The sequence below is a fragment of the Streptomyces mexicanus genome, assembly GCF_902506575.1.
GTDB lineage: Bacteria > Actinomycetota > Actinomycetes > Streptomycetales > Streptomycetaceae > Streptomyces > Streptomyces mexicanus.
Genome location: NZ_LR732544.1, coordinates 3,471,737 through 3,521,309, shown reverse-complemented (window position 1 = coordinate 3,521,309; position 49,573 = coordinate 3,471,737). Strand labels below are relative to the sequence as shown.

General features: G+C 73.5%; 39 protein-coding genes. 22 read left to right on the top strand and 17 right to left on the bottom strand.

Going from position 1 to position 49,573, the window contains the following annotated elements; genetic code table 11:
* Positions 1 to 154 precede the first annotated feature (154 nt).
* Together GV126_RS15650 and GV126_RS15645 are read left to right on the top strand one after the other, a co-directional pair.
* Positions 155 to 847 (top strand): iron-dependent transcriptional repressor DtxR, encoded by a 693-nt coding sequence (locus GV126_RS15650; protein ID WP_159666950.1) that lies wholly within the window; start codon positions 155 to 157, stop codon positions 845 to 847.
* A gap of 359 nt (positions 848 to 1,206) precedes the next feature.
* Positions 1,207 to 2,223: an alpha/beta fold hydrolase gene (locus GV126_RS15645; protein ID WP_159666947.1), complete on the top strand. Its 1,017-nt coding sequence runs from the start codon at positions 1,207 to 1,209 to the stop codon at positions 2,221 to 2,223.
* A 170-nt stretch (positions 2,224 to 2,393) separates the two neighbouring features.
* Here the strand turns inward: GV126_RS15645 and GV126_RS15640 are convergent, their stop codons facing one another.
* From GV126_RS15640 to GV126_RS15630, 3 genes are all read right to left on the bottom strand, one after another.
* Positions 2,394 to 4,022 carry a transporter gene (locus GV126_RS15640; protein ID WP_159666944.1) on the bottom strand — a complete coding sequence of 543 codons (1,629 nt, stop codon included), beginning with the start codon at positions 4,020 to 4,022 and terminating at the stop codon, positions 2,394 to 2,396.
* Positions 4,019 to 4,792: an ABC transporter ATP-binding protein gene (locus GV126_RS15635; protein WP_201299849.1), complete on the bottom strand. Its 774-nt coding sequence runs from the start codon at positions 4,790 to 4,792 to the stop codon at positions 4,019 to 4,021. Before GV126_RS15635 ends, GV126_RS15640 begins: the two co-directional genes overlap by 4 nt.
* A 265-nt stretch (positions 4,793 to 5,057) precedes the next feature.
* Positions 5,058 to 5,723: a bifunctional DNA primase/polymerase gene (locus tag GV126_RS15630; protein ID WP_159666938.1), complete on the bottom strand. Its 666-nt coding sequence runs from the start codon at positions 5,721 to 5,723 to the stop codon at positions 5,058 to 5,060.
* A 435-nt stretch (positions 5,724 to 6,158) separates the two neighbouring features.
* On the opposite strand from GV126_RS15630, the gene GV126_RS15625 reads away from it, so the two are divergent.
* The gene (locus tag GV126_RS15625) at positions 6,159 to 7,544 is read left to right on the top strand and encodes an NsdA family TPR-like regulatory protein (RefSeq protein WP_159666935.1); all 1,386 of its coding nucleotides are present in this window, start codon (positions 6,159 to 6,161) and stop codon (positions 7,542 to 7,544) included.
* 74 nt (positions 7,545 to 7,618) lie between these two features.
* Positions 7,619 to 8,119: a hypothetical protein gene (locus tag GV126_RS15620; protein ID WP_328707339.1), complete on the top strand. Its 501-nt coding sequence runs from the start codon at positions 7,619 to 7,621 to the stop codon at positions 8,117 to 8,119.
* A 51-nt stretch (positions 8,120 to 8,170) separates the two neighbouring features.
* Here GV126_RS15620 and GV126_RS15615 read toward each other — a convergent pair whose 3' ends face one another.
* A complete protein-coding gene (locus tag GV126_RS15615; RefSeq protein WP_159666932.1) occupies positions 8,171 to 9,481 on the bottom strand; it encodes an ABC transporter substrate-binding protein in 1,311 nt (436 codons plus the stop codon).
* 159 nt (positions 9,482 to 9,640) lie between these two features.
* Here GV126_RS15615 and GV126_RS15610 point away from each other — a divergent pair, with 159 nt between their 5' ends.
* Together GV126_RS15610 and purU are read left to right on the top strand one after the other, a co-directional pair.
* Positions 9,641 to 10,141 (top strand): SCO4402 family protein, encoded by a 501-nt coding sequence (locus tag GV126_RS15610; protein WP_159666929.1) that lies wholly within the window; start codon positions 9,641 to 9,643, stop codon positions 10,139 to 10,141.
* 47 nt (positions 10,142 to 10,188) lie between these two features.
* Positions 10,189 to 11,076, top strand: a complete 888-nt coding sequence (gene purU / locus GV126_RS15605; RefSeq protein ID WP_159666926.1) for a formyltetrahydrofolate deformylase — start codon at positions 10,189 to 10,191, stop codon at positions 11,074 to 11,076.
* Positions 11,077 to 11,109: 33 nt separating this feature from the next.
* Here the strand turns inward: purU and GV126_RS36495 are convergent, their stop codons facing one another.
* Positions 11,110 to 11,508: a formyltransferase family protein gene (locus GV126_RS36495; RefSeq protein ID WP_438947848.1), complete on the bottom strand. Its 399-nt coding sequence runs from the start codon at positions 11,506 to 11,508 to the stop codon at positions 11,110 to 11,112.
* Between GV126_RS36495 and GV126_RS15595 the strand changes: the two genes are divergently transcribed.
* The 3 genes from GV126_RS15595 to GV126_RS15585 all read left to right on the top strand — a co-directional run bounded on the left by GV126_RS15595 (position 11,419) and on the right by GV126_RS15585 (position 16,743).
* Positions 11,419 to 13,077, top strand: coding sequence for a serine/threonine-protein kinase (locus GV126_RS15595; RefSeq protein WP_438947847.1), 1,659 nt, complete (start codon positions 11,419 to 11,421; stop codon positions 13,075 to 13,077). The two genes, GV126_RS36495 and GV126_RS15595, sit on opposite strands and share 90 nt — an antisense overlap.
* Before the next feature lie 151 nt (positions 13,078 to 13,228).
* The gene (locus GV126_RS15590; protein ID WP_159666917.1) at positions 13,229 to 14,842 is read left to right on the top strand and encodes a succinic semialdehyde dehydrogenase; all 1,614 of its coding nucleotides are present in this window, start codon (positions 13,229 to 13,231) and stop codon (positions 14,840 to 14,842) included.
* 62 nt (positions 14,843 to 14,904) lie between these two features.
* Entirely contained in the window at positions 14,905 to 16,743 is a 1,839-nt protein-coding gene (locus tag GV126_RS15585) for a GMC oxidoreductase (RefSeq protein ID WP_438947846.1), read from the top strand.
* A gap of 75 nt (positions 16,744 to 16,818) precedes the next feature.
* On the opposite strand, the gene GV126_RS15580 is transcribed toward GV126_RS15585, so the two are convergent.
* Positions 16,819 to 17,937 carry an LPXTG cell wall anchor domain-containing protein gene (locus tag GV126_RS15580; RefSeq protein ID WP_159666914.1) on the bottom strand — a complete coding sequence of 373 codons (1,119 nt, stop codon included), beginning with the start codon at positions 17,935 to 17,937 and terminating at the stop codon, positions 16,819 to 16,821.
* 904 nt (positions 17,938 to 18,841) lie between these two features.
* Positions 18,842 to 19,228 (bottom strand): chorismate mutase, encoded by a 387-nt coding sequence (locus tag GV126_RS15575; protein ID WP_159666911.1) that lies wholly within the window; start codon positions 19,226 to 19,228, stop codon positions 18,842 to 18,844.
* 339 nt (positions 19,229 to 19,567) lie between these two features.
* Between GV126_RS15575 and guaA the strand changes: the two genes are divergently transcribed.
* The gene (gene guaA / locus GV126_RS15570; protein ID WP_028420707.1) at positions 19,568 to 21,148 is read left to right on the top strand and encodes a glutamine-hydrolyzing GMP synthase; all 1,581 of its coding nucleotides are present in this window, start codon (positions 19,568 to 19,570) and stop codon (positions 21,146 to 21,148) included.
* 19 nt (positions 21,149 to 21,167) lie between these two features.
* Here guaA and GV126_RS15565 read toward each other — a convergent pair whose 3' ends face one another.
* Positions 21,168 to 21,641 carry a pyridoxamine 5'-phosphate oxidase family protein gene (locus GV126_RS15565; protein ID WP_159666908.1) on the bottom strand — a complete coding sequence of 158 codons (474 nt, stop codon included), beginning with the start codon at positions 21,639 to 21,641 and terminating at the stop codon, positions 21,168 to 21,170.
* Positions 21,642 to 21,911: 270 nt separating this feature from the next.
* Here GV126_RS15565 and GV126_RS15560 point away from each other — a divergent pair, with 270 nt between their 5' ends.
* The 3 genes from GV126_RS15560 (at position 21,912) to GV126_RS15550 (ending at position 24,983) form a co-directional block, all read left to right on the top strand.
* Positions 21,912 to 22,706 (top strand): class II aldolase/adducin family protein, encoded by a 795-nt coding sequence (locus tag GV126_RS15560; protein ID WP_159666905.1) that lies wholly within the window; start codon positions 21,912 to 21,914, stop codon positions 22,704 to 22,706.
* 212 nt (positions 22,707 to 22,918) lie between these two features.
* Positions 22,919 to 24,196: a hypothetical protein gene (locus tag GV126_RS15555; protein WP_159666902.1), complete on the top strand. Its 1,278-nt coding sequence runs from the start codon at positions 22,919 to 22,921 to the stop codon at positions 24,194 to 24,196.
* 277 nt (positions 24,197 to 24,473) lie between these two features.
* Entirely contained in the window at positions 24,474 to 24,983 is a 510-nt protein-coding gene (locus GV126_RS15550; protein ID WP_185946759.1) for a DoxX family membrane protein, read from the top strand.
* Between the two features lie 65 nt (positions 24,984 to 25,048).
* Here the strand turns inward: GV126_RS15550 and GV126_RS15545 are convergent, their stop codons facing one another.
* On the bottom strand, positions 25,049 to 25,294 hold the full coding sequence (locus GV126_RS15545) for a hypothetical protein (RefSeq protein WP_159666897.1): 246 nt from the start codon (positions 25,292 to 25,294) through the stop codon (positions 25,049 to 25,051).
* Positions 25,281 to 26,759, bottom strand: coding sequence for a PspC domain-containing protein (locus tag GV126_RS15540; protein WP_159666894.1), 1,479 nt, complete (start codon positions 26,757 to 26,759; stop codon positions 25,281 to 25,283). Before GV126_RS15540 ends, GV126_RS15545 begins: the two co-directional genes overlap by 14 nt.
* 209 nt (positions 26,760 to 26,968) lie before the next feature.
* Between GV126_RS15540 and GV126_RS15535 the strand changes: the two genes are divergently transcribed.
* Both GV126_RS15535 and GV126_RS15530 read left to right on the top strand, forming a co-directional pair.
* Positions 26,969 to 28,258 (top strand): ATP-binding protein, encoded by a 1,290-nt coding sequence (locus tag GV126_RS15535; protein ID WP_159666891.1) that lies wholly within the window; start codon positions 26,969 to 26,971, stop codon positions 28,256 to 28,258.
* Complete coding sequence (locus tag GV126_RS15530; protein WP_159666888.1) at positions 28,258 to 28,980, top strand: LuxR C-terminal-related transcriptional regulator; 723 nt, start codon at positions 28,258 to 28,260, stop codon at positions 28,978 to 28,980. Before GV126_RS15535 ends, GV126_RS15530 begins: the two co-directional genes overlap by 1 nt.
* 16 nt (positions 28,981 to 28,996) lie before the next feature.
* Here GV126_RS15530 and GV126_RS15525 read toward each other — a convergent pair whose 3' ends face one another.
* Entirely contained in the window at positions 28,997 to 29,740 is a 744-nt protein-coding gene (locus tag GV126_RS15525) for a VOC family protein (RefSeq protein WP_159666885.1), read from the bottom strand.
* Positions 29,741 to 29,772: 32 nt separating this feature from the next.
* Positions 29,773 to 30,828: a C40 family peptidase gene (locus GV126_RS15520; protein WP_159673748.1), complete on the bottom strand. Its 1,056-nt coding sequence runs from the start codon at positions 30,826 to 30,828 to the stop codon at positions 29,773 to 29,775.
* 429 nt (positions 30,829 to 31,257) lie between these two features.
* On the opposite strand from GV126_RS15520, the gene GV126_RS15515 reads away from it, so the two are divergent.
* A complete protein-coding gene (locus tag GV126_RS15515) occupies positions 31,258 to 31,611 on the top strand; it encodes a hypothetical protein (RefSeq protein WP_159666882.1) in 354 nt (117 codons plus the stop codon).
* Here the strand turns inward: GV126_RS15515 and GV126_RS15510 are convergent.
* Positions 31,589 to 32,563, bottom strand: a complete 975-nt coding sequence (locus tag GV126_RS15510; protein ID WP_159666879.1) for a tellurite resistance/C4-dicarboxylate transporter family protein — start codon at positions 32,561 to 32,563, stop codon at positions 31,589 to 31,591. The genes GV126_RS15515 and GV126_RS15510 overlap by 23 nt on opposite strands.
* Positions 32,564 to 32,696: 133 nt before the next feature.
* Here GV126_RS15510 and pcrA point away from each other — a divergent pair, with 133 nt between their 5' ends.
* Positions 32,697 to 35,183, top strand: a complete 2,487-nt coding sequence (gene pcrA, locus GV126_RS15505) for a DNA helicase PcrA (RefSeq protein ID WP_159666876.1) — start codon at positions 32,697 to 32,699, stop codon at positions 35,181 to 35,183.
* An 81-nt stretch (positions 35,184 to 35,264) separates the two neighbouring features.
* Here the strand turns inward: pcrA and GV126_RS15500 are convergent, their stop codons facing one another.
* A complete protein-coding gene (locus GV126_RS15500; protein ID WP_159666873.1) occupies positions 35,265 to 36,821 on the bottom strand; it encodes a M23 family metallopeptidase in 1,557 nt (518 codons plus the stop codon).
* A 372-nt stretch (positions 36,822 to 37,193) separates the two neighbouring features.
* A complete protein-coding gene (locus GV126_RS15495; protein ID WP_159666870.1) occupies positions 37,194 to 38,060 on the bottom strand; it encodes an esterase/lipase family protein in 867 nt (288 codons plus the stop codon).
* Positions 38,061 to 38,710: 650 nt separating this feature from the next.
* Between GV126_RS15495 and icmB the strand changes: the two genes are divergently transcribed.
* Complete coding sequence (gene icmB, locus GV126_RS15490; protein WP_028420692.1) at positions 38,711 to 39,127, top strand: coenzyme B12-dependent isobutyryl CoA mutase small subunit; 417 nt, start codon at positions 38,711 to 38,713, stop codon at positions 39,125 to 39,127.
* A 272-nt stretch (positions 39,128 to 39,399) separates the two neighbouring features.
* On the opposite strand, the gene GV126_RS15485 is transcribed toward icmB, so the two are convergent.
* Together GV126_RS15485 and GV126_RS15480 are read right to left on the bottom strand one after the other, a co-directional pair.
* Positions 39,400 to 41,022: a DUF5691 domain-containing protein gene (locus tag GV126_RS15485; RefSeq protein WP_159666867.1), complete on the bottom strand. Its 1,623-nt coding sequence runs from the start codon at positions 41,020 to 41,022 to the stop codon at positions 39,400 to 39,402.
* Positions 41,023 to 41,278: 256 nt separating this feature from the next.
* Complete coding sequence (locus tag GV126_RS15480; RefSeq protein ID WP_159666864.1) at positions 41,279 to 42,634, bottom strand: SWIM zinc finger family protein; 1,356 nt, start codon at positions 42,632 to 42,634, stop codon at positions 41,279 to 41,281.
* Between the two features lie 132 nt (positions 42,635 to 42,766).
* Here GV126_RS15480 and GV126_RS15475 point away from each other — a divergent pair, with 132 nt between their 5' ends.
* From GV126_RS15475 to GV126_RS15460, 4 genes are all read left to right on the top strand, one after another.
* Positions 42,767 to 43,951, top strand: a complete 1,185-nt coding sequence (locus GV126_RS15475) for an ATP-binding protein (RefSeq protein WP_159666861.1) — start codon at positions 42,767 to 42,769, stop codon at positions 43,949 to 43,951.
* Between the two features lie 135 nt (positions 43,952 to 44,086).
* The gene (locus GV126_RS15470) at positions 44,087 to 46,861 is read left to right on the top strand and encodes a DUF5682 family protein (RefSeq protein WP_236570008.1); all 2,775 of its coding nucleotides are present in this window, start codon (positions 44,087 to 44,089) and stop codon (positions 46,859 to 46,861) included.
* Between the two features lie 35 nt (positions 46,862 to 46,896).
* Entirely contained in the window at positions 46,897 to 48,090 is a 1,194-nt protein-coding gene (locus tag GV126_RS15465; RefSeq protein WP_159673746.1) for a VWA domain-containing protein, read from the top strand.
* 122 nt (positions 48,091 to 48,212) lie between these two features.
* The gene (locus tag GV126_RS15460; RefSeq protein ID WP_159666855.1) at positions 48,213 to 49,313 is read left to right on the top strand and encodes a hypothetical protein; all 1,101 of its coding nucleotides are present in this window, start codon (positions 48,213 to 48,215) and stop codon (positions 49,311 to 49,313) included.
* Positions 49,314 to 49,573: the final 260 nt, after the last annotated feature.

Sequence of the window (49,573 nt, the reverse complement as noted above, 5' to 3'; positions counted from 1 at the left end):
GGGTGGCGGGCGGTGGCGGGCGGTGGGCCGCCGACGCATCGGGGTTTTCGCGGAACGCTTCGGTTGTCAGTGGGATGCGTCAGAATTGAATCCAGGGCCAGCGCACGCGCCGGGGAGCGGTCGAGCCTCCGGCAGAGGTAATCGAGGGGCACGTATGTCCGGACTGATCGACACCACGGAGATGTATCTCCGCACCATCCTCGAACTGGAGGAGGAAGGCGTCGTCCCCATGCGCGCCCGTATCGCCGAGCGGCTGGACCAGAGCGGGCCGACGGTGAGCCAGACGGTCGCGCGGATGGAGCGCGACGGGCTGGTCTCGGTGGCGCCGGACCGGCACTTGGAGCTCACGGACGAGGGCCGCCGGCTGGCCACGCGCGTGATGCGCAAGCACCGGCTCGCCGAGTGCCTGCTGGTCGATGTGATCGGCCTGGAGTGGGAGCAGGTGCACGCCGAGGCGTGCCGCTGGGAGCACGTGATGAGCGAGGCCGTGGAGCGCCGCGTCCTGGAGCTGCTGCGGCACCCGACGGAGTCCCCGTACGGCAACCCGATCCCGGGCCTGGAGGAGCTGGGCGAGAAGGACGGTGCCGACCCGTTCCTCGACGAGGGCATGGTGTCGCTGGCCGAGCTGGACCCGGGCTCCGACGGCAAGACGGTCGTGGTGCGCCGGATCGGCGAGCCGATCCAGACGGACGCGCAGCTGATGTACACGCTGCGGCGCGCGGGCGTGCAGCCCGGCTCGGTGGTGAGCGTGACCGAGTCGGCGGCCGGGGTGCTGGTGGGCAGCGGCGGTGAGGCGGCCGAGCTGGAGGCGGACATCGCCTCCCACGTCTTCGTCGCCAAGCCCTGACCGGGCGCGGGCCCCTGGTCCGTCAGGCGCATGACCCGGAAGGGGTGGGGGTGGATGTGCCGCGAAGAAGTGGAGGCCCCGGCGCCGCGTGGCGCCGGGGCCTGTCCTCCCCTTGTGTCGACCCGGAGCCCCGAGCTCTCAGGGTCGTCCCCTCGGACCTCTTTTCCCCGAGCGGTCCGCCTCCCGTTGAAGATCTCCCCTCGGCGTCGGCGATCATTCCTCGCGGGGGGTCACTCGAACGAGGGGTGTTGCCCGTGGGGCCGATGTTTTCGAATGCGTATTCGATAGCCTGTGGGTGATGGGCCGCAGGGGCCCGCGCTACAGCACTGGGGCAGCGGAGCTAGGGGGTGCCGGGACCGATGGCGCGGCGCATCGATGTGACAGGGGCGGGCGGCGTACGGCTCGCGGCGTGGGAGTTCGGCCCGCCGAGGGCGGCCGCGGACAGGACCGCCGTACCACGGGCGTTCGTCCCGGCCCAGGCCCAGCCGTACGATGCCCATGAGACCTGTGAGGTCGCGGAGACACTCGAGGGTTCCGTGGCTCGCGGGGCCGCCGAGGTCGGCCGCGTCCGGCAGGCCGGCGCCCCGGAGGGCGGCCGCGAGGACGCGCGGCCGGGCGTGCTGTTGCTCCACGGACTGATGGGCCGCGCCTCCCACTGGGCCGCCACCGCCCGCTGGCTGGCCGACCGGTACCGGGTCGTCGCCCTGGACCTGCGGGGCCACGGGCACAGCGAGAAGCCGCCGCCCGCGGCGTACACCCGCGAGGCCTACACCGAGGACGTCGAGGCCGCCGTGGAACAGCTCGGCCTCGGCCCGGCCGTCGTCATCGGGCACGCGATGGGCGCGCTGACCGCCTGGCAGCTCGCCGCCCGGCGCCCCGACCTGGTGCGCGCGCTGGTCGTCTGCGACATGCGGGCCTCGGCGCTGGGCGCGGCCTCGCAGCGGGAGTGGGAGTCGTGGTTCAAGGCGTGGCCGCTGCCCTTCGCCACGTTGGAGGCGGCCCGCACCTGGTTCGCCGAGCAGGACCCCTGGGTGGACCGCCCGAGCCCGGCGCGCGGCGCGTTCTACGCCGAGGTCCTGCACGAGTGCCCGGACGGCTGGCGCCCGGTCTTCGACCCCGAGCACATGCTCGTCTCCCGCGAGACCTGGGCCTACGACGCCCACTGGGACGAGCTGGCCCTCGTCCGCTGCCCCGCCCTGGTGGTGCGCGGCCTGGACGGCGAGCTGGGCCGCGCGGAGGCCCAGGAGATGGTCCGGGTACTGCCCCGCGGCCAGTACGCGGAGATCCTCGACGCCGGCCACTTCCTGCACTACGAGCGCCCGGAGGCCTGGCGCGCGGTCGTCGAGCCCTTCCTCGACGGGGTCCTCGCCTCCTGAAGCCCCCTGCCCGGCCGCTCGGGTACGGCCGCCCGGCCGCTTGAGCACGGAAAGCCCCCGCCCCGCCGCCCGGGCACCCGCACCGGGCGCGTCGCGCGACCGGGCGCGCGCCGCAGAGTCCTGCGCTCGCTGCAGAACCCGGCGCGCAGAGCCCGTCGCGCGCCGCACGCTCACCCCTTGCTGACCGCCGCCAGGATCTCCGGCAGGCGGGCGGCTGTGCGCGGGGCGGCCAGCCGGAGCCCGAGCCGGGTGATCGCGGCACCGTAGACCGCGCCGACGGGCAGCAGCAGCGGGCCGAAGGCGCCGCCGTCCGCGCTGACGTTCGTCCAGATCGTCAGGGCGATGACCGGGGAACACAGCACGGCCGCGGAGACCATGCCGCCGAAGACGGCGATCCAGGCCAGCCCCGCCTGCCCGGGGGCCACGTTCTTGTAGCCCTCCTGCGGGATGGAGTAGGGAAAGCGCGCCGAGGTCCACGCGCCGGTCGCCAGCATCCCGCCGAGCAGCGCGAAGGACAGGCCGAGCACCTCCGGCAGCCGCGCCCAGTCGTCCAGCAGCGCCGCCGTGACCACCGAGACCAGCGTGGCGTAGGGCAGGGTGACCAGCAGCAGGGCCAGGGCGCGGCCGCGCAGCTCGACGTAGGCGTCCCGCGGGGAGGAGATGGTGAGCGCCACCATCCAGAACGCGGAGGTGTCCTGCCCGAACTGGTTGTACATCTGCACGCCGAGCATGCCGGCGGCGAAGCAGGCGAAGTAGGGCGAACCGGTGCCCTGCAGGGCGTTGAACACCGGCACGATGAGGCCGATGGCCAGCGAGGTCACCCAGGCCGCCTTGGTCTTCGGGTCGCGCCAGACGTAGCGCAGGCTGCGCTCCATGACCGTGCCGGTGCGGCCGGCCGGCAGCAGCCGGGCCAGGCCGCCGCCGCGGGTCCGCTCGCGCACGGCGGCGTCGGGCGACTGGAGCGTGGAGGCGTCCGGCGAGGTCATCAGCCGGGTCAGGCTCCGCGCCCACAGGCCCAGCAGCGCGGCCACCGCCGCCGCGGCCAGGACCAGCTGCACCACCGCGGCGCCGTACGAGCCGGCGTCGGCGGAGTCCACCGCGCTGACCGCCGAGGCGGGCGGCACCCACCGCAGCACGTCCGCCACCGGGTCGAGCCGCTCCAGGCCCGACGAGCCCAGACGCTGCGCGCCGAAGTTGACCAGCTGCGCGCCGACCGCGACGACCAGCCCGCTGAGCACCGCCAGGTCCCGCCCCTTGCGGCTGGTCAGCAGGCGGACGTTGGCGGCGGCCACGGCCCGGGCGAGCGCCACGCACCCCAGCAGCGCCAGGACGACGGCGACGACCGCGACGGCGTACGCCACCGCCCCGTGCGCCACCGCGACCACACACCCCACCAGCACCAGCACCGTGAACAGCGGTCCGATGCCGACCAGGGAGGCCACCAGCAGCGCGCGCACCAGCGGCAGCGGGCGCAGCGGCAGCATCACCAGACGGGTCGCGTCCAGCGTCTCGTCACCGCTGGGGAAGAACAGCGGCATCACCGCCCAGCCCAGCGCCAGGCCGGCCGTGCCCAGCACGGCCACGGACGCGATGTGCGCCTGGTCGCGCAGCAGCACGAACCCCAGCAGCTGCCCCACGGCGAACAGCAGCGCGACGACCGCCGACGCCACGTAGGCGGCGCGCCGCCCGCCGGACCGCCGCAACCCGCCCAGCAGCAGCGACAGTTTCAGGCGTACGACGACGGGCGTGATGTTCTTCGGCGGGGCGGGGGCCAGGTCGGGGGCGGCACCGGCGCTCATCGGGCACCGCCGCCCAGCCATTCCAGGTCGGAGCCGGTGTCGCGGCCCCGCGCGCCGACGAGTTCCAGGAACGCCTGCTGCAAGGTCGCCGCCTGCCCGCGCACCTCGGCGAGCGGGCCGTGGGCGCGGATGCGGCCGGCGGCCATGACGGCCACCCAGTCGCACAGCGACTCCACCAGCTCCATCACGTGCGAGGAGAACACCACCGTCGCGCCGGAGGCGGTGTAGCGCTCCAGGACGCCCCGGATGGTCTGCGCGGACACCGGGTCGACGCCCTCGAACGGCTCGTCCAGGAAGAGCACCTCGGGGTTGTGCAGCAGCGCCGCCGCGAGCCCGATCTTCTTGCGCATGCCGGTCGAGTAGTCGACGACCAGCTTGTGCTGCGCGCCCGCCAGGTCGAGCACGTCGAGCAGCTGCGTGGCCCGCCGGTCCACCTCGGCGCCGGCGAGCCCCCGCAACCGCCCGGAGTAGGACAGCAGTTCACGTCCCGACAGACGCTCGAAGAGCCGCAGTCCCTCCGGCAGCACTCCGATCCGCGCCTTGACGGCCACCGGATCCCGCCACACGTCGTGCCCGGCGACCTCGACGCTGCCCTGGTCGGGGCGCAGCAGTCCGGTCACCATGGACAGCGTGGTGGTCTTCCCGGCGCCGTTCGGCCCCACCAGCCCGACGAACTTCCCGGCCGGCAGCTCCAGATCGATCCCGGCCACGGCCGTCTGCTGCCCGAACCGCTTCCAGAGCCCCTGTACCCGTACTGCGGCTGTCCCCACTGCCACTCCCTCCGTTTACACGAAACCCTAAGGGGCGGCCGGAGGGAGGCGTCGGGGCGAATGCGGCGGCCGGCGACCCCGGTGGCCACCGGGACGGTCGTGGTTCCCGGTGGTCGCCGGGGTGGTCGGTCCAGGCTCTTGGCCGTCACCGGGGCGGTCGTGGTTCCCGGTGGTCGCCGGGGTGGTCGGTCCAGGCTCTTGGCCGTCACCGGGGCGGTCGTGGTTCCCGGTGGTCGCCGGGGCGGTCGGTCCTGGCTCTTGGGGGTCACCGATCCCGGCCGCAGGCGTAGGCCAAGGCCGAGATCAGCTCCTCCGCGTCCGGCAGCCACCGGTTCGCGGGCGTCGGCCGGCAGACCCACTGCACGGCCCCGCGCGTGCCGTACCGCGTGGGCGGCGCCGCCACGTACGCGCCCTCGCCCAGCGCGACCAGATCCAGGGAGCGCGGCGACCAGCCCAGCTTGCGCAGCAGGTCCGGGAGTTTGGCGCACGCCCCCGGGAGCACGAAGAACTGCATGCGCCGCTCGGGGGTGAGCGTCACCGGCCCGAGCGTCAGCTTCATCCGCTCCATCCGGGCCAGGGCGTGGAAACCGGCCGTCTCCGGTACGCAGATCGCGTCGAAGGTGCGGCCGGTGGGCAGCAGGATCGAGGCGGCGGGCTGCTTCTGCCACATCCGGCGGGCGACGGTGGCGCTGCCCGTCGCCTGCGTCGCCCAGTCCTCGCGCGCCGGGTGCGCGCCGGGTGCGCCGCACGCCGGGTCGCCGCAGGAGCAGCGCTGCGCGCCGTCGCCGGTCACCAGCCAGGTGCCGGGGAACACCTCCCAGTGGCGTTCCTCGGCGTAGCGAACGGCGGTCTCCAGCAGCGTGTCCCCGCGCTGCTGGGGAATCTGACCGGCAGTCTGTACGGCTTGCGTGCCCGCGATCGTCTCTTCCACGACCCACTCAACTCCCGCACCCACGTCCGGTTACGCGCGGCGCGCGCGCCAGGCAGGTGCATCGATTCGGCGCGCGGGGCGCACGGATGCACAGGTGGGGGCGCGCGGGAGGATCGACGGCGGGTGCGGGGCAGTTCGGTGAGTGGCGACATGCGCCTTTACTCCGGCAATCCGCGCATGTCCCGCATTGTCGGTATGTACGTGGGGCATTGATCTTCACGGCCGGATCGATCGCCCGGGACGGGACCGGGTTCGCCGGGATCGGACCAGGGCGGGATCGGACCAGGATCGGACCGGGCTCGGACGGGACCACCCGTACGGAACCGGTGCGGAACCGGTACGGGACCGGGTCCGGCCGCGCAGGACACGTCAACGTCGGTGCGTGGGCAGGGCACCGCAGCCACGCGAGCCGCCAGGAAGCAGGGGGTTTACGCCATGGCCGCAAGGCCTCTCGTCGCGCGGCAGCCGAACGAACGGCTGCAGGCGCTCATCCAGGAAGCGGGCTGCTCCAACGCCGGACTGGCCCGCCGGGTCAACATGTGCGGCGCCGAGCACGGCCTCGACCTGCGGTACGACAAGACGTCCGTGGCGCGCTGGCTGCGCGGACAGCAACCGCGCGGCCGGGCCCCGGCGATCATCGCCGAGGCGCTGGGCCGCAAGCTGGGCCGCACGGTCACGATCGACGAGATCGGCATGGCGGGCGGCAAGAACCTCGCCTCCGGCGTGGGCCTGCAGTTCTCGCCGACGGTGCTGGGCGCCATCGAGCAGGTCTGCGAGCTGTGGCGCAGCGACGTGGGCCGCCGGGACTTCCTGTCCGGTTCGTCCGTGGCCGCCTCGGCGCTGGTCGAGCCGAGCCGCGACTGGCTGATCTCCGCGCCGGACGGGCAGGTCGCGCGGTCGGCGGGCCCGCGGGTGGGGCAGTCCGACGTGGCGGCCGTACGGGCCATGACGCAGGCGCTGGTCGACCTCGACCACAGCTACGGCAGCGGGCATGTGCGCCCGGTGGTCGTGCACTACCTGAACAGCGTGGTCTCCGGGCTGCTGTCGGGGTCGTACCGCGAGGCGGTCGGACGCGATCTGTTCGCCGCCGTCGCGCGGTTGACGGAACTGGCCGGGTACATGGCCGTGGACACCGGCCAACCGGGCCTGGCCCAGCGGTACTACATCCAGGCGCTGCGGCTCGCCCAGGCCGCCGGGGACCGCGGATACGGCGGCTATGTGCTCGCCGCCTCCATGAGCCACCTCGCCGCGCAGCTCGGAAACCCGCGCGAGATCGCCCAGTTGGCACGGGCCGCCCAGGAGGGCGCGCGCGGGCGCGTGACCCCGCGCGCGGAGGCGATGTTCCACGCGGCGGAGGCGCGCGGACACGCGCTGCTGGGGGACGTGCGGTCCGCGCAGCTGGCGGCCGGGCGGGCGGTGAGCGCGCTGGAGGCGGCCGAGGCGGACTCCGGGGACGACCCGGCGTGGATCGCCCACTTCGACCAGGCGTATCTGGCCGACGAGTTGGCGCACTGCTACCGGGACCTGGGCCAGGCGGAGGCTTCGGCCCGGCAGGCGCAGGCGGCGCTGGCGGCCCATCCGTCCTCGCGGGTGCGCCGCCGGGCCATCGGCTATGTGCTCCTCGCCACGGCACAGGTGCAGCAGCGGGAGGTCGAACAGGCCTGCAGCACCGGCATGAAGGCGGTGGAGCTGCTGGAGAGCCTGCGCTCCCACCGGGGCGCGGAGTACCTGGAGGACCTCCAGCAGCGGCTGGAGCCGTACCGGGACGAGGCGGTGGTCAGGGAGTTCGGCGCGCGGCTGGAGATGCAGATGGCGGCGTGAGCGGCCGCGCGGGCGGCCCGAGGGGATGACGCGGGGCGCTGGCGGAGCGCCTGTGGGGGCCGTGTGCGGGTGCGGTGGGGACCGGGTACAGCGCGGGGCCCGCCTCCCCCTCCGCCGATCCGGTCCGGCAGCAGGCGGTCGCGCTGGACCAGCTGCTCGCCGACAGCGGCAGCAGCCGCGCCGCCGTCATCAAGGCGGTGGCCGACGTCAAGAAGTGCGACAACCTCGACGAGGCGGCCTCCAACCTGCGGGACGCGGCCAAGCAGCGCAACGAGCTGGTGACCCGCCTGCGCGGCCTCGCCGTCGACAAGCTGCCCCGGCACGCCGAGCTGACCAGCGCCCTCACCTCCGCCTGGAAGGCCTCCGCGTCGGCCGATCAGCACTACGCGGCCTGGGCCGGTCAGGCCCACGGCAAGAAGGGCTGCCCCAAGGGCCACGCCCGCACCACCGCCGAGGCCCAGGCCGGCAACCGGCAGAGCGGTGTGGCCAGCGCCCAGAAGACCAAGGCCGCGCAACTGTGGAACGCCATCGCACAGCAGTACGGCCTCACCCAGCGTCAGCCCACCCAGCTCTAGTTCGCGGGGAGCGCGGGCGCCGGGCGCGGTGCGGCCGGGGCGGCCGGGGCCTCACTCCAGGTCGGCGTCCTGGAGGGTCTTCGTGACGTCGATCTCGCCCTTCCCGGCCGGCACCAGCCGTCCCTGGCGTACCACCTGCAGGGTCACCTGGGGATTGACCAGACGGGCGAAACCGGCCCCGGCGAACGGTCCGGACTGCTGCCAGCGCAGGGCCGGGGTCAGCCCGCCGGTGTCCACCCGCAGTCCGGCGTCGAGGGTGCGCCGCACGGTGTCGGCGCTCACCTCGCCGCCGCCGATCTTCTCCAGGGCGGCCCGCAGCACCGTGTAGGCGATCCAGGTGGTCTGCACCCCGGGGTCCGCCGGATCGACGCGGTTGTCGCCGAAGGCCTCCTCGTTGATCACCTTCTTCATCGGGTCCCAGCGCGGATCGCTCGCCACCGGGTACCAGCCGGTGAGGTACGCGCCCTCGTACGGGCCGGACTGCCCGCCGGCGGCGTCGATCACCGTCTGGTCGACGCTGCCGACCACCGTGTCGGTGCGCACCGCCGGATAGTCCTCGCGCAGGCGGCGGAAGGAGTCCATGAAGATGCCGGTGCGCTCGCCGAGCGCGGGGATCACACAGCCCTTGCGGCCCGGCGCGGAGGCGGCCTGCCCGAGCGCCCGCTGCGCCTGCGCGGAGTACTCGGTGGCGTCCTCGGGCGCCAGCTCGTCGTCGGCCGGGGCGTGCCCGCCGGCCCGCAGACCGGCGTCGAGCAGCTCGGGCAGCTCGTCACCCGCGATGGAGTCGGGCCGTACCAGGGCGACGGGGCCGCAGTCGGCGGCGAGTTCCCGGCCGAGGCCGACCAGCAGCGTGGGCTGGCCGCCGTTGACCGGATAGGACAGGGCGCGGGTGAACTCGGTCGTGGTCACGCCGTAGCCGCCGATGTACGGGATGCCCGCGCTCTCCAGCGGCGGGAAGAACGCGTCGCTGTACTGGCTGTAGGAACCGACGACGGCGACGACGTTCGCCTCCACGGCCCGCCGGGCGCACTTGCCGGCCTCCACGCTGTCGTTGCGGTCGTTGCAGGTCAGCACCTTCAGCCGGTGGCCCGCGATGCCGCCGTGGGCGTTGACCCAGCGGGCGTAGGCCCGGGCCATGGCGGGCATGCCGGGCTTGTTGGTGGCCCGGGTGCCGTCCGGGGCCCAGGTCATCACGGTCACGGTGTCCTCCCCGGAACCCCCCGTGGTACCAGGGAGGACACCGCACCCGCCGACGAGCGACAGGCAGGCCGCCACTGCGCCGGCGCCCATCAGGCGCCTGCGCGCGGCGCGCCGGGCGAGGGCGCCGAGAAGGGTGGTGCGGGTGCGTCGCCTGCCGTTCATGGACACGCACGATTCCGGCACATCCCCAACCCCGCAGTGACCCGCGGTCAACGCCGGGTGACACCCAGGTGAATTGCGCGAGCCCCCCGATTCCGGAAAAGAGGGGAGTGGAGGCGGGGAGGGGGCCGTCACCGCACCGGTAAGAAGAACGTACGATCGATGACCGTGCAAGGTTCGGAGAACTCTTCCCGTCGCGGCCGTCGCTCCTCCACCATGGGCGCCATGCCACTCAACGACATGCCGTGGTGGCGCTGGCGCAGCAATGTGCGCTCCGCGCTGCACATGCTCTCCGACCCGGTGTTCCAGCGGGACGTCTGGCTGGCGGGCGTCGAGGGGTACGGCGACGTCACCGACGCCGTCTACCGCCTGGTCGAGGACACCTGGCTGGACAACTGGTCCGCCGAGAAGTACGTCGGCACGATCTTCCGGGACTCCCAGGAGGCGGCACTGGTCGACACGGCCGTGCTGCGGGTGCTGCGCATCATGCACCAGGTCGGGCCGGACGCGCCGGTGGCCGCCTACCTCGACAACCCCGGCTGGCCGGAGGCGGTCCGCGCGGCCCGGGACGCGCACGTGCGGATGGCGGCCAGTGACGGCGAGGACCCGGACGCGCCGCCGCGCAGCCTGGAGGTGCTGCGCATCCTGACCCGGTCCGCGTAGCGGACGGCGCGCCGCGGCCCCGGCCCGGGCATGAGACCCTGTCCTGCATGAGTGAGCAGTCCCCTCGAGCCGCCGCGGCCCAGGCCGCCGACCAGTACGTCCTGACCCTGTCCTGCCCGGACAAGCGGGGCATCGTGCACGCCGTGTCGAGCTACCTGTTCATGACCGGCTGCAACATCGTCGACAGCCAGCAGTTCGGCGACCAGGACACGGGACTGTTCTTCATGCGGGTCCACTTCTCCGCCGAGGCCCCCGTGACCGTGGACAAGCTGCGGGCCAGCTTCGCGGCGGTCGGTGACTCCTTCCACATGGACTGGCAGATCCACCGCGCCGAGCAGAAGATGCGCATCCTGCTGATGGTGAGCAAGTTCGGGCACTGCCTGAACGACCTGCTCTTCCGCGCCCGGATCGGCGCGCTCCCGGTGGAGATCGCCGCGGTGGTGTCCAACCACACCGACTTCGCCGAGCTGGTGGGGTCCTACGGCATCCCCTTCCACCACGTCCCGGTCACCAAGGACACCAAGCCCGAGGCCGAGGCGCGGCTGCTGGAGATCGTCCGCGAGGAGCAGATCGAGCTGGTCGTGCTCGCCCGCTACATGCAGGTCCTCTCCGACGACCTGTGCAAGCAGCTCAGCGGCCGGATCATCAACATCCACCACTCCTTCCTGCCGAGCTTCAAGGGCGCCAAGCCGTACCACCAGGCGCACGCCCGGGGCGTGAAACTGATCGGCGCGACCGCCCACTATGTGACGGCCGACCTCGACGAGGGGCCGATCATCGAGCAGGAGGTCGAGCGGGTCGGCCACGACGTCACCCCCGACCAACTGGTCGCGATCGGCCGGGACGTGGAGTGCCAGGCGCTGGCCCGCGCGGTCAAGTGGCACGCGGAACACCGCATCCTGCTCAACGGCCGCCGGACGGTGGTGTTCGCGTAGGCGCGGGCGCGGGCAGACGGGCGGCTTCGGCCGTCACATACGGCTGAGTGAAGCCGCCGCGCACAGCACGTCCCTGATCGCCTCCGGATCACCCGCGCGGCCGGCCGCCGCCTCCTGCGGCGCCACATGGCCGGCCGCGAGCCGGCAGAACTCCACGCCGTCCAGCGCCACATGGGCCACCTCGTGCTCCGCGGAGCCCACCGCGCCCGGGGAGTCCAGCGGGATCAGCCACTCGCCGCCGCCCAGCCCCTCGATCTCCAGCCGCAGGCTGCGCCCGGGCCGCCCGGCGGTCACGAGGTGCCGGCTGCGGGCGGTCGCGCCGATCAGTTTCACGCCCCGGGCGTGCGCCTGGTGGTACGGCTTGGCGCCCTTGAAGCTCGGCAGGAAGGAGTGGTGGATGTTGATGATCCGGCCGCTGAGCTGCTTGCACAACCCCAACCCCCCCCCCCCCCCCCCCCCCGGGGGAGGCCCCCCGCTCCCGCCACCCCCGATCCCGGTACCGGTCGCCTGATCGCCGGCCGGTACCGGCTGCTGGACAAGCTGGGGCACGGCGGTATGGGGACCGTGTGGCGCGCCCAGGACGAGACGGTGGAGAGGGAGGTCGCCGTCAAGGAGCCCCGCCTCCCCGACGACCTGCCCGAACGGGAGCGCGCCAACGCTTTCGAGCGCATGCGCCGCGAGGCCCGCGCCGCGGCCCGGCTCGACCATCCGGCGGTGGTCACCGTGCACGACGTGGCCGTGGTGGACGGCCGGCCGTGGATCGTGATGGAGCTGGTGCGGGGCCGTACGCTCGGCAGCGTCCTGCGGGAGGGCACGCTGGACGCGCGCGAGGCGGCCCGGATCGGCCTGGAGGTGCTCGGCGCCTTGGAGGCGGCCCACGCGGCGGGCGTCCTGCACCGGGACGTCAAGCCGGACAACATCCTGCTGGGCCGGCACGGCCGGATCGTCCTCACCGACTTCGGCATCGCCCGGATCGAGGGCGACACCCGCCTGACCGACACCGGCGGCTTCGTCGGCTCCCCGGAGTACATCGCCCCGGAGCGCGTGCTGGGCCGGCGCCCCGGCCCGGCAAGCGACCTGTGGTCGCTCGGCGTGGTGCTGTACGCGGCCACGGAGGGCGTCTCGCCGTTCCGCCGCAGCAACACCGCGGCCACCTTGCAGTCGGTGCTCAACGCCGTGCCCGCGCCGCCGTCGGCCGCGACGGGTCCGCTGGCCGAGGCCATCTCCGGCCTGCTGCAGAAGGATCCCGCCCACCGGCCGGACGCCGCCCGGGTCCGCGCGCTGCTCCGGGCGGCGGCGGCCCCGCCCCCGCCCCCGGCGCCCGCGATCACGCAGGCGGCGCGGTCCGCCGGGGACGGAGGCGGCAGACGGTCCGTGAGGCTCGGGCGCCGGGCCGGGCTGGGGCTGGGCGCGGCCGCCGTCGCGGCGGCGGTGGCGGCGTACCTGCTGATCGCGCGGCCCTTCGCGGGTCCGCTGCCGGACGGGTGGACCACCCACCACGAGAAGGACGTCACCGCCACGATCGCCGTGCCGCGGCAGTACACGCGGTCCGTGCCCGAGCACAGCAGGGACGACGAGCACCGGGTCACCTACACCGACCCGAGCGGCAGCATCTGGGTCAGCCTGTCGGTCGACCGGAAGAAGGAGGACACCGGTCACGCCATCGCGGACTCGGCGGCGGCCGAGATGTACGACGACGACGCCACGTACAAGCGGTCGGGCAGCTACGACCTCGACATGCCGTCGCACCCGCAGGCCAGGACCAGACCTGACGGCGACGTGACCTTCCACGGCAGGAAGGCCGCCGGGAACACGGTCACGTACACGACCGACGACACCGACGACCCCCGCCCGCGCGAGGTGCGGATCCTGTACTACAAGAGCACCGACGGCGACATGTACAAGCTCAGCGTCGCCTACCCCGGCGCCGGGGACTTCACCGCGCGCGGCCGCGAGGTGGCCCGGGAGGCCCTCGCGAACCTGGACGTGGACGAGTGGTAGCCGCCGGGTCGGCCCCCGGCGCACGACACGGCGTACAACACTCCTGATCAGCACATTCCTTGCCAGCGATCACTGGCGCCGTGTGAGCGGTCCGTGAATCCCTGTTACCGCCGGGTACACAAACCCCGGCCCACGGCATACCCTGCGCTGCATGACGGACGCGCAGGCCCCGGCACAGACCGGCACCAATCCCCTGGCCCCCGCTCCGGTGGGGGTCCGCACCGCCGCCGACGTGGTGACCCCGGAGCTGATCGCCCAGCTGACCCGGGACGTCGTCGGATCCGGCCGGACCGCCAACCACACCCCGTTCACCGGGGACGTACTCGCCGATCTGCCGGAGTCCACCCCCGAGGACGTGGCCGTCGCCTTCGAGCGGGCCCGCGCCGCCCAGGGCGCCTGGGCGCGCACCCCGCTCAGGCAGCGCGCCGCCGTGCTGCTGCGCTTCCACGACCTGGTGCTGGAGCGCCAGGCCGAGGTGCTGGACCTGATCCAGCTGGAGACCGGCAAGGCCCGCCTGCACGCGCACGAAGAGGTGCAGGCCGTCGCCGTCGCCGCTCGGCACTACGGCCGCCGGGCCGCCGCCTACCTCGCGCCCAAGCGGCACACCGGCGCGATCCCGGCCCTGACGAAGGTGACCGAACTGCGCCATCCGCGGGGCGTGGTCGGCCAGATCGCGCCCTGGAACTACCCGCTGGAGCTGTCGGTCGGCGACGCGCTCCCGGCGTTCGTCGCGGGCAACGCGGTGGTGATGAAGCCGGACACCGAGACCTGCCTGACCGCGCTGTGGGCCCGCGACCTGCTCGTCGAGGCGGGGCTGCCCGCCGGGGTGTTCCAGGTCGTCATCGGTGACGGGCCGGTCGTCGGCCCCGAGGTCGTCCGGCACGCCGACTACGTCTCCTTCACCGGCTCCACCCGCACCGGCCGCGAGATCGCCCAGGGCGCCGCCGCCCGCCTGGTCGGCGTCTCCCTCGAACTCGGCGGCAAGAACGCCATGCTGGTCCTCGAGGACGCCGACGTGGACAAGGCGGCGGCGGGCGCGGTGCGCGCCTGCTTCTCCTCCGCCGGCCAGCTGTGCATCTCCGTGGAGCGGCTGTACGTCCACGAGAAGATCGCGGACGCCTTCCTGGAGCGGTTCGTCGCGCGGACCAAGGCCCTGCGGCTGGGCACCTGCCTCGCCTACGGCGCCGACATGGGCTCGCTCGTGGGCCCGCGGCAGTTGGAGACCGTCACCCGGCACGTGGAGGAGGCCGTCGCCAAGGGCGCCAAGGTGCTCGCCGGCGGGGTCGCCCGCCCGGACGTCGGGCCCTACTTCTTCGAGCCCACCGTCCTCGACGGCGTCGAGGCGCCGATGGCCGTGTGCACGGAGGAGACCTTCGGCCCGGTCGTGTCCGTCTACCGCTTCGCCTCCGAGGAGGAGGCGATCGAGCGCGCCAACGCCACGCCGTACGGCCTGAACTCCTCGGTGTGGACGCGGGACGCCCGCCGGGGCCGCGAGGTCGCCGCCCGGCTGCGCACCGGCACGGTCAACATCAACGAGGGATACGCGCCCGCCTACGGCAGCGTCCAGTCGCCGATGGGCGGCATGAAGGACTCCGGGCTGGGCCGCCGGCACGGCTCCGAGGGCATCCTCAAGTACACCGAGGCCCAGACGATCGCCCACCAGCGGCTGCTGCCCATGGCCCCCTCGCTCGGCATGGACGACGAGAAGTACGCGGCCTTCATGAGCCGCAGCCTGAAGCTGATGAAGATGTTCCGCTTCCGCTAGTACCGACCGCAGCGACCGTCAGACCCCGTCCGCAGCGCGGCGGTTCTCAACGAGGAGAGCACGTGGCACAGGAGAAGTCTGTCCAGAGCCGGGACGTGGCCGGCCACGACCGCGACGACCACGACCGTGACGGGTACGACTACGACGTCATCGTCGTCGGATCGGGGTTCGGCGGGTCCGTCTCCCCCCTCCGCCTGACCGAGAAGGGCTACCGTGTCGGCGTGCTGGAGGCGGGCCGCCGCCTCACCCGCGAGAGTCTGCCGAAGAACTCCTGGGACCTGAAGAACTACCTGTGGGCCCCGAAGCTCGGCCTGTTCGGCATCCAGCGCATCCATCTGCTGGGCAACGTCATGGTCCTGGCCGGCGCGGGGGTCGGCGGCGGCTCCCTCAACTACGCCAACACCCTCTACGTACCGCCGAAGGCGTTCTTCGACGACCCGCAGTGGCGGGACATCACCGACTGGCAGGAGGAGCTGGCCCCCTACTACGACCAGGCCAAGCGCATGCTCGGCGTGCGCCTCAACCCGACGATGACCCCGTCCGACGTGCACCTGAAGGCCGCCGCGCAGCGCATGGGCGTCGGCGACACCTTCCACATGGCACCGGTCGGGGTGTTCTTCGGTGACGGCGAGGACGCGGACGGCACGGCCAAGGCCGAGCCGGGGCAGCGGGTGCCCGACCCGTACTTCGGCGGCGCGGGACCCGACCGCAGGGCCTGCATCGAGTGCGGCGAGTGCATGACCGGCTGCCGGCACGGCGCGAAGAACACGCTGAACGAGAACTACCTGTACCTCGCCGAGAAAGCGGGCGCCGTCGTCCACCCCATGACGACGGTCGTCTCCGTCACCGACGACTCGCGCGGCGGCTACGCGGTCGCCACCCTGCCCACCGACAACCGGAAGAAGGGCGCGGGCCGCCTGTTCACGGCCCGCAGGGTGGTGCTGGCCGCCGGCACCTACGGCACCCAGACGCTGCTGCACCGCATGAAGGAGGGTCGGCAACTGCCCTGCCTCTCGCCGCGGCTGGGCGAGCTGACCCGCACCAACTCCGAGGCGCTGGTGGGCGCCCAGACCGACGACCGCCGCTACCGCAAGGCGACGGGCGAGCCGAAGGCCGACTTCACCCGCGGCGTCGCCATCACCTCCTCCATCCACCCCGACGAGAACACGCACATCGAACCGGTCCGCTACGGCAAGGGTTCGAACTCGATGGGCGGCCTGTCGATCCTCCAGGTGCCCTACGCCGACGGCGGCTCCAGGATCGCGGCCTGGCTGGCCAACGCCGCCCGCCACCCGCTGCTCGTGCTGCGCTCCCTGTCCAACCGCCGCTGGTCGGAGCGGACCATCATCGGCCTGGTGATGCAGTCCCTGGACAACTCCCTGACGACGTACCTGAAACCGGACGGCGTCGGCAAGGGCCTGCTCACCGCCCGGCAGGGCCACGGCTCGCCCAACCCCAAGCAGATCAAGGCCGCCACCGAGGGCGCCTCCGCGCTCGCCGCCGAGATCAACGGGTTCGCCGGTTCCAACGTGGGCGAACTCATGGGCACCCCGCTCACCGCGCACTTCCTCGGCGGCTGCCCGATCGGCGACTCGCCCGAGACCGGCGTCATCGACCCCTACCACCGCCTCTACGGCCACCCCGGCATCTCGGTCGTCGACGGCGCGGCCGTCTCCGCGAACCTCGGCGTGAACCCCTCGCTGACCATCACCGCCCAGGCCGAGCGGGCGATGTCGTTCTGGCCCAACAAGGGCGAGGCCGACCCCCGCCCGGCGCAGGGCGCGCCGTACGAGCGCCTGAAGCCGATCGAGCCGCGCAACCCGGTGGTCCCGGCGGACGCGTTCGGCGCGCTGCGGCTGCCGTTCCTGGGGATACCGGCGGTGCCGCCGAAGGAGAAGTAGCAGGCACCAGCGCGAGAAGGACCTGCGCCCCCCTCCTGGCGCAGGTCCTTCTCGTCGTGCGGGTGAGGAAACGCGTTACGCGTCCGCACCACTCCTGCGGCGGCGGACGGTGAAGAGCGCACCGGCGCCGACGACGACCGCGACCCCGCCGACGAGCCCGATGGTCGGCAGCATGGAGCTGGAACCGGTCTCGGCGAGCGTGCCGGTCACGTTGCGGGTGTTGTTCTGGTTCGGCTTCTCGGTCGGCAGCGGGACCTTGCCGCCCTCCTGCGGCGCGGCGCCGCCGGTGTCGCTGCCGGGCGCGACGATCTGGATGACGTAGGAGGCGTCGTCCGCGCTGAGGCAGTTCGCGTCCTCGTCGAAGTACACGCCGCCGCCGATGGTCAGACCCTCGCCGATCGGCGCGCTCGCCTTGACGTTCAGGCGCAGCTGGTAGGTGACCGTCTTGCCGCCGGCGATGTCGGTGAGGTCGAGGAAGCCCGCGGAGTGGCCCTCGCCGTCCGTGATGTCGGTCCACACCCCGTCGGTCTTCACCTGCAGCTGGACCTGGCTGGCCTTGAAGGCGTAGGGGGCGTCGGGGTCGTTGGGACCGACCCCCGCGTAGAAGATGACGTCCTTGGCACTGGTCTTCGTGGGGTTCTCCACGGAGAGCGTGAACCCGTGCCAGCCGCTGCCCGCCGCGATCTTGCCCGGCAGGCCGTTGAGTCGGTTGTGCAGCTTCGACGTGTAGTCGGCGTCCTCCTGGCAGATGCCGGGAATGTCGGTCGGCTCGTCGGAGGGTTCCTCGGTGGGCTCCGCCGAGTCGGAGGGGCGCGGCGAGGAACTGCTCGGCCCCGCCGAGGGCTCCGTGGAGGCGGAGGCGGAGGCGGACGCGGACGCGGAGGCGCTCGCGGAGTCCGACGCGGTGTCGGAACCGTTCTGGCCGGTGTCCGACCCGTTCCCGGTTCCGGTCTGGTCGGTGTCCGACCCGCTGTCGTCCTGGGTGTCGCTTCCGGTGCCGGTCCCGGTGTTGCTTCCGGACTGGTCGGAGGACTGAGAGGACTGGTCCGCGGCGGAGGACTCGCCGGCGGAGGCGCCGGCGCTCGTCGAGGCGTTGTGCTCGTCGGACGCGAACGCGGCCGGGGCCGACAGCAGCGCGACGGGGGCTATGACGGCCGTCGCGGCCGCGGTGACCATGGCGCGGCGAAACTTCATGAAGACCTCGGGAAGTCCGGCGTACCACGGGTGTCGCGGTACGGGTGCTGGTGGGCCTCCGCGTGGCGGCGCGGGTGTGGGCCTCGTTCAGGTGGTGTGACCCGGGGAACCCGCGCAGGGTTGCACTGATCTTTACTGAATTCTCATGTGGCGTGCGTCACACGAGATCGGTGGTGAGTCGAGCGTGGTGAGTCGACGGTGGGAGACGAGGTGCGAAGGGCCCCGCGGCACCGGAGCCGCGGGACCCTTCGTCCGTCAGCACCGACGTCAGGGCAGCGCCGGTGCCGGAGAGCGGCGCCGGGGGGTTGCGCCGCTGTTTCCACCCGCAGTCGCTCCGGGGCGGCGCCCCGGCGCACACAGGGCGCGTGCGTGGTCTCGACCTTTGGCGGTCGGACGGTGCACCGCGGTGCGGTTCGCCGGCTCGGGGCCGTGGAGCGGTGGGCTTGCCAGGCATCGTGCTGCAAGATCGCGGCGTCCGCAACCGTTTGACCCGACCTCGTGCATATTTCTGTATTTCCGCCGGTCGGCTCTGTCCGTCGGGCCGGCTGCATCCGTCGTGTCGGCTGTGTCCGTCGATGCCCGCCGGTCGTTTGTGCCCGTCGGCCGGCTGTGCTCGCCGGCCGTCTGAGCCCGCTGGTCGGCTACGCCCGCCGGTCGGCCCCGGGCGTCCCCGGGGCCGACCGTTCTCTGGGTGACCGGGCTGCTGTCCCCTGCCGTCCGGTCACTTCCCTGGAGCGAGGTCCCACGGCGCACAGCACGATCCGTACGCCTCATCGCTCCAGAGAGCCACGCGTGGTTCTGTCGGGCCCGCCCCTGGCTGGCACGGACACCGGGACCAACGACCCGGCGCGCGCGGCGGTCACGCGCCGGACGGGTGAGAGCCCCGTACGGGGGAGGCGCGGGCTCAGATCTTGCCGCGGCACAGCTCCAGCAGGGTCATCGCCAGGGCCGTGCCCGGCTTGCCGAGCGCGTCCCGGTAGTGGCCCAGGATCTCCATCTCGCGGGAGAGGTTCACGCGCCGACCGCCCGAGGAGATCCGGGCCTCCTGGATGACGGCGGAGACGGCCATCCGCTCCTGGATCAGGCCGATGATCCGGTCGTCGAGCGCGTCGATGCGCTCGCGGGCGCCGGTGATCGCGTCGGCGGCCTCGGGCGTACGGGCCCCGGTCGCGTCGACGGCCGTCGCGCGGACGGCGCTCGGGACGGCGGCGGTCGCGGGGGAGGCGCCGGTGACGGCGCTCGGGGTGACGGCGTTCGGGCGGGTGGTGCTCGTGTCGGTGGTGGCGGTCACAGGGGGCTCCTCGTCGGACGGGGTGCCCCGGAACGGCAGGGCCCGGAAAACGCCAGGCGCCCCGGACCTTGTCGGCCCGGGGCGCCTGGGAAGTCGCTTGTCAGTTGCTCAAGCAGCACGACCATGGCAGCCGGCGGGCCGGTTGCCATAGGTAAAGACGTAGGTCTGGTGCTGGAGCATGCGGCCAGTATGCCCTGCTCGCCGCGGGCGTCCAACCCGGCCCGGATCGTGAGATGCGCGACGGTCGGGCCCGCGCACCGGCAACCCGGCCAGGGCTCCGCCGCCACCTCGGTAGAATCGGACAGCAGAAACCCCCGCCCAGCCGCCGGAAGGCAACCCGTGTCATCTGCGACCCCCGCTGCCGCCGCCCCCGACACCGTTCTGGTCGTCGACTTCGGCGCGCAGTACGCCCAGCTCATCGCCCGTCGCGTCCGCGAGGCCCGGGTCTACAGCGAGATCGTGCCGAGCACCATGCCGGTGTCGGAGATGCTCGCCAAGAACCCGGCGGCGATCATCCTCTCCGGCGGCCCCTCGTCCGTGTACGAGGAGGGCGCTCCCCGCCTCGACCGCGAGATCTTCGAGGCCGGAGTCCCCGTCTTCGGCATGTGCTACGGCTTCCAGCTCATGGCGCAGGCCCTCGGCGGCACCGTCGACAACAGCGGCGCCCGCGAGTACGGCCGTACCGACCTGCACGTCTCCAAGACCTCCTCCACCCTCTTCGAGGGCACCCCGGCCGAGCAGCACGTGTGGATGTCGCACGGTGACGCCTGCTCCGCCGCGCCCGAGGGCTTCACCGTGACGGCCTCCACGGACGTCGTCCCCGTCGCCGCGTTCGAGAACGACGACAAGCGGCTCTACGGCGTCCAGTACCACCCGGAGGTCATGCACTCCACGCACGGCCAGCAGGTGCTGGAGCACTTCCTGTACCGCGGCGCGGGCCTGAAGCCGAACTGGACCACCGGCAACGTCATCGAGGAGCAGGTCAAGGCGATCCGCGAGCTGGTCGGCGACAAGCGCGCGATCTGCGGCTTGTCCGGCGGCGTGGACTCCGCGGTGGCCGCGGCCCTCGTACAGAAGGCCATCGGCGACCAGCTGACCTGCGTGTACGTCGACCACGGCCTGATGCGCAAGGGCGAGACCGAGCAGGTCGAGAAGGACTTCGTCGCCGCGACCGGCGTGCAGCTGAAGGTCGTCGACGCCGAGGAGCGCTTCCTGACCGCCCTCAAGGGCGTCTCGGACCCCGAGGAGAAGCGGAAGATCATCGGCCGCGAGTTCATCCGGGTCTTCGAGCAGGCCCAGGCCGAGATCATCGCCGACGAGGGCCCGGCCGTGGAGTTCCTGGTGCAGGGCACGCTCTACCCGGACGTCGTCGAGTCCGGCGGCGGCACCGGCACCGCCAACATCAAGTCGCACCACAACGTCGGCGGCCTGCCCGAGGACCTCGAGTTCAAGCTGATCGAGCCGCTGCGCAAGCTGTTCAAGGACGAGGTCCGCATGGTCGGCCAGGAGCTGGGCCTGCCGGAGGAGATCGTCCACCGCCAGCCCTTCCCCGGCCCCGGACTCGGCATCCGCATCGTCGGCGAGGTCACCAAGGAGCGCCTGGACCTGCTGCGCGAGGCAGACGCCATCGCCCGCGAGGAGCTGACCGCGGCCGGTCTGGACCGGGACATCTGGCAGTGCCCGGTGGTGCTGCTCGCGGACGTCCGATCCGTCGGTGTCCAGGGCGACGGCCGCACCTACGGCCACCCGATCGTGCTGCGTCCGGTGTCCAGCGAGGACGCCATGACCGCCGACTGGTCGCGCCTGCCGTACGACGTCCTCGCCCGGATCTCCACCCGGATCACCAACGAGGTGCGGGACGTCAACCGGGTCGTCCTCGACGTGACCTCCAAGCCGCCGGGGACCATCGAGTGGGAGTGACCCCTCCCGCCGTGAGGGGTCAGGTCCGCCGGAGGGTCCGCACCGGCTCTCCGGGCTTCCAGACCTGGACGACCAGGTACCGGCCGTCCTCGACGTAGGTCCGCACGACCTCCGTCAGCTCGGTGCGGAAGAGGTGGAACGGCTGCGGCGGTTCCACCTCTTTCACGTACGCGCCCTTCACCGCCGGGTCGGTCACCTCCACCGCCCGCCCGCAGATCCGTACGTCCCCGCCGCCCATGCCGGTGCCCTCCCCGGGGTTCGCCTGCAGCGCGAAGCGCGGGTCGCGGCGCAGGTCGAGGGCCTTCAGCGAGTCCGGCATCATGCCCAGCCACAGCTCGCCGTGCAAGAACTCCACCTCGAGGCCGCTGGTGCGGGGCGATCCGTCCCTGCGCACGGTCGCCAGGACGTGGTGCCGGAAGACCCCGAAGCGCTTCTCGACGGTGCCGGCCAGATCGGGTTCCACCGCGGCGAACGCCGCCCAGTTCGTCGTCATGCGGAAGAGTGTGGCGCCGAAACAGGACACCTTCTGTCGTGTTTCAGAGCTGCGCGCGGTCGGCCGTCCGTCTCCGCCGGGGCGCTTTCGTCGGGGTGCCATTGCGGGGGGGGGTCTTGGCGGGGTGCCTTCAGCGGGCCGCCTTCGGCGGAGTGCCTTCGGCGGAGTGCCTTCGGTCGGGTGCGCGGCATCTTCACACCCGTCCGCTGCCATTCCCGGCCGACCGACGGTACCTTCCGGCCGTACCCGATCCACCGCCGGAGGACCTTCATGCACGGCCCCACTCGGCCCCAGCCCCTGCCCACCGACCAGTTGCGGTTCGCCATGCCGCCGCGGCACGACTCGGTGGAGGACGAACGCCGGCACCGCAAGGAGCGGCTCGCGGGCGCGCTGCGGCTCTTCGGACGGCAGGGCTTCGAGGACGGGGTCTCCGGACACATCACCGCCCGCGACCCCGAGTTCAGCGACTGCTTCTGGGTCAACCCGTTCGGCATCCCCTTCGGGCACGTCACCGTGAGCGACCTGGTGCTCGCCAACCAGGACGGGCAGGTCGTCGAGGGCCGCTACCACGTCAACCAGGCCGCCTTCACCGTGCACGCCCAGGTGCACGCCGCCCGCCCGGACGTCGTCGCCGTCGCGCACTGCCACACGGTCCACGGCCGGGCCCTGGCGGCACTGGGCGACCTGCTGGACCCGCTCACCCAGGAGAGCTGCGCCTTCTACGAGGACCACGCCCTCTACGACTCCTACACCGGCGTCACCGTGGACGCCGAGGAGGGCCGCCGGATCGCGGCGACGCTGGGCTCCCGCAAGGCGCTCGTGCTGCGCAACCACGGGCTGCTGACGGTCGGCGACTCGGTGGACGCGGCCGCCTGGTGGTTCCTGACCATGGAACGCTGCGCCCAGGTGCAGCTGACCGCCCGTGCCGCGGGCCGGCCCGTCCTGATCGACCACAAGGCCGCGGTGTCGACGCGTGAACAGCTCGGCCAGGACCTGGTGGCCTGGATCAACTACCAGCCCCTGTGGCAGAGCATCACCCGCAGCGAACCGGACCTCCTCGGCTGACCCGTCACCGCGCCTTCGCCCCGCCGGAACGTCCGGAGCCCTCCTCGCGGCTCCCGTCGCCGGGTCAACACGGTGGCGCGCGCTTCACCCGCACTGACCAGAGCGGGTGACCGGCCGGACGCGAACCGGGCCGGGTAGGGCACAATTCGCTGTCGGCGCACGGGTGTTGTCCGTGGGACTGTGGCGGACCGGCGGGGAAGGCGGCAGCGGGCGTGGCGGTGCAGGAAGCGAGGGACGGCGTGGGGGCGGGTGCCCACCCGGGCGGCTGCACGTGCGGGGACTGCCCGCACGGGGCGCGCACGGGACACCGGCGGGCCGTGGCCGAGTTCCTCCTGAAGCGGGACGAGTTCGCCGCGGGCCAGGGCCTGCCGACGGCCGTGGCCCACTCGGCATCGGCCTCCCGTCAGTGGATCTCGGAGGAACTGACCCAGTCCGCCGAAGAGGTCGCCGCCCGCGGCCGGGCCGAGGGCGAGGCATGGCTGGGCCGGATGTGGCGCTGGACGGCGTGCGCGGTGTGGGCCGCGGCCGTCCTGCTGCTTCTCGTGCAGGCGCTGACGGCGATCGGCGCGGGCTGGACCGCCGCGCGGACGGCGGGCCTGCTCGCGGCGGTCGTGGTCGGCCTGGCGCTGACGGCCGCGTCGTGGTTCCACCGCGCCCGGGGCGGCGCGCTGGCCCCGGTCATCGGCGAGGACAACCGGCTGTCCACCTCCCGTGCCATCGCCGCGGGCTGGGTGCTGTTCGTGGTGTACGCGGTGCTGGTCCTGGTGGGGCGGCTGGCGGCCGCCTCGCACCACGCCGAGCGGGACGCGCTGCTCTCGGGCCTGGACCTGGACCGGGGCGCGGGCGTGGTCACCGTGCTCGCCGTGGTGTGCGCCCTCGCGGTCCTGGTGCGGCGGGTGGTCGGGCTGCGTGTGCTCGGGCAGCGGCTGCAGAAGGTGCGGGCCGACCGGCCGCGCGCGGCCGACCTGCTCACCGACGACGCCGGACGCGGCACCTTCACGGACATCCAGTACGTCGTGATCCACGCCGTGGCCCTGGTGTTCGCGGCGGTCCGGCTGGCCCGGCGCCCCGACCAGCTGCCCGACCTGCCGTGGGGCCTGGCGGTGCTGGCGCTCGTATCGGCGGCGACCTACCTGGCGGGCAAGTACGCCGAGGGCGGGCGGCCGGTGATCCTGTCGGTGGTCCGGGCGCGGGAGGCAGGTGACCTGGACGCGCCGATCCGCACCGGCGACGACATCGAGATCCGGGGCGCCGGCTTCGTCCCGCCCGGCGCGCAAGGGGCCGACCGGCTCGCCCGGATGGTGGTCCGCATCGGCACGGTCCATGTCCACGTCCCCCTCGTCCCCGTCACCGGCGGCTTCAGCAACCCCACGGACACGGCACTGACCGTCCCCGTACCGGCGGACGTGGAACCGGGCCGGGTCGAGGTGCAGCTGGTGACCGCCGCGGGTGTGGAGACCAACCGGTACACGATCGACGTGACGGAGTGACGGACGTCCCCACCGGGCGGTGAGGGGCGTCCTGACCGGCGCCTCCCGCCTGTGCCCTTCAGCTCGCTCACCGGCACCCCTTCACCTCCCTCATCTGCCGTCCGGCAGGCCCCTCGCCTCCCTCGCCGAAGGACGAATCTTCCCGAAAGCGTGCAAAGTCGCACGAAAGTCGGAATAGGTTGCGCAAACGGCCCGGCCGGGTTGAACGGCGCCTTTCCCCTCTACGTATCGTCTGTTGAGGCGTGAACGGCATGGCGGTGAGAGGCGGCTGGTAACGATGACCCATGGCCTTCGGATGGACACACGGACCTCGTACGTCGAGCGGCGCGGCACCTGGCGGGACAGCGCGGCCCGCTACGCCCTCCTTCCCCTGCGCGTCTTCCTGGGCGTCACCTTCATCTACGCCGGTCTGGACAAACTCACCGACAGCGCCTTCATGCGGGCCACCGGGTCGGGCTCTCTCGGCGAGACCATGCGCGCGGTCCGCGACTCCTCCGCCGTCCCGGCCCTCGTCGACCTCGCCCTGAAGAACCCGGTCGGCTTCGGCTACGCCATCGCCCTCGGTGAACTCGCCGTCGGCATCGGTGTCCTGCTCGGCCTGCTGGGCCGCCTCGCCGCGCTCGGCGGCGCGCTCATCTCCCTCAGCCTGTGGCTCACGGTCAGCTGGTCCTCCACCCCCTACTACTACGGCAACGATCTCGCCTACCTGATGGCCTGGCTGCCCCTCGTCCTCGCCGGCACCCCGATGTTCTCCGTGGACGCCCTCTTGCGGGAACGCCGGCGCTAGCCCGGGCCACCCGCTCTCCACCCCTTCCGCCGACACCCGGCTGCGACCGGTGGCCCGGCCCCGCCTCAGCCTGCTCCCTCGGCATGCGGCGGGCGGGGCTCGCCGTGGCCGGCTCGGCGCCCTGCCCGCCGTACGGCCCGGTGCAGGACCGCGACCGCGCCGGCCAGGCAGAGCCCGCCCACCACCAGCGGTCCGGCCACGACCCACGGCGTGTGCCACAGACCGCGCGCGTCGCCGCCGTAGACGACGCCCGCCGCGATCAGGAACAGACCTCCGACCAGCCTTCCCGGCTGGAACTCATGACGCAGCACGGCTCACCTCCGCCTGTCCGATGCCGACGTGCAGGTCGAGGGCGATGGTTCCGGCACTCTTGCGGTCCGCTGCCGGAGGCAGGACCACCTGCTGGTGCCTGCCCGGGGCCACGTCCACGTCCTTCGAGCCGTCCCCCGGCAACTGGATGTCGCCGACCCCCACGTCGATGGTCGCCCGCACGGTCACGCCCTGGGGGACGATCACCCTGAGCCGTCCCACTCCCACCTGCGCGCGTGCCGTCACCGTCCGGTCCTGTCCGGGGCGTATTCGGGACAGAGCGAGGGTGCCCTCGCCCGTGCCCACCTGGTAGGTCCGGCGGATGTCCGCCGCCGAGGACGGCTGCCAGGACGGGTGCGACCAGTGCGTGCTGACGTCCTTCGGAAGGGCCGCCGACGTGGCGAGGAGGGCCGCGGTGACCAGCGCCAGGAAGACGGAGCCCGCACCGGTCCGTCCCAGGAAGGCGCTGACCGCCATGCCCAGGCCGAAGACACCGAGCGCGCAGGCCAGACCCGTCTGCAGGCTGGGACCGAGCAGGTGGCCGTCCCAGGTGGCGCGCGCGCCGAGGGCGCCGGCGGCCATGGCGAGCAGGAACACCCAGCCGCCGATCGAGCGCGGCCCGCGCGGCCGGGGCGGCTCGGGGCGTGGCGCGGGTGCCTCTTCTCTTTCTCTCTCGTGACCGCCCAGGCTGATGTTCACGGCCGCGGCGATGTCCCTGTCCCGGGAGTCCTGGGGACCCCAGAGGTAGCCGGTGCCGCCGACGTGCGTGCCGTCCTTGACGATCGGTTCGCGCCACCAGGAGGGGTAGGCGGCCGGTACCGGCGGCGCCTGGGCCTCCGGTGGAGCGTCGGCGACGGCCTGGGCGGCCAACGGATCGGGGTCCGGGGCGCCGCGGTGCCGCGACCAGTACCCGGCCCCCGCGAGCAGCAGGGACAGGACGACACCGAAGGTCAGCACACTGGCGTTGTTCAGCATCGACAGGAACACACCGCAGCCGACCAGCGCGAAGAGCACGGCCGCCAGCGCCTGGCCGTCCACCCGGCCGGTGAGGAGCTTGCGCACCTCGTGCTCGTCCTCGTCGTCGAGGGGGACGAAGAGCCAGGCGAAGCCGTAGAAGAGGAGACCGAGCCCGCCGGTCGCGGCGAGCACGGCCAGCGTGATCCGGAAGATCACCGGGTCCATGTCGCACTGCCGGCCCAGGCCCGAGCAGACTCCCGCTATCAGCTTGTGCCGCCGGTCACGCCGGAACCGCCAGGGTGCCCCGGCGGCGGAGTCGGCCTCGGCGGCGTCGGCTCCGGCGGTCGTGGAGCCGGGGTCGGCTCCCGCTTCCGCCGGCCCGTCCACGCCGGGCCGCTCGTCCCGGCCCGCACCCGTGCCGGGCGCGGTGTCCCGCGGTCCCGCGCCCGGAGAGGAGCGAGGGCCGGGGCCGGGTCCCGGACCCGTCGCGGCGTGCTGGTGATTCGTCATGCGTCCATGGTGACGGGCACGCCGCCGCGGTGGCAGCCGGGACGACCCTGGCCGAACCCTGATTCGCCCCTGACCTCCGGCCGGGGATGCGTGCGACGGCTCCGGGCCGCCCCCGACCGGCCCCGGTCATCGTGCGCCGCCGAAGATCAGGGGCGTCTCGGGGACCGACCCTGATGACCCACCCTCGCGGGCATGTGACCATCGATGGCATGCCGGAAGCCGCAGCCCTGCCCCTCGACGACCCGCGGCCGCCGCGCAAGCTCTACCGCAGCAGTGACGGACGCTGGCTCGGCGGAGTGGCGCGGGGCCTGGCCGGGCATCTCGGCCTGCCCGTGGTCTGGGTGCGGCTGGTCTTCGCGGGCCTGTTCATGGCCGACGGCCTCGGCGCCCTGCTGTACGCGGCCTTCTGGTTCTTCGTCCCGCTCGGCGTGGGCGGTGTCAGCGGGCAGAAGCCGCCCGCCTTCGTCACCACCGAGGTCTCGCCCGACGGCCGCCGCAGAATCGTCGCCCGCAAACCGGACAAGGGCCAGCTCGTCGCCCTGCTCCTGATGGTCGTCGTGGCGATGGTCTTCGTCGGCAATGTGAACCTGGGCGGCGGGGCCAAGGCCTACCTCCTGCCGGCGGTCCTCGTCGCCGCGGGCGTCGCCCTGGTCTGGCGCCAGGCGGACAACGCCCGCCGCGCCCGCTGGATGGAGGTCGGCCGCCGCCGCCGTACGCTCACGCTGCTGCGCGCCGGTGCGGGCGTGCTGCTGGTCACGGCCGGCGTCTCCGCGATCTTCGTGTTGCAGGGGTCGGCCGCCCACCTCGGCTCGGTTTTGCAGGCGGCCCTCGCCGTCCTGGTCGGCATCACGCTGCTGGTCGGCCCGTACCTGGTGCGCATGACCCAGGACCTGTCCGAGGAGCGGCTGATGCGCATCCGCGCCCAGGAGCGCGCCGAGGTGGCGGCCCACGTCCACGACTCGGTGCTGCACACCTTGACCCTGATCCAGCGCAACGCCGAGAACCCGGGCGAGGTGCGCCGGCTGGCCCGAGCCCAGGAGCGCGACCTGCGCGCCTGGCTGTACCGGCCCGAGGGCAACGGCAAGGACGAGGCCGACGAACCCACCACCCTGGCCGAGGCGGTCAAGCGCAACGCCGCCGAGGTGGAGGACAAGCACGGGGTCCCCATAGAGGTGGTCGTGGTCGGCGACTGCCCGCTCGACGAGCGGATCGGCGCGCAGATGCAGGCCGCGCGGGAAGCCATGGTGAACGCGGCCAAGTACGGTGGCGAGGGCGGCCCCGTGCAGGTGTACGCGGAAGTCGAGGGGAGAACGGTCTTCGTGTCCGTCCGGGACCGCGGCCCCGGCTTCGACCTCGACGCGATACCCGCCGACCGCATGGGCGTCAGAGAATCGATCATCGGCCGCATGGAGCGCAACGGGGGCACGGCCCGCCTGCGCGCGGTGCCCGACGGCGGCACGGAGGTCGAGCTGGAGATGGAGAGGGCGGAGAACACGTGATGAGCGACCCGACCGAGACGAACGGTACGGCGGGAGCGGAGACGACCGGTGGAGCCGGGGAGCGGCACGTGCGCGTGGTCCTCGTCGACGACCACCGCATGTTCCGTACGGGCGTCCAGGCGGAGATCGGCCGGACCGAGGAGACCGGGGTGGAGGTGGTCGGCGAGGCCGCGGACGTCGACCAGGCGGTCACGGTCATCACCACGACCCGCCCCGAGGTGGTCCTTCTCGACGTGCACCTGCCCGGTGGCGGCGGAGTGGAGGTGCTGCGGCGCTGCGCCCCGCTGATGGCCGACGCCGAGCGGCCCGTCCGCTTCCTCGCGCTGTCCGTCTCGGACGCCGCCGAGGACGTGATCGGCGTGATCCGCGGCGGCGCCCGCGGGTACGTGACGAAGACGATCACCGGCTCGGACCTCATCGACTCGATCTTCCGGGTCCAGGAGGGCGACGCCGTCTTCTCCCCGCGCCTGGCCGGATTCGTCCTCGACGCCTTCGCCTCCACGGACGCCCCGCCGGTGGACGAGGACCTGGACCGTCTCACCCAGCGCGAGCGCGAGGTCCTGCGCCTGATCGCCCGCGGCTACGCCTACAAGGAGATCGCCAAGCAGCTGTTCATCTCCGTCAAGACGGTCGAGTCCCACGTCTCGGCGGTCCTGCGCAAGCTGCAGCTGTCCAACCGTCACGAACTCACCCGCTGGGCGACGGCACGCCGCCTGGTGTGACCGCAGCGGCCGGCCGTCAGTGCGGCGGTGCGAGGACGCAGAACTCGTGCCCCTCCGGGTCGGTCAGGCACGTCCACGGGACGTCGCCCTGGCCGAGGTCGAGGTCGGTGGCGCCGAGGGCCCGCAGCCGGGCGACCTCCGCGGCCTTGTCGTCACCGGGGCGCGGCAGCAGGTCGAGATGGACGCGGTCCGGCACGGCCTTCACGTCGGGCGTGCGGAGGAACTCGAGATACGGGCCGACACCCTCGGCGGAGCGCCACACCGCGCGGTCGTCGGTCACCTCGAGCAGGGTCCAGTCCATCGCCTCGCCCCAGAAACGGGCCATGGCCCGCGGATCCGCGCAGTCGACCACCACCGCGGCGACCGGCCCGGTGTCCCGGTAGATCTCGCGAGGCTCCAGCACGCAGAACTCGTTGCCCTCCGGGTCGGCGAGCACCGTCCACGGCACGTCGCTCTGGCCCACGTCGGCGGGCGTCGCACCCAGCGCTTTCAGGCGCGCGACCAGCTCCGCCTGGTGGGCCGCCGAGGTGGTGGCGAGATCGAGGTGCACACGGTTCTTGGTCGCGGTCCTGGCTTCCGGGACGGGAACGACGTCGATGCCGACGGCGACCGGGTCCGGCCAGACCAGGCCGCCCGGTGGCCCGACGTAGGTGGTCACGCCGGGGCTGTAGGCACTCCAGCCGAGCGCCATGGCCCAGAACCGGCCGACCGCCGAGGGATCAAGGGCTTTGACGTTCACCATGACGGGGCGCAGTGCCATGCCGGCGATCCTATGCGCCCGCTCCGGTGGGTTCAGGCCACTCGCGTGGCCCCCGCGAACGGCATCTCGTCGATCGGGGCGAGGCGGACCGGGGCCGAGGGGTTCGGGGCGTGGATCATCTGTCCGTCGCCCACGTAGATGCCGACGTGGCTGATCCCGGAGTAGAAGAAGACCAGGTCGCCGGGGCGCAGTTCGGATCGCGGGACGCGGCGGCCGGCGCCGATCTGGGCGTAGGTGGTGCGCGGCAGCGAGACGCCGGCGGCGCGGTAGGCGGCCTGCACCAGGCCCGAGCAGTCGAACGCGTCGGGCCCGGTCGCGCCCCACACGTAGGGGCTGCCGAGCTTGCGGTAGGCGTAGGCGACGGCGGCCGCCGCGCGCGAGGTGGGCGCCGCGACCGCTCGCCGGGCGGTGAGCGCCTCCCGCGCGGCGGCGCCCTCGCGGGAGGCCCGGGCCCCGTCCTCGCCGAGCGCGGCCCGCTGCTGCGGGGACAGCCGGGACAGCAGCCGCCGGGCCTCGCCCAGCTTGCCGGTGATCGTCTCCTTCTGACGGCGCAGCTCCGCCTGCCGCGAGCGCAGGGACGCCAGTTCGATGCGCGCCGCCCCGCGCAGTTGCTCGATCTCCCTCAGCTGCTTGCGCGCGTCGGCCACCTGGGCCGTCTGCCGGACGCCCTCCCGTTCGGTGAACTCGGCGTCCTCCAGATACCGCTGCGGGTCGGCGGAGAGCAGCAGGGCCATCGCGGGGTCGATCCCGCCCGCCCGGTACTGCGCGGTGGCGATCGTGCCCAGCGCGTCCCGTGCCGCGTTCAGCCGCTGCTGCCGGCGCGCGGCCTCCTCGCCCAGCGTCCGCAGCCGCTTCTCGGCAGTGGCCGCCTTCTCCTGCGCGCCGTTGTACTTCTCGGTGGCGACCTCCGCCTCCCGGTACAGCTTGTCGACCCTCGCCTCGACCTGCGCGGGGGACGGCGCGGGTGCGGCCTGCCCGGTGCCGTCCAGACCGGTCGCGGTCGCCGCGCCCGCGAGGACGATCGTGACGGCCGCGCGTGTCGTGCCGCCGCTGAGCGAGCGTGGTCGGGGCCTGCGATGCGCTGCCACCTGGAGGGTCACGTCCTTTCGTCCGGCCGCTGGTGGAGGCGTCCGGCGGCTGCCCGTACAGGGGACGCGGGCCGCCGCCGGACTTCTGGGCGGTGGTGCCGGCGGCCTCCCGGGCCGGGCGGCGGTGGGAAGCCGGGCACCTGGGCGAGGACGCTAGGCCCGGGCGGGCCGACCGGGTGACCGGCTGTACGGAACTGGTGCCATCGGATCGACTGGTGACCGTAGGTGACCGTGGGCTGGGCAAGGGAGCGGCTGGTTCACACAGCGTGATGACCGATATGGCGATTCCGCGGCCGACGAGGGTGACAGGCTGCTATGGGGTGCATATATGCGTGTTCTCCCCGGTGCGCCGTACGCCCGGCCGGTGGGCCGTGAGCCGGGTGGGCCGGTGTCCGGCAGGCCGTGGCGCGGTGATTAGGCTCCGGCCCCATGGACGTACTCACCCATCTCTTCGTCGGCCTGCACATCATCGGCATCGCCGCGCTGCTCGGCGGCTTCCTCACCCAGATGAAGGCCATGGGCCAGGGCACCGCCCGGTTCGTGCCGGGCATGCTGCACGGAGCGCTGACCATGCTGGTCACCGGCGTCGTCCTGGTCGGTCTCAACGAGGCGCAGGACCACCACATCAACACCATCAAGATCGGTGTGAAGCTGGCGGTGTTGATCGTGATCCTCGGCCTGGTCTACGTCAAGCGCGACGAGGAGAAGGTCGACAAGAGCATGTTCGGCCTGGTGGGGCTGCTGACCATGGTGAACATCTTCATCGCGGTGCTGTGGACCTGATCTCGCCGCGCGCGTCCGCGACCGCGCCGGCGGCGACGGCCAGCCACGCCGCCACCGCCACCCACAGCAGCGCCTCGCCGGGCACCCGCAGCTGCGGGGCGTCCAGCGAGGCGGCGACCGACAGCGCCGCCGCGGCGGTCATGCCCAGCGGGAAGACGGTCGCCCAGCGGCGCACGTCGTAGCCGAGCCGGGGCCGGGCCACCTCGGCGAGCAGCAGCACGACGTACCAGCACAGGTCCAGGGTGAACAGTGCCAGGGTCGTGGTGCGCAGCGCGTCGCCGTCGTCGGTGTTCCACAGGTACGGCCCGGCCTGCGAGGCGGCGATCAGCTTCGCGCCGGCCACGGCGGAGATCGCCAGTGCCCCGCCCGCCACCCACTGGTCCCCCCGGCCCTCGACCACCTGCCGCAGCCCGAACCGGCTCAGCGCGAACAGATACAGCGCCAGGCCCAGCCAGAAGAACACCAGCGCCGTGTGCGCCAGCCAGGCCACCGCCCCCGCCTTGGCCACCGAGGCACCGAGCACGGCCAGCCCCTCCGTGGCCACGCAGCACAGGAACACCGCCCCGGGCATGGGCCGCCGCGAGTTCCGCACCACCCGCACGATCAGCCACGGCCACAGCACCGCCGCCAGCGCCAGCAGCACCTCGGCGAGCAGCTGCCGGCCGAGCACGGCAAAGCGCGTGCCCAGCACCGTGGTCGCGGCCACACCGGTCAGCGCCCCCGGTGTCCCCGCCTCCCGCAGCCAGCGCGGGCGATCCCGCAGCAGCCGTACGACGAAGTCCACGGCCAGCGCCAGCCAGGCCAGGCAGGCCACCGCGAGCACGGCCAGGGACAGCGGCTCGTAGCCCGTCGACTGCAGACCGATCGAGACGATGCCGGTCGCCATCACGGCGGCCCCGGCCGCCGGCGGATGCTGCGCCAGCCAGGCGCGGAAAGAGGAGGTCGCGGGCATGATCCCGATGCTAGGGAGCGCCGGACGCGCCGGGCCAGAGGCACGCACCCGGGCGCCCCCGAAAGCCCGCGGCGGCGGCTGTTTCCGAAGGCGGCCACGGGTTGTCGGTGGGGCACCCTAGACTCGTAGAGCGATGAGCAGCCTCTTTGACGACAGCTTCCTGGCGGACCTCCAGGCCCCGCGCGGCCACGAGGAGGAGCCTCCGCCGCCGCCCGAGGACGATCTCGCTCCGGAGCCGGTTCCGGACGATCTGTTCGGCGGGAAGTTCGACCTGCCCCCGGACCGCGACGCCTACTACCGCGACGGCGCCCACCGCCCGGTCGTGGACCCGGCCGCCCTGCTGGAGGGGCTGAACGACAACCAGCGCGCCGCCGTCGTGCACTCCGGCTCCCCGCTGCTCATCGTGGCCGGCGCCGGGTCCGGCAAGACCCGGGTGCTCACGCACCGCATCGCCTACCTGCTGGCCGAGCGCGGCGTCCACCCCGGCCAGATCCTGGCGATCACCTTCACCAACAAGGCCGCCGGCGAGATGAAGGAGCGCGTCGAGCAGCTCGTCGGCCCGCGGGCCAACGCGATGTGGGTGATGACCTTCCACAGCGCGTGCGTGCGCATCCTGCGCCGCGAGTCGAAGAAGCTCGGCTTCACCTCCTCCTTCTCGATCTACGACGCCGCCGACTCCAAGCGCCTGATGGCGCTGGTCTGCCGCGACCTGGACCTCGACCCCAAGCGGTTCCCGCCCAAGTCGTTCAGCGCCAAGATCAGCAACCTGAAGAACGAGCTGATCGACGAGGAGGACTTCGCCGCCCAGGCCACGGACGGTTTCGAGAAGACCCTCGCCCAGGCCTACGCCCTGTACCAGTCGCGGCTGCGCGAGGCCAACGCCCTCGACTTCGACGACCTGATCATGACGACGGTCAACCTGCTGCGCGCCTTCCCGGACGTCGCCGAGCACTACCGCCGCCGTTTCCGGCACGTCCTGGTCGACGAGTACCAGGACACCAACCACGCGCAGTACGCCCTCGTCCGCGAACTCGTCGGCACCGGAGCGGGCGCCGACGCCACCGACGTCCCGCCGGGCGAGGCCGACGTCCCGCCCGCGGAGCTGTGCGTGGTCGGTGACGCCGACCAGTCGATCTACGCCTTCCGCGGCGCGACCATCCGCAACATCCTCCAGTTCGAGGAGGACTATCCGGACGCCACCACGATCCTGCTGGAGCAGAACTACCGCTCCACGCAGACCATCCTGTCCGCCGCCAACGCGGTCATCGAACGCAACGAGTCGCGCCGCCCGAAGAACCTGTGGACCAACGCCGGCGCGGGCGCCCGCATCACCGGGTACGTCGCCGACTCCGAGCACGACGAGGCGCAGTTCGTCGCGGACGAGATAGACCGCCTGGTCGACGCGGGCGAGGCCAAGGCCGGGGACGTCGCCGTCTTCTACCGCACCAATGCCCAGTCCCGTGTCTTCGAAGAGGTCTTCATCCGTGTCGGCCTGCCCTACAAGGTCGTCGGCGGGGTCCGCTTCTACGAGCGCAAGGAGGTCCGGGACGTCCTGGCCTACCTGCGGGTGCTGGCCAACCCGGAGGACTCCGTTCCGCTGCGGCGCATCCTCAACGTGCCCAAGCGCGGCATCGGCGAGCGCGCCGAGGCGATGATCGACGCCCTCGCGCAGCGGGAGAAGATCAGCTTCCCGCAGGCGCTGCGCCGCGTCGACGAGGCGTACGGCATGGCCGCCCGGTCCGCGAACGCCGTGAAGCGGTTCAACGCGCTCATGGAGGAACTGCGCACGATCGTCGAGTCGGGCGCGGGCCCGGCCACCGTCCTGGAGGCCGTCCTGGAGCGCACCGGCTACCTCGCCGAGCTGCAGTCCTCCACCGACCCGCAGGACGAGACCCGCATCGAGAACCTTCAGGAACTCGCCGCCGTCGCCCTGGAGTTCGAGCAGGAGCGCGCCGAGGGAGAGACCGGCACCCTGGCGGACTTCCTGGAACAGGTCGCCCTGGTCGCCGACTCCGACCAGATCCCCGACGAGGAGGACGGCGACGGCGTCATCACGCTGATGACGCTGCACACCGCCAAGGGCCTGGAGTTCCCCGTGGTCTTCCTCACCGGCATGGAGGACGGCGTCTTCCCGCACATGCGCGCCCTCGGCCAGACCAAGGAACTGGAGGAGGAACGGCGCCTGGCCTACGTCGGCATCACCCGCGCCCGGGAGCGGCTGTACCTGACCCGCGCGACGATGCGCAGCGCCTGGGGGCAGCCGTCCTACAACCCGCCCTCCCGTTTCCTGGAGGAGATCCCGGCGGTCCACGTGGACTGGAAGCGGACGGGCGGCTCGGCGCCGGTGTCCTCCGGACCGGCCTCGGGCGTGGCGGCCTCGCTGTCGTCGTCCCGGTCCCGTTCCTCCGCGTCCGGCGCCTCGGGCTTCGCCACGCGCCGCGCCCAGGAGAAGCCGGTGGTGTCCCTCGCGGTCGGCGACCGGGTCACGCACGACCAGTTCGGCCTCGGCACGGTGATCGCGGTCAAGGGATCGGGCGGCAACGCCGAGGCGACCATCGACTTCGGCGACGACAGGCCCAAGAAGCTGCTGCTCAGGTACGCGCCGGTGGAGAAGCTGTAGCGGCCCGCCTGCGCGCCCCCTCGCACGGGCGGGGCGCGCAGGCGACGCGGGGGCGCGGGGCGCGAGTGACGCGGGCGGGACTCAGGTGGGGTCGAGGCCGTGGCTGCGCAGCCAGGGCAGCGGGTCTATCGGCGCGCCGCCGGCGGGCCTGACCTCGAAGTGCAGGTGGGGACCGGTGGAGTTGCCGGAGTTGCCCGAATACGCGATGGGCTGCCCGGCCTTCACCGTCGTCCCGGAGGGCACCCGGTAGCTGGAGAGGTGGCAGTACCACGTCTCCGTGCCGTCCTTCGCGGTCAGGATCAGCATGTTGCCGTACGCGCTGTTCCACTGGGTGCGCACGGTGCCGTCGGTGGCGGCCATGACCGTCGTGCCGTAGGAGACGGGGAAGTCGATGCCGGTGTGCACGGACATCCAGTTCACCCCGGCCTGGCCGAAGTAGGCGCTGAGGCCCCGCTGCGTGACCGGCAGCACGAACTTGGGGCGCAGTCGCTCCCTGCGGGCCGCCTCCTCGGCGGCCTTCCGCTTCTCGGCCTCCTTCTGCGCCTTGAGGTCGATCCGCTCCTGCGTGCGGCTGGCCCGGTCGGCGAAGTCGTCGGCCCCGGCGGACAGGCTCTGCAACTGGGTGTCCAGCTGGTTGTTCGCGGTGGCCGGTTGCACCGGGTGCACGTTGGCGGCGGACGCCGTGGCGTCCTTGCCGTCGTCGCTGAAGGCACCCACCGAACCGGCGGCGATCCCGGCGACCCCCATGACGCACACCGAGGGCACGGCCACCGTCAGCAGCGCCGAACGCTTGGCCGGCGGCCGTCGCCGGGAACGGCCCGCACCACGGGAAGCCGCACGTGAGGCCGGAGCGGGGGCGGCCGGAGTGACCTCTTCCTGCTCATCCAGCAGGACCGGCACGGGAGGTGACATGGCGTCAGCGGTGAACTCGCCGTCCGCCGGGTGGTCGTGCCCGGTGTCGTCTGCGCCCCCCGAGTCACCGGTGGCATCGGGGAAGTGGCCGGGGGCGGCGGGCGAGTCGCCTACCGGGGCGCCCGTGTTCCACTGCGTGGCGTCGTAGGCCCCCGTGTCGACGTCCGTGGTGGCGAACGCGCCCATGTCGAAGGCACGGGTGTCGAACGCACCCGTGTCGAAGGCGGTCGTGTCGAAGGTCTGCGTGCCCCAGTCCCACTGCTGGGTCTGGTCGGCGGTGTCCGCCTGGCCGGGCTGGAACCAGGCCGTGGTGTCCCACTGGCCGGTGGCCTCGGCGGGGGCCGACTGCTGCGGGACGGCGGCCAGGCGCTGGTGTCCGGTGTCCCAGGCGGCGGTGTCGTGGGCGCCCGTGTCGTAGGCGGCGTGGTGCTGGGCCGCGTACGGGTCGTAGGCCGGGGCCTCGTGGCTGCCGGTGGCCCACTGGGTGGTGTCGTAGGCGCCGGTGGAGTGCGCGGCGTCGGCGGACAGGTCGCCGAAGAGAGGGTCGGCCGCGAAGCTCGTCGTGTGGTGGGCGCCGGTGTGAAAACCGGTGGCGGAATGGTCGCCGTACGTGGTGAAGTCGCCGTACGTGGCGTCCTGAACGCCGTACGGCGCATAGGGCGCCGAGGCGTCATCGGAGGCCGGGGCCGGGGTGGTCGCGCTCCCCGACGGGTGACGGTCGTTCACCGACTTCTCTTTCGCCTCGACGACAGGGGCTGCCAGAGCAGTGCGGCGACTGTACCCGGCGGTACGCGGGCGCGACAATCTTCTGCATGTTTCCCCCACAGGGAAACGGGCAATCGGCCTGGATTCGGCGGACTGTGAACACGCCCTTGGCGTTGTGTTCGAGATGAGGTTCGACCCTGATGGCCCAATCCGCGTTCCCGCGGTCATCGGGTGCCTGCCGTGACCGGGTGCCTGCCGTGCCCGGGTGCCTGCCGTGCCCGGGTGGCCGCTGTGACCGGATGCCTGCTGTGACCGGATGGCCGCCGGTCACTGGATGTCCGCCGTCGTCGGGTGCCCGTCGTCGTCTGGGCGAGGTGAGGTCGGGGCCGGGGCTCAGGCCACGGTCAGTCCGCCGGTGCGTGCGGTGGACGCGTCGCCCGGCCGTACGGTGTCCAGCGCCTGCCGTATGCCGCTCGCGACGGCCGGGTGGAGCGGCAGGGCGAGATGGCCGATCCCGCTGACCCGGATGTTCTCCGCCATGAGGTCCGGATGCTCGATGCACGCCGACTCCAGCGGATCCATCACGTGGTCCAGATCGCTCCAGAAGCTGACGAAGTGCGTACGGCAGCCCGGCGCGGGGAGAGCCAGTTCCTGGATCAACTCCGACTTGGGGCGCATCTGGCGCACGATCGGGTGCGCGTTGGCCAGCGGCGCGACACGGGTGCCCGCGTGCGGGGTGCCGAGGGTGACGAGGGTGCGGACCCGCCGGTCGCCGCCGAGCCGCTGCACGTAGTAGCGGGCTATCAGGCCGCCGAGGCTGTGCCCGACGACGTCGACGCGGTCGCTGCCGGTGCGTTCGCAGATCTCCTCGATGTGCCGGCCGAGCAGCTCGGCGGCGGTGCGGATGTCACAGGTCAGCGGCGAGTAGTTGAGGGATTCCACCCGCTGCCGGCCGTGCTGGGCGAGGCTGCGGCGCAGCAGCACGAACACCGAGCGGTTGTCGATGAACCCGTGCAGCAGCACCACCGGGGGCTTGACCGCCGCCGGCAGCCGGGCGGCGCCGCCGGGCGCGGGGATCGCGCCGTCGGGGCCGCGGCGCTCCTGGATGATCCCGGAGGGGTACAGCAGGACGTGTCCCGCGAGGATCGCCAGTTCCAGTGCGGTCGCCTTCAGCAGGCCCAGCGACAGTCCGGCGATCCGGACCGGGAGCAGGCGCTGGCAGAGCGGAAGAATGGGGTCTGCGACCTTGGTGACCTTCATGGCCGACCTCCTGTCCGCACCCCGGGGGACGACGTCGTCCCCCGCGTGCTCTCGTGGACAGTCGCGGTGAAGGCGGGCGGCTCGGCATGAGCGGGGCACGCGGGGCGGATCGTGCGGTACGCGGCTCGGCGCGTACCGAGGAGCGGGCGGCCTCGCCCGCCGGTGCGGCGGTGCGAGCCGTTGCCGTTCTGCCGTCCCTGCCCTGTGTGTCCTTCGTGCTCCGGCCGGTGCATCGCACCGCCGCGGCGCCAGGCCTGCGGCGCGGTGATGCGGTGACCTTCTCGCGGCTCCCGTGACGCTTGTTCCCGCTGCGGTCCCCGTGCCGCGGCGGTGTGCGGCCCGCAGGCCGCGGTTGTGCCAAGCGGTGCGCGGCATCGGGGTCCCCTCTGCCCGGAGGGCTCGGGGGAGTGTCCCACCGTGTGATTTCCCCCTCTGTCCGCACCGCGAAACTGCCGGTTGGGGGATGCTGGCGATAACGTTCGTTCACTTCCCCCGGTGGCGCGGTCCGGGGCGTCCGCCGCGGGGTGGCGCACTCGGTGCGGTGGGCGGCGCAGTGCAGGGTCGGCGCGGTGTGCCTGGCATGCCTCATGTGCTCGACCTGTGCGGTACTTGTCGGTACGGATGGATGTAGTCGCTTCATGGAGGCAGTGATGGGTGTGGCAGCCGGTCCGATCCGCGTGGTGGTGGCCAAGCCGGGGCTCGACGGCCACGATCGGGGTGCGAAGGTGATCGCGCGGGCGCTGCGCGACGCCGGCATGGAGGTCATCTACACCGGGCTTCACCAGACCCCGGAGCAGATCGTGGACACCGCGATCCAGGAGGACGCCGACGCGATCGGCCTGTCCATCCTCTCCGGCGCCCACAACACGCTGTTCGCCGCCGTGATCGACCTGCTCAAGGAGCGGGACGCGGAGGACATCGTGGTCTTCGGCGGCGGCATCATCCCCGAGGCGGACATCCCGCTGCTGAAGGAGAAGGGCGTCGCGGAGATCTTCACCCCCGGCGCCACCACTCAGTCGATCGTGGACTGGGTCCGGGCGAACGTCCGCGAACCCGCGGGGGCGTAGCACCGGCGGCACGGCCCGGGGGCCGGTCACGGGACGGAGCCCGGCCAGGGCCCGAGGTCCGGCCGCAGGCCCGAGCCCGGCAGTGCGAGGCTCGGCAGTGCCAGGCCCGGCTGCGGTCCGCGTCTGCCGATGCGGGCCGGGGCCGCAGGGTCCGCCTCGGCGGCCCTGTCGGTCCGCGCCGTCCAGGGGAGTGCGGGCAGGGAGCTGCTCGCCGGTGCCCGACGGCCGCGGACGGTGCCCCGCCCGGGCCGGCCCCTCGCCGGGGACGGGCCTCAGCCGCCGCGCAGCTCCTCGGCCATGGCGGAACGCAGCCGCAACGTCGTCACCAGGCGCTGGAACGCCTCCGCCCAGTACCCACCCGCCCCGGGCGAGGCGTCCTCCGGCTCGTCCGGTACCGCCAGCAGTCCGTCCAGCCGGTTCGCCTCCGCGGGGTCCAGGCACCGCTCGGCCAGTCCCATCACTCCACTGAAACTCCATGGGTAACTCCCTGCGTCCCGCGCGATGTTGAGCGCGTCGACCACCGCCCGGCCCAGCGGCGCGGCCCACGGCACCGCGCACACTCCGAGCAGCTGAAACGCTTCGGACAGTCCGTGCGCCGCGATGAACCCGGCGACCCACTCGGCCCGCTCGGCGGCGCCCAGCGTGCCGAGCAGTTTGGCCCGCTCGGCCAGGGACAGCGCGCCCGGCCCGCCCGCCTCGGGCGCCGCCGGTGTTCCGAGCAGGGCCCGCGCCCACTGCGCGTCCTTCTGCCGTACCGCCGCCCGGCACCAGGCGGCGTGCAGCTCGCCCTGCCAGTCGTCCGCCACCGGCAGGGCCACGATCTCCTGCGGTGTCCGCCCGCCCAGCCGGGCGGACCAGGTGCCGAGCGGGGCCGCCTCCAGCAGCTGTCCCAGCCACCACGACCGCTCGCCCCGGCCCGCCGGGGCCTTGGGCACCACTCCGTCGCGCTCCATGCCCGGGTCGCATGCGTGGGGGGCCTCGACCACGAGCGTCGGTGTGCCGCGCAGGGGGTCGACGGCCACGCACGCCGCCGCCCGCTCGGCCATCCGCGCGGCCAGCGCCGATCCGGGCAGTGCGGAGAGCAGCTCCGCGGCGGTGGCCCGGACGTTGCGGCTGCGGTCGGTCAGGGCCTGCTCCAGGAACGGCTCGTCGTCCGGGCCCAGGCCGGTGCGCAGCGAGTCGAGGAACATCAGCCGGTCCTCGGCCCGCTCGGTGGCCCAGGTGGCGGCGAGCAGCTCGCGTGCGGCGGCGGGCCGGCGGCTGCGTATCGCTGCCAGCAGTGCGACGCGCTCGGCGAACAGGCCCTCCTCCCACAGCTGCCGGATTCGGTCCGTGTCCTCCGGGCCGGGCAGGGCGGCGCTGCCGCCCGGGGCCGCCCGCAGGGCGAACCGCCAGTCCGGGTTCAGCCGGGCCAGCCACAGGGCGCGCGGGCCGGCGAAGGCCAGCGCGGCGGGCCGCAGGTCGGTGCGTGCCCGGGCGGCATCCAGCAGCGCGGGCAGCGTCTCCGGTGGCGCTGCGTAACCGTGCGCGTTTGCCATGGCGAGCCACTGGGGCAGCAGCTCTATCAGGTCGGGCGCCGTGCCCCGGCGTCCGCCGCCGCCCGCGCCGGGCCGGTCGGCCAGCAGCATCGCCAGCCTGCGGGCCGCCGCCTCGGGCAGGGCCGGGCGGGGATCCTCGGGCGCCGGTTCCGGACGTTCGCGCGCGGGGGCGGCGCGCAGTCCCGCCCGCCGCCGGACGGTGTCCACGGCGGCCGCGTCCAGCAGGGCGGACGGTGCCCGGCCGCCGGGGACGCCGGCCGGCAGCGCACGACGGTCCGTGCCGAGCAGGGCGGTGGTGACCAACTCCTCCCAGGCGCCCGGTCCGGGCGCCGCCACCGGGGCGGAGGTCCTCATCATGAGCTTCCTTTCCGTTGCCGGGTGCCTGTGGACGGTCGGAGGGTCACCCGAGCCGGGTTTCCCCTGGAACGGAACAAATGCGTGGGCCGGATCAGAAAGAACCGGACGGGTGAACTCTGAACGGAAGCCGGTGTGCGCCTTTCGGGTGAGGCTTCCCGCTGTGCCGCGGACGCCCCGCCACGCGGCCCGACGTCACTCCAATGCCCCACGGTCGGCGTACGCCAGCGGCTCCGTCGTGACGCAGGGAAGCGGCACCTCAGCACAGTGTCACCGCCGGGGCCTCGTGCTGCGGCCAGGCCGTCAGCGGCGTGAAACCACGGTGGCCGCACTCGCCGAACACCGTGACGGGCGCCCCGCCCGACAGCGCGACCAGCCGCCACAGCCCCGGACGGGCGCGGGCCGCGGGGGTGAGGGGCAGCGCCGAGTCGGCATCGGCGTCGGCCAGCTGCCAGGAGTCGCCGTCCGGGACCGGTACGACCGCCCGCAGCGTCACCGGGACGGACTCCAGCCACGGATCCTCGCGCAGGGCCTCGCCGTACCGTGCGACCGCCTCGGCCGTCGTCACGCCGGGCGGACGCGTCCGCGCGGGAGCCGGCGGTCCGTACTGCTCGCCGAGGGCCACGCGCAGCCGCCCGGCGCCCGGATAGGAGGCCACGTCCGCGTCCAGGACGAGCCCGACCGGCAGCGCCGGCTCCGGGGCGCGGCCGGCGGCACCGTAGGCGAGCACGAGCCCCGTACGGCCCGTGCCGGTGCCGTACAGCCAGATACGGCGCGTGGTGAGCTTCGCGTCCGCGGTGTCGTACTGGGCGAGCACCAGCCAGTGGTCCCGCACCGGGGGGCCGTCCGCCGAGCCGGGCAGGCCGACCCGGGATCGGACCGTGGCCGCCAGCTCCTCCGGCAGCCGCTCGCGGCGCAGCCAGCCCTGGTCCATAAGGTGCAGCAGCGCGCACTCCTCCAGCAGCCGCACCGGCCAGCCCGGCCCCGACGACGGGATCGCCCCCAGCCCCCGCACGCGCGCCGCCAGGCCGGGGGCCTGCGCGTCGACCATGCCGGCCGCCGTCTCCTCCCACAGCCCGTACCCCGCCTGTTCGGCCTGGGCCAGGCCGCCGCGCAGCAGGTCGGCCAGGCGCTGTTCCAGCTCCGTCACCCCTGCCGTGATCCGCTCGGCCCGGCGCTCCGCGCGGCGCCGCGCCGCCTGCGGATCAGCGGCGCCTGAGGCGGCGCCCGCGGCCCCGGCCGCGCGCTTTGCGGCCGTCCGCTTCCTTCTGCCCGCGATCCACTGCTCGGCCCAGTCCGGCGCCGTCCCCGACGGCACCGCGTCCTGCCCGGCCGACCACAGCAACAGCAGCCCGAGCGCGTGCTTGCACGGAAACTTGCGGCTGGGACAGCTGCACTTGTACGCCGGCCCCGCCGCGTCCGCCATGTCGACGACCGTCTGGTAGGGCTTGCTGCCACTGCCCTTGCACAGCCCCCACACCGCCCCCTCGTCCGAACTCCCCGCCTGTGACCACGGCCCGGCCGTGCCGAGTTTGCTTCCCGCTTTGCGTGACGCGGCGTCAGGCGCCAGTGCCAGCACCTGGTCCGCGCTCCAGCGCACCCCCTGCTGAGTCATGCCATCGAAGGTAGATCCCCCCACTGACAATCGGCCCGGCGACGGCGTTTGCGCAGGTCACATCGCATTGTCAGTGGTGTGGTGCACGGTGGAGCCAGATCCGAACCGGCCGAGCTGGAGGGGGCCTCAGCCATGTCTGTGTCCGTTGAACCGACGTCCGTCGCACCGAGCCGGAAGCACTCCGCGCCCGCGAACACCGGGGAGTCCGCGCCCGCGAAGACGGGAGAGACGGGGGAGGGGCAGGAGCTGCGGCCGCACGCCGAGGACGCCTTCGCCGACGAACTGGCCGCACTGGCCGCGCACGACGACCGGCCGCGCCCGGCCCGCTGGAAGCTGTCGCCGTGGGCCGTCGCGACCTACCTCCTCGGCGGAACCCTGCCCGACGGCACGGTGATCACACCGAAGTACGTCGGCCCGCGCCGCATCGTCGAGGTCGCCGTCACCACCCTCGCCACCGACCGCGCCCTGCTCCTGCTGGGCGTGCCCGGCACCGCCAAGACCTGGGTCTCCGAGCACCTGGCCGCGGCGGTCAGCGGCGACTCGACCCTGCTGGTGCAGGGCACGGCGGGCACCCCGGAGGAGGCGATCCGCTACGGCTGGAACTACGCCCAGCTGCTGGCGCACGGACCGAGCCGTGACGCCCTCGTCCCCAGCCCCGTGATGCGGGCCATGGCGCAGGGCATGACCGCGCGGGTGGAGGAGCTGACCCGCATTCCCGCCGACGTGCAGGACACGCTGATCACGATCCTGTCGGAGAAGACCCTGCCGATACCGGAACTGGGCGAGGAGGTGCAGGCGGTCCGCGGCTTCAATCTGATCGCCACGGCCAACGACCGCGACCGCGGCGTCAACGACCTGTCCAGCGCCCTGCGCCGGCGGTTCAACACGGTGGTGCTGCCGCTGCCGGAGTCCCCTGAGGCCGAGGTCGACATCGTCTCGCGCCGCGTCGAGCAGATCGGCCGCTCCCTGGACCTGCCGGCCGTGCCGGACGGCATCGACGAGATCCGCCGCGTCGTGACGGTCTTCCGCGAGCTGCGCGACGGTGTCACCACCGACGGCCGCACGAAGGTGAAGTCGCCCAGCGGCACCCTGTCGACGGCCGAGGCGATCTCGGTCGTCACCAACGGCCTCGCCCTGGCGGCCCACTTCGGCGACGGAGTGCTGCGGGCCGGTGACGTCGCGGCCGGGATCCTCGGCGCCGTCGTCCGCGACCCGGCGGCCGACCGCGTCATCTGGCAGGAGTACCTGGAGACGGTGGTCCGCGAACGCGACGGCTGGAAGGACTTCTACCGCGCCTGCCGGGAGGTGAGCGCGTGACCGGCGGCGGCGTGCGGGCAACCAAGCCCGTGAGGAGCGGTGGGGGACGGACGTGCGCCGTCGACGAGCCCAGCTGGACGGGCGGACGAGGCGGACGGCGGACGCGGTGCGGACGGCACGCGGGACGGGGGCGGCATGCGGGAGGGGGACGACGTGAGCGGAGCTGACAGGGCGGGTGGCCGCGAGAGCGGCACGCAGCCGCTGCTGCTCGGGGTCCGGCACCACGGTCCGGGCTCGGCGCGCGCGGTGCGGGCAGCGCTCGACGCGGCACGGCCGAACGTGGTGCTCATCGAGGGGCCGCCGGAGGCCGACGCGCTGATCCCGCTCGCCGCGGACGAGGGCATGCGGCCGCCCGTGGCGCTCCTCGCCCACGCCGTGGACGAACCGGGCCGCTCGGCGTTCTGGCCGCTGGCCGGGTTCTCCCCGGAGTGGGTGGCCGTCCGGTGGGCCCTGGAACACGGGGTCCCGGCCCGCTTCATCGACCTGCCGGCCACGCACACGCTGGCGTGGGACCGGGACGACGCCGGCCCGGATCCGGCGGACCAGGAACCCGGGGACGGCCGGGGCTCCGCGGGGGAGGGGACCGCGGAGCACCCGGCCGGAACCGGAACCGGAACCGAGGGAGCACCGGCGACCGGTTCCGGGCGTGCTGGAGCCGGGGCCACCACAACCGGTCCTGCGGGCGCCGGGCCGGACGGGGCCGGCCCCGGTGTCCGCCCGGACGCTGCGGGACCGCAAGCGGCCCGCCCGGACGGGGACGGACCGGAAGCCGTGCGACCGGACAGGGTCGGAACAGAAGGCGTGCGTCCGGACAGCGTCGGAACAGAAGGCGTGCGTCCGGACGGAGCCGGACCGGAAGCCGCGCGACCGGACGGAGCCGGACCGGACACGGCCTGCCCGGACGGGGCCGGGCCGGAAGGAGTCGGGGCGGACGAGGCCGACGTGCGTGTCGACCCGCTCGCCGTGCTCGCCGCGACCGCCGGCTACGACGATCCCGAGCGCTGGTGGGAGGACGTGGTCGAGCACCGGGGCGTGGCGCAGGGGGACGCGTTCGCCCCGTTCACGGCGCTCGAGGAGGCCATGGCGGCGCTGCGGGAGGCGTACGCGGACCGGGACGGCGAGCGGGATCTCGTGCGCGAGGCCCACATGCGGGTGCAGATCCGCGCGGCGCAGCGCGAGTTCGGCGGGGGCGTGGCCGTGGTGTGCGGAGCGTGGCACGTGCCCGCGTTGCGCCGGAAGACCACCGTCACCGCCGACCGGGCGCTGCTGAAGGGGCTCCCCAAGGTCAAGACCGACATGACGTGGGTGCCGTGGACGCACCGCCGGCTGTCCCGGGCGAGCGGATACGGCGCGGGCATCGACGCACCGGGTTGGTACGCGCATCTGTTCGACGTGCCGGACCGGCCCGTCGAGCGGTGGCTGACCAAGGTGGCCGGGCTGCTGCGCGCGGAGGACCGGACCGTCTCCTCCGCGCACGTCATCGAGGCGGTGCGACTGGCGGAGACGCTCGCGGCGATGCGCGGCCGCCCGCTGCCCGGGCTGAGCGAGACGACGGACGCCGTACGGGCGGTGATGTGCGAGGGCTCCGACGTGCCGCTGGCACTGGTGCACGACCGGCTCGTGGTCGGGGACGTCCTCGGCGAGGTGCCCGACACCGCCCCCGCGGTGCCTCTGCAGCGCGACCTGGCCCGCCTCCAGCGACGGCTGCGGCTCAAACCGGAGGCGCTGGAGCGCGAGCTGGAGCTGGACCTGCGCAAGGAGACCGACGCCGGGCGCAGCCGCCTGCTGCACCGGCTGCGACTGCTGGGCGTGGACTGGGGCGAGCCGACGGCCTCGCGGGGCAGCACGGGCACGTTCCGGGAGACCTGGCGGCTGCGCTGGGAGCCGGAGCTGTCGGTGCGGGTCGCCGAGGCCGGAGTCTGGGGCACGACCGTCCTGGCCGCCGCGACCGCCAAGGCGGAGGCGGACGCCGTCGGCGCCGGGACCCTCGCCGAGGTCACCGCGCTCGCCGAGCGCTGCCTGCTCGCCGAGCTGACCGAGGCACTGCCCGGGGTGATGCGGGTGCTGGCCGACCGTGCGGCACTCGACGCGGACGTCGGGCACCTCGCCCAGGCGCTGCCGGCCCTGGTCCGCTCGCTGCGCTACGGCGACGTGCGCGGCACGGACACCGAGGCCCTGGCCGAGGTCGCCGCGGGCCTGGCCGAACGCGTCTTCGTCGGCCTGCCCCCGGCCTGCGTCGCCCTCGACGCGGACGCGGCCGAGCAGATGCGCCGCCATGTGGACGCCGTCCACACCGCCGTGGGCCTGCTCGGCGACACGCTCACGGACCGCCACGGCGACCTGCGCGCACGCTGGCACGGCGTCCTGCGCGTGCTGTCCGGGCGGGACAGCGTCCCCGGACTCCTGCGCGGACGCGCGGTGCGGCTCCTGCTCGACGACGGCCGGATCGAGCAGGGCCAGGCGGCGCGGCTCATGGGGCTGGCGCTCTCGCCGGGCACCCCGCCCGCGGACGCCGCCGCGTGGATCGAGGGGTTCGTCGGCGGCGGGGGAGGGATGCTGCTCGTGCACGACGAGCGGCTGCTCGGCCTGGTCGACGCCTGGCTGACCGGGGTGCCGGCGGAGGCGTTCACGGACGTCCTGCCGCTGCTGCGGCGCACCTTCTCGGCGTACGAGCCGGGTGTGCGCAGAACGCTCGGTGAGCTGGTCCGGCGCGGCCCGGGGAAGGGCGGCGCCGTCGCCGGAGCCGTGGCGGCCGGCGCTCCCGGCTTCGCCGCGGACCTCGACCGGGAGCGGGCGGACGCGGTGCTGCCGGTGGTGCGGCTGCTGCTGGGCCTGGACGACACGCAAGCCGGGCCCACGGCCGATACGGCGGGAGCGGCCGCCGGTGACGAACTCGCGGGGGTGGCGTGATGACGACGGCGGAGGAGAGGACGACGGGGCACCAGATGACGACGGGGGAGGAGCAGTCTGGCGTGAGCGTGCGGGATCCGGCGCGGGAGCGGCTGCGGCGCTGGCGGCTGGTGCTCGGCGGTGACGCGGCCGACGGCACGGGATGCGCGCTGTCCGGCCGGGGCGCCGCCATGGACGGGGCGCTGACCGCCCTCTACGGGCGGCAGGACGCCGCGCAGGCGGGACGCGCGGGCCGGGACCGTTCCGCGGGGATGGGTGCCTCGGCGCCCTCGGTGGCCCGCTGGCTCGGGGACATACGGACCTACTTCCCCTCCTCGGTCGTGCAGGTCATGCAGCGGGACGCCATCGACCGGCTGGGACTGGCCACCCTGCTGCTGGAACCGGAGATGCTCCAGGCGGTGGAGGCGGACGTCCACCTCGTCGGCACCCTGCTCTCGCTGAACAAGGCCATGCCGGAGACGACGAAGGAGACGGCGCGCGCCGTCGTCCGCAAGGTCGTCGAGGACCTGGAGAAGCGGCTCGCCACCCGCACCCGGGCCACCCTCACCGGCGCGCTGGACCGCAGCGCGCGGATCAGCCGGCCCCGCCACCACGACATCGACTGGAACCGGACGATCGCGGCCAACCTCAAGAACTACCTGCCCGAGTACCGGACGGTCGTGCCGGAGCGGCTCATCGGCTACGGACGCGCGTCCCGGTCCGTGAAGAAGGAGGTCATCCTCTGCATCGACCAGTCCGGGTCGATGGCGGCGTCCGTGGTGTACGCCTCGGTGTTCGGGGCGGTGCTGGCGTCCATGCGGTCGATCAGCACGCGGCTGGTCGTGTTCGACACGGCCGTCGTCGATCTCACCGACCAGCTGGACGACCCGGTCGACGTGCTCTTCGGCACCCAGCTCGGCGGCGGCACGGACATCAACCGGGCGCTGGCGTACTGCCAGTCGCAGATCACCCGGCCCGCCGAGACGGTGGTCGTCCTGATCAGCGACCTCTACGAGGGCGGCATACGCAACGAGATGCTGAAGCGGGTGGCGGCGATGCAGGCGTCGGGGGTGCAGTTCGTGACGCTGCTCGCGCTGTCCGACGAAGGCGCGCCCGCCTACGACCGGGAGCACGCGGCCGCGCTCGCGGCGCTCGGCGCACCGGCGTTCGCCTGCACACCCGACCTCTTCCCGGAGGTGATGGCGGCGGCGATCGAGAAGCGGCCCCTGCCGATACCGGACACCGCGTGACGTCCAAACCGGACATGCCTACCAATCGGTAACAGCGGGCTTGCGGGGTGACCGGAGGCCCGTGCGAGGATCGGTTCCTCTTTCGGCGGTGCGTCGCCCACTCGGGAAGGAACCGTCCCCTCGTGACCGTGTCAGCTGCTCCGGCCAGTGCCGCCCCGCGCGTCGTGCGCACGGCGGCGGGGCGGCGCGCGCTGTACCTGGTGCTGCTCGTGGGGGCGTTGTTCGCGCTCGGTCTTCTCTGCGGGGAGCGGGCGCAGGCCGCGGAGGCGGTGCCGTCCCCGGCCCGGCCGTCGCAGCCTGCCCGGCCGTCGCAGTCGGCACCGTCAGCATCCTCGGCGCAGGTGGTGCCGGCGGCGCAGGTGGTGCAGGCGGCGCAGGCAGACGGAGCGGCCCGGTCGAACCGGTCGTCGGGCCGTCCGGTCGTCGGCCTCGCGGACGTCGCGGGCGCGGTCGGCCAGGTACTCGGCCCGGTGACCGAGGTGGCCAAGGTGACCGAGGTGACCGAGGTGGCCGGCTCCGTGGTCGGGTCCGTGGGCAATGCGGTCGACGGGACGGTCGGCGGCCTCGTGGACGTGGTGACCGGAGTGACCGCCGGGGCGGATCTGAGGATCCCGCCGGTGGTGTCGTCGCCCGTCCCGCCGGGGCTGCCCGAGCCGTCCGTCCCGACCGTGCCCCGCCTGCCCGGGCCGGCGGGAAGCGTGCCGTCGACCGAACCGTCGCAGCCGCAGCCGCAGTCCCGCCCAAAGCCCCGGCCGCAGTACCGGGCCTCACGTCTGCCGTCCGCGCCGTCCCGCCCGGAGGACGTCCCAGGACGGACCGCCCCCCAGCCCGCCACGGTGCCCGGCGACGCGCTCGCTGCCGCCGCGGACACGACCGGGACCGCCGTCGTGTTCGGCCCCCCGGCGATCCTCGATGCCCTCGCCGAGGGCACCGGCTTCCACGCGTCCACGTCCTCGTCGGCGTCCGCGCGGGCCACCACTCCCCGCGCGGATCATCGCGACCGAGCCGGTGACGTCCCCACTCACCACGCGCCCACGGGCGATCCGGACGGTGCCCTGGGCAACCAGCTGACGGCCGACTCGGGCGCGCCCCGCCACGGTGATCTGCACGCCGTGACGCCCGGCACCCGCAGGCAACGTCCCCTGATGCGCGGCTCCGTCACACGAGCCGGAACGGCCGGGACCCGCGACGCCGCTCGCGACGTGCCCCTGCTCCCTGACTAGCGAAGCCTCCCCGATGGGCGGAGGCGACGGCGCGCCCGCATCCGAGGGCTCACGCGCCCCCACGCGCCCGCGCCTTGAGGGCTGACGCGCCCCCCACGCGCCCGCCCGCCGCAAGGCTCGCCCTGCCGGTGCTTCGCCGCCCGTCACCGACTCTTCGCCCGTCGCCGCTCTTCGGCCGTCACCGACTCTTCGGCGTCCCAGACGGGCGGTGCCCGCCGCGGCACCCCCTTCATCGCAGGCCCATCTCCCCCCTTCACTCC

Coding starts and splice junctions, on each gene's coding strand:
- GV126_RS15650 (WP_159666950.1), top strand. CDS start 155: ATGTCCGGACTGATCGACACCACGGAGATGTATCTCCGCACCATCCTC.
- GV126_RS15645 (WP_159666947.1), top strand. CDS start 1,207: ATGGCGCGGCGCATCGATGTGACAGGGGCGGGCGGCGTACGGCTCGCG.
- GV126_RS15640 (WP_159666944.1), bottom strand. CDS start 4,022: ATGAGCGCCGGTGCCGCCCCCGACCTGGCCCCCGCCCCGCCGAAGAAC.
- GV126_RS15625 (WP_159666935.1), top strand. CDS start 6,159: ATGGCCGCAAGGCCTCTCGTCGCGCGGCAGCCGAACGAACGGCTGCAG.
- GV126_RS15615 (WP_159666932.1), bottom strand. CDS start 9,481: ATGAACGGCAGGCGACGCACCCGCACCACCCTTCTCGGCGCCCTCGCC.
- GV126_RS15610 (WP_159666929.1), top strand. CDS start 9,641: ATGACCGTGCAAGGTTCGGAGAACTCTTCCCGTCGCGGCCGTCGCTCC.
- purU (WP_159666926.1), top strand. CDS start 10,189: ATGAGTGAGCAGTCCCCTCGAGCCGCCGCGGCCCAGGCCGCCGACCAG.
- GV126_RS15590 (WP_159666917.1), top strand. CDS start 13,229: ATGACGGACGCGCAGGCCCCGGCACAGACCGGCACCAATCCCCTGGCC.
- GV126_RS15580 (WP_159666914.1), bottom strand. CDS start 17,937: ATGAAGTTTCGCCGCGCCATGGTCACCGCGGCCGCGACGGCCGTCATA.
- GV126_RS15565 (WP_159666908.1), bottom strand. CDS start 21,641: ATGACGACGAACTGGGCGGCGTTCGCCGCGGTGGAACCCGATCTGGCC.
- GV126_RS15560 (WP_159666905.1), top strand. CDS start 21,912: ATGCACGGCCCCACTCGGCCCCAGCCCCTGCCCACCGACCAGTTGCGG.
- GV126_RS15550 (WP_185946759.1), top strand. CDS start 24,474: ATGACCCATGGCCTTCGGATGGACACACGGACCTCGTACGTCGAGCGG.
- GV126_RS15540 (WP_159666894.1), bottom strand. CDS start 26,759: ATGACGAATCACCAGCACGCCGCGACGGGTCCGGGACCCGGCCCCGGC.
- GV126_RS15535 (WP_159666891.1), top strand. CDS start 26,969: ATGCCGGAAGCCGCAGCCCTGCCCCTCGACGACCCGCGGCCGCCGCGC.
- GV126_RS15530 (WP_159666888.1), top strand. CDS start 28,258: ATGAGCGACCCGACCGAGACGAACGGTACGGCGGGAGCGGAGACGACC.
- GV126_RS15525 (WP_159666885.1), bottom strand. CDS start 29,740: ATGGCACTGCGCCCCGTCATGGTGAACGTCAAAGCCCTTGATCCCTCG.
- GV126_RS15515 (WP_159666882.1), top strand. CDS start 31,258: ATGGACGTACTCACCCATCTCTTCGTCGGCCTGCACATCATCGGCATC.
- GV126_RS15510 (WP_159666879.1), bottom strand. CDS start 32,563: ATGCCCGCGACCTCCTCTTTCCGCGCCTGGCTGGCGCAGCATCCGCCG.
- pcrA (WP_159666876.1), top strand. CDS start 32,697: ATGAGCAGCCTCTTTGACGACAGCTTCCTGGCGGACCTCCAGGCCCCG.
- GV126_RS15495 (WP_159666870.1), bottom strand. CDS start 38,060: ATGAAGGTCACCAAGGTCGCAGACCCCATTCTTCCGCTCTGCCAGCGC.
- icmB (WP_028420692.1), top strand. CDS start 38,711: ATGGGTGTGGCAGCCGGTCCGATCCGCGTGGTGGTGGCCAAGCCGGGG.
- GV126_RS15485 (WP_159666867.1), bottom strand. CDS start 41,022: ATGATGAGGACCTCCGCCCCGGTGGCGGCGCCCGGACCGGGCGCCTGG.
- GV126_RS15480 (WP_159666864.1), bottom strand. CDS start 42,634: ATGACTCAGCAGGGGGTGCGCTGGAGCGCGGACCAGGTGCTGGCACTG.
- GV126_RS15475 (WP_159666861.1), top strand. CDS start 42,767: ATGTCTGTGTCCGTTGAACCGACGTCCGTCGCACCGAGCCGGAAGCAC.
- GV126_RS15470 (WP_236570008.1), top strand. CDS start 44,087: ATGCGGGAGGGGGACGACGTGAGCGGAGCTGACAGGGCGGGTGGCCGC.
- GV126_RS15465 (WP_159673746.1), top strand. CDS start 46,897: ATGACGACGGGGGAGGAGCAGTCTGGCGTGAGCGTGCGGGATCCGGCG.